This window comes from Lacticaseibacillus hegangensis (genome assembly GCF_003946465.1).
Taxonomy (GTDB): domain Bacteria; phylum Bacillota; class Bacilli; order Lactobacillales; family Lactobacillaceae; genus Lacticaseibacillus; species Lacticaseibacillus hegangensis.
Genome location: NZ_RHOL01000007.1, coordinates 1 through 57,671, shown reverse-complemented (window position 1 = coordinate 57,671; position 57,671 = coordinate 1). Strand labels below are relative to the sequence as shown.

The 57,671-nt window shown below is 56.0% G+C and carries 52 protein-coding genes and 1 tRNA gene (1 of these 53 running past the window's edge); 50 read left to right on the top strand and 3 right to left on the bottom strand.

Annotation, left to right across the window (positions count from 1 at the left end; all coding sequences use genetic code 11):
- On the bottom strand, positions 1-940 hold the 5' portion of the coding sequence (locus EKM86_RS03035) for a magnesium transporter CorA family protein (RefSeq protein ID WP_125755044.1). It extends 8 nt beyond the left edge of the window; the window shows 940 of its 948 coding nt (coding positions 1-940); it begins with the start codon at positions 938-940; its stop codon lies beyond the left edge, outside the window.
- Positions 941-1,010: 70 nt separating this feature from the next.
- Between EKM86_RS03035 and EKM86_RS03030 the strand changes: the two genes are divergently transcribed.
- The 11 genes from EKM86_RS03030 (at position 1,011) to EKM86_RS02980 (ending at position 15,190) form a co-directional block, all read left to right on the top strand.
- Complete coding sequence (locus tag EKM86_RS03030) at positions 1,011-1,841, top strand: methyltransferase domain-containing protein (protein WP_125755043.1); 831 nt, start codon at positions 1,011-1,013, stop codon at positions 1,839-1,841.
- 220 nt (positions 1,842-2,061) lie between these two features.
- A complete protein-coding gene (locus tag EKM86_RS03025) occupies positions 2,062-2,571 on the top strand; it encodes a tRNA (cytidine(34)-2'-O)-methyltransferase (protein WP_125755042.1) in 510 nt (169 codons plus the stop codon).
- A gap of 77 nt (positions 2,572-2,648) precedes the next feature.
- Entirely contained in the window at positions 2,649-4,970 is a 2,322-nt protein-coding gene (locus tag EKM86_RS03020; protein WP_125755041.1) for a DNA translocase FtsK, read from the top strand.
- A 9-nt stretch (positions 4,971-4,979) separates the two neighbouring features.
- Positions 4,980-6,239: an EF-P 5-aminopentanol modification-associated protein YfmF gene (gene yfmF, locus EKM86_RS03015; protein ID WP_125755040.1), complete on the top strand. Its 1,260-nt coding sequence runs from the start codon at positions 4,980-4,982 to the stop codon at positions 6,237-6,239.
- Positions 6,239-7,543, top strand: a complete 1,305-nt coding sequence (gene yfmH, locus EKM86_RS03010) for an EF-P 5-aminopentanol modification-associated protein YfmH (protein WP_125755039.1) — start codon at positions 6,239-6,241, stop codon at positions 7,541-7,543. The genes yfmF and yfmH overlap by 1 nt, the downstream gene beginning before the upstream one ends.
- Positions 7,540-8,265, top strand: a complete 726-nt coding sequence (ymfI, locus tag EKM86_RS03005) for an elongation factor P 5-aminopentanone reductase (protein WP_125755038.1) — start codon at positions 7,540-7,542, stop codon at positions 8,263-8,265. Before yfmH ends, ymfI begins: the two co-directional genes overlap by 4 nt.
- Positions 8,266-8,352: 87 nt before the next feature.
- Positions 8,353-9,285 (top strand): helix-turn-helix domain-containing protein, encoded by a 933-nt coding sequence (locus EKM86_RS03000; protein ID WP_125755037.1) that lies wholly within the window; start codon positions 8,353-8,355, stop codon positions 9,283-9,285.
- On the top strand, positions 9,282-9,857 hold the full coding sequence (pgsA, locus tag EKM86_RS02995; protein WP_125755036.1) for a CDP-diacylglycerol--glycerol-3-phosphate 3-phosphatidyltransferase: 576 nt from the start codon (positions 9,282-9,284) through the stop codon (positions 9,855-9,857). The genes EKM86_RS03000 and pgsA overlap by 4 nt, the downstream gene beginning before the upstream one ends.
- Before the next feature lie 60 nt (positions 9,858-9,917).
- Entirely contained in the window at positions 9,918-11,174 is a 1,257-nt protein-coding gene (locus EKM86_RS02990) for a competence/damage-inducible protein A (RefSeq protein WP_125755035.1), read from the top strand.
- Between the two features lie 178 nt (positions 11,175-11,352).
- The gene (rny, locus tag EKM86_RS02985; protein WP_125755034.1) at positions 11,353-12,921 is read left to right on the top strand and encodes a ribonuclease Y; all 1,569 of its coding nucleotides are present in this window, start codon (positions 11,353-11,355) and stop codon (positions 12,919-12,921) included.
- A 151-nt stretch (positions 12,922-13,072) separates the two neighbouring features.
- Positions 13,073-15,190 carry a KUP/HAK/KT family potassium transporter gene (locus EKM86_RS02980; RefSeq protein WP_125755033.1) on the top strand — a complete coding sequence of 706 codons (2,118 nt, stop codon included), beginning with the start codon at positions 13,073-13,075 and terminating at the stop codon, positions 15,188-15,190.
- Positions 15,191-15,225: 35 nt separating this feature from the next.
- Here the strand turns inward: EKM86_RS02980 and EKM86_RS02975 are convergent, their stop codons facing one another.
- Positions 15,226-15,864, bottom strand: coding sequence for a YigZ family protein (locus tag EKM86_RS02975; protein WP_125755032.1), 639 nt, complete (start codon positions 15,862-15,864; stop codon positions 15,226-15,228).
- A gap of 28 nt (positions 15,865-15,892) precedes the next feature.
- On the opposite strand from EKM86_RS02975, the gene EKM86_RS02970 reads away from it, so the two are divergent.
- On the top strand, positions 15,893-17,149 hold the full coding sequence (locus EKM86_RS02970; protein ID WP_125755077.1) for a helicase-related protein: 1,257 nt from the start codon (positions 15,893-15,895) through the stop codon (positions 17,147-17,149).
- A gap of 5 nt (positions 17,150-17,154) precedes the next feature.
- On the opposite strand, the gene EKM86_RS12320 is transcribed toward EKM86_RS02970, so the two are convergent.
- The gene (locus EKM86_RS12320) at positions 17,155-17,370 is read right to left on the bottom strand and encodes a hypothetical protein (RefSeq protein WP_164506142.1); all 216 of its coding nucleotides are present in this window, start codon (positions 17,368-17,370) and stop codon (positions 17,155-17,157) included.
- Between the two features lie 27 nt (positions 17,371-17,397).
- On the opposite strand from EKM86_RS12320, the gene EKM86_RS02965 reads away from it, so the two are divergent.
- From EKM86_RS02965 to eno, 38 genes are all read left to right on the top strand, one after another.
- Positions 17,398-17,808: a ComF family protein gene (locus EKM86_RS02965; protein ID WP_225419340.1), complete on the top strand. Its 411-nt coding sequence runs from the start codon at positions 17,398-17,400 to the stop codon at positions 17,806-17,808.
- A 115-nt stretch (positions 17,809-17,923) separates the two neighbouring features.
- The gene (gene hpf / locus EKM86_RS02960; protein WP_125755031.1) at positions 17,924-18,484 is read left to right on the top strand and encodes a ribosome hibernation-promoting factor, HPF/YfiA family; all 561 of its coding nucleotides are present in this window, start codon (positions 17,924-17,926) and stop codon (positions 18,482-18,484) included.
- A gap of 138 nt (positions 18,485-18,622) precedes the next feature.
- The gene (gene secA, locus EKM86_RS02955) at positions 18,623-20,986 is read left to right on the top strand and encodes a preprotein translocase subunit SecA (RefSeq protein WP_125755030.1); all 2,364 of its coding nucleotides are present in this window, start codon (positions 18,623-18,625) and stop codon (positions 20,984-20,986) included.
- A gap of 74 nt (positions 20,987-21,060) precedes the next feature.
- Positions 21,061-22,177 (top strand): peptide chain release factor 2 gene (gene prfB / locus EKM86_RS02950; protein ID WP_125755029.1). Its coding sequence is split into 2 segments (ribosomal slippage): positions 21,061-21,132 and positions 21,134-22,177, totalling 1,116 coding nucleotides; the frame shifts between segments, so codons are not numbered across the junction.
- A gap of 81 nt (positions 22,178-22,258) precedes the next feature.
- Positions 22,259-22,945 carry a cell division ATP-binding protein FtsE gene (gene ftsE / locus EKM86_RS02945; RefSeq protein ID WP_125755028.1) on the top strand — a complete coding sequence of 229 codons (687 nt, stop codon included), beginning with the start codon at positions 22,259-22,261 and terminating at the stop codon, positions 22,943-22,945.
- Positions 22,935-23,822 carry a permease-like cell division protein FtsX gene (gene ftsX, locus EKM86_RS02940; protein ID WP_125755027.1) on the top strand — a complete coding sequence of 296 codons (888 nt, stop codon included), beginning with the start codon at positions 22,935-22,937 and terminating at the stop codon, positions 23,820-23,822. Before ftsE ends, ftsX begins: the two co-directional genes overlap by 11 nt.
- Before the next feature lie 117 nt (positions 23,823-23,939).
- Complete coding sequence (locus tag EKM86_RS02935; RefSeq protein ID WP_125755026.1) at positions 23,940-25,055, top strand: PDZ domain-containing protein; 1,116 nt, start codon at positions 23,940-23,942, stop codon at positions 25,053-25,055.
- Positions 25,052-25,756 carry a response regulator transcription factor gene (locus EKM86_RS02930; protein ID WP_125755025.1) on the top strand — a complete coding sequence of 235 codons (705 nt, stop codon included), beginning with the start codon at positions 25,052-25,054 and terminating at the stop codon, positions 25,754-25,756. Before EKM86_RS02935 ends, EKM86_RS02930 begins: the two co-directional genes overlap by 4 nt.
- Positions 25,749-27,419, top strand: a complete 1,671-nt coding sequence (pnpS, locus tag EKM86_RS02925; protein ID WP_125755024.1) for a two-component system histidine kinase PnpS — start codon at positions 25,749-25,751, stop codon at positions 27,417-27,419. The genes EKM86_RS02930 and pnpS overlap by 8 nt, the downstream gene beginning before the upstream one ends.
- Before the next feature lie 94 nt (positions 27,420-27,513).
- Positions 27,514-28,398: a phosphate ABC transporter substrate-binding protein PstS family protein gene (locus EKM86_RS02920; RefSeq protein WP_125755023.1), complete on the top strand. Its 885-nt coding sequence runs from the start codon at positions 27,514-27,516 to the stop codon at positions 28,396-28,398.
- A complete protein-coding gene (gene pstC / locus EKM86_RS02915) occupies positions 28,385-29,308 on the top strand; it encodes a phosphate ABC transporter permease subunit PstC (RefSeq protein WP_125755022.1) in 924 nt (307 codons plus the stop codon). The genes EKM86_RS02920 and pstC overlap by 14 nt, the downstream gene beginning before the upstream one ends.
- The gene (pstA, locus tag EKM86_RS02910) at positions 29,305-30,189 is read left to right on the top strand and encodes a phosphate ABC transporter permease PstA (protein WP_125755021.1); all 885 of its coding nucleotides are present in this window, start codon (positions 29,305-29,307) and stop codon (positions 30,187-30,189) included. Before pstC ends, pstA begins: the two co-directional genes overlap by 4 nt.
- Before the next feature lie 18 nt (positions 30,190-30,207).
- A complete protein-coding gene (gene pstB / locus EKM86_RS02905) occupies positions 30,208-31,014 on the top strand; it encodes a phosphate ABC transporter ATP-binding protein PstB (protein ID WP_125755020.1) in 807 nt (268 codons plus the stop codon).
- Between the two features lie 13 nt (positions 31,015-31,027).
- The gene (gene pstB, locus EKM86_RS02900) at positions 31,028-31,786 is read left to right on the top strand and encodes a phosphate ABC transporter ATP-binding protein PstB (RefSeq protein ID WP_125755019.1); all 759 of its coding nucleotides are present in this window, start codon (positions 31,028-31,030) and stop codon (positions 31,784-31,786) included.
- Between the two features lie 25 nt (positions 31,787-31,811).
- Positions 31,812-32,489 carry a phosphate signaling complex protein PhoU gene (gene phoU, locus EKM86_RS02895; protein ID WP_125755018.1) on the top strand — a complete coding sequence of 226 codons (678 nt, stop codon included), beginning with the start codon at positions 31,812-31,814 and terminating at the stop codon, positions 32,487-32,489.
- A gap of 156 nt (positions 32,490-32,645) precedes the next feature.
- Entirely contained in the window at positions 32,646-34,091 is a 1,446-nt protein-coding gene (liaX, locus tag EKM86_RS02890) for a daptomycin-sensing surface protein LiaX (protein WP_125755017.1), read from the top strand.
- Between the two features lie 12 nt (positions 34,092-34,103).
- The gene (locus EKM86_RS02885; RefSeq protein ID WP_125755016.1) at positions 34,104-34,403 is read left to right on the top strand and encodes a hypothetical protein; all 300 of its coding nucleotides are present in this window, start codon (positions 34,104-34,106) and stop codon (positions 34,401-34,403) included.
- Complete coding sequence (locus tag EKM86_RS02880) at positions 34,403-34,747, top strand: phage holin family protein (RefSeq protein WP_125755015.1); 345 nt, start codon at positions 34,403-34,405, stop codon at positions 34,745-34,747. Before EKM86_RS02885 ends, EKM86_RS02880 begins: the two co-directional genes overlap by 1 nt.
- Positions 34,748-34,855: 108 nt before the next feature.
- Positions 34,856-35,830: an HPr(Ser) kinase/phosphatase gene (gene hprK, locus EKM86_RS02875; protein ID WP_125755014.1), complete on the top strand. Its 975-nt coding sequence runs from the start codon at positions 34,856-34,858 to the stop codon at positions 35,828-35,830.
- 1 nt (position 35,831) lies between these two features.
- Positions 35,832-36,653, top strand: a complete 822-nt coding sequence (gene lgt / locus EKM86_RS02870) for a prolipoprotein diacylglyceryl transferase (RefSeq protein WP_125755013.1) — start codon at positions 35,832-35,834, stop codon at positions 36,651-36,653.
- A gap of 10 nt (positions 36,654-36,663) precedes the next feature.
- The gene (locus EKM86_RS02865; protein WP_125755012.1) at positions 36,664-37,707 is read left to right on the top strand and encodes an NAD(P)H-dependent glycerol-3-phosphate dehydrogenase; all 1,044 of its coding nucleotides are present in this window, start codon (positions 36,664-36,666) and stop codon (positions 37,705-37,707) included.
- Positions 37,708-37,759: 52 nt separating this feature from the next.
- A complete protein-coding gene (trxB, locus tag EKM86_RS02860; RefSeq protein WP_125755011.1) occupies positions 37,760-38,728 on the top strand; it encodes a thioredoxin-disulfide reductase in 969 nt (322 codons plus the stop codon).
- 224 nt (positions 38,729-38,952) lie between these two features.
- The gene (locus EKM86_RS02855) at positions 38,953-40,671 is read left to right on the top strand and encodes a phospho-sugar mutase (protein ID WP_125755010.1); all 1,719 of its coding nucleotides are present in this window, start codon (positions 38,953-38,955) and stop codon (positions 40,669-40,671) included.
- A 112-nt stretch (positions 40,672-40,783) separates the two neighbouring features.
- Positions 40,784-41,419: a YfbR-like 5'-deoxynucleotidase gene (locus EKM86_RS02850; RefSeq protein ID WP_125755009.1), complete on the top strand. Its 636-nt coding sequence runs from the start codon at positions 40,784-40,786 to the stop codon at positions 41,417-41,419.
- A gap of 135 nt (positions 41,420-41,554) precedes the next feature.
- Complete coding sequence (gene uvrB / locus EKM86_RS02845; RefSeq protein ID WP_125755008.1) at positions 41,555-43,567, top strand: excinuclease ABC subunit UvrB; 2,013 nt, start codon at positions 41,555-41,557, stop codon at positions 43,565-43,567.
- Positions 43,568-43,573: 6 nt separating this feature from the next.
- Positions 43,574-46,438: an excinuclease ABC subunit UvrA gene (gene uvrA, locus EKM86_RS02840; protein ID WP_125755007.1), complete on the top strand. Its 2,865-nt coding sequence runs from the start codon at positions 43,574-43,576 to the stop codon at positions 46,436-46,438.
- A gap of 75 nt (positions 46,439-46,513) precedes the next feature.
- Positions 46,514-47,053 carry an HdeD family acid-resistance protein gene (locus tag EKM86_RS02835; protein WP_125755006.1) on the top strand — a complete coding sequence of 180 codons (540 nt, stop codon included), beginning with the start codon at positions 46,514-46,516 and terminating at the stop codon, positions 47,051-47,053.
- Positions 47,054-47,165: 112 nt separating this feature from the next.
- Positions 47,166-48,053: an RNase adapter RapZ gene (rapZ, locus tag EKM86_RS02830; RefSeq protein WP_125755005.1), complete on the top strand. Its 888-nt coding sequence runs from the start codon at positions 47,166-47,168 to the stop codon at positions 48,051-48,053.
- Positions 48,053-49,084 carry a gluconeogenesis factor YvcK family protein gene (locus EKM86_RS02825; protein WP_125755075.1) on the top strand — a complete coding sequence of 344 codons (1,032 nt, stop codon included), beginning with the start codon at positions 48,053-48,055 and terminating at the stop codon, positions 49,082-49,084. Before rapZ ends, EKM86_RS02825 begins: the two co-directional genes overlap by 1 nt.
- A 4-nt stretch (positions 49,085-49,088) precedes the next feature.
- Entirely contained in the window at positions 49,089-50,036 is a 948-nt protein-coding gene (gene whiA / locus EKM86_RS02820) for a DNA-binding protein WhiA (RefSeq protein WP_125755004.1), read from the top strand.
- A gap of 77 nt (positions 50,037-50,113) precedes the next feature.
- On the top strand, positions 50,114-50,563 hold the full coding sequence (locus EKM86_RS02815) for a MarR family winged helix-turn-helix transcriptional regulator (protein WP_125755003.1): 450 nt from the start codon (positions 50,114-50,116) through the stop codon (positions 50,561-50,563).
- A 67-nt stretch (positions 50,564-50,630) separates the two neighbouring features.
- A tRNA-Arg gene (locus tag EKM86_RS02810) sits at positions 50,631-50,702 on the top strand.
- A gap of 196 nt (positions 50,703-50,898) precedes the next feature.
- Positions 50,899-51,489: an ATP-dependent Clp endopeptidase proteolytic subunit ClpP gene (clpP, locus tag EKM86_RS02805; protein WP_056989759.1), complete on the top strand. Its 591-nt coding sequence runs from the start codon at positions 50,899-50,901 to the stop codon at positions 51,487-51,489.
- 334 nt (positions 51,490-51,823) lie between these two features.
- Positions 51,824-52,861: a sugar-binding transcriptional regulator gene (locus EKM86_RS02800; RefSeq protein WP_125755002.1), complete on the top strand. Its 1,038-nt coding sequence runs from the start codon at positions 51,824-51,826 to the stop codon at positions 52,859-52,861.
- 37 nt (positions 52,862-52,898) lie between these two features.
- Complete coding sequence (gene gap / locus EKM86_RS02795; protein WP_125755001.1) at positions 52,899-53,921, top strand: type I glyceraldehyde-3-phosphate dehydrogenase; 1,023 nt, start codon at positions 52,899-52,901, stop codon at positions 53,919-53,921.
- Between the two features lie 229 nt (positions 53,922-54,150).
- Entirely contained in the window at positions 54,151-55,341 is a 1,191-nt protein-coding gene (locus EKM86_RS02790; RefSeq protein ID WP_125755000.1) for a phosphoglycerate kinase, read from the top strand.
- Positions 55,342-55,367: 26 nt separating this feature from the next.
- Positions 55,368-56,123, top strand: a complete 756-nt coding sequence (gene tpiA / locus EKM86_RS02785; RefSeq protein ID WP_125754999.1) for a triose-phosphate isomerase — start codon at positions 55,368-55,370, stop codon at positions 56,121-56,123.
- 72 nt (positions 56,124-56,195) lie between these two features.
- Positions 56,196-57,500, top strand: a complete 1,305-nt coding sequence (gene eno / locus EKM86_RS02780) for a phosphopyruvate hydratase (protein WP_125754998.1) — start codon at positions 56,196-56,198, stop codon at positions 57,498-57,500.
- Positions 57,501-57,671: the final 171 nt, after the last annotated feature.

Below are 57,671 nucleotides of genomic sequence, written 5' to 3'. Positions count from 1 at the left end.
ATCGGTTCTTCCAGAACTGCAAGCCGATGAGCACCGAGATGATCAGGGAGATGATGATTGTGATGATCCATGAGATATGCATGCCGGCCCAAGGCAGATCCATATTCATCCCATAAAAGGAGAAGACCAGCGTGGGGATGGTCAGGATGATCGAGTAGGACGTCAGAAATTTCATGACCCCGTTCATGTTGTTGTTGATGATATTGGAATAAGTGTCCGTGGTCTCGCTGATAATTGAATTGGAGATCTGAGCCATTTCGATGCCCTGCTGGTTTTCAATGAGGATGTCGTCCAGCAGGTCGGCGCCGTCGTCGTCCAATCGCAAGGGATTGGTGCGTTCCAATTGCTGCAGCACGTTGCGGTCGGTCCGCAGACTCATCATGAAATAGACCAAGCCGCGCTGAATGCCCATGAGCCCGTAAAGTTCTTCGTTGCGCAGGCTGGATTGCAGCTTGGCCTCAAGGCTTTCGCGGGCCTTGTTGATATCGCGCAGGTAGGTGAGATACGCGGCCGTGGCCCGGTACATCATCAGCAGTGCGGCCTGAGTTTTGCGCCGCGGGTCAAAGCCGGTCACTTTGTTTTCGGCGAACAAGGCTAAGAGCGGCTGGTGCTGCGTGTCGATCGTGATCAGGGCGGAGGGCGTCAGGATGATCGCGAGCGGAACAGTTTTATAGGTGACGCGCTTTTTCGGGTCCAAGGTGGCCACGGGCATGTCAAAAATCAGCAGGTGCACATCGACGTCCTCGTCGTATTCGTAACGTGCGCCCTCGTCAGGGTCTAAGCCGTAAAGCAGGAAGTCCTCAGGGACCCGCGTTTTCTTTTCCAGCGTGGTCAGCTCGTCCTGGCTGGGGTCGGTGACGTTGATCCAGACCCCTGGTTCGATTTTGGCTTGTGGCTTCAAGCCACCTTTTGTATCATCAAATTTGTAGACTGAAAGCATGATGACCTCCGCAGACCTTTTTCTTAAGTGTACTATAAAACTGTGAGAGTTCGCGGGAAAGGGATGCGTGATGCGAAAAATCGAAGAAAAAGCGCAGGCGATGGCAAAGCTTGGTGTGTTTGCCTGTCCGGTCTGCGGTGAGGCGCTGACGCTCAGTCAGACCAGCCTGGTGTGCGCAAATGGGCACCGCTATGATTTGGCTAAAAAAGGGACCGTGAATTTTCTGGCCAAACCCAGCGCAACGGAGTACGACACACCGATGCTCGAGGCGCGGCGGCGCGTGCTTCAGGCCGGGTTCTTCGCGCCGTTTGTGGCCGCGATTCAAAGCCAGTTGGGCGCCGGAGACACGGTGCTTGACGTCGGCTGTGGGGAAGGCACCCCAACTTCCAGGCTGGCCGAAAGCGGCGCGCAGGCGGTGGGGTTTGATATCTCAGCGCCGGCCATTGCGCTGGCCGGCCGGCTTGCGACCAGCGCGGTGTTCTGCGTGGCGGATCTGGCTCGTCTGCCGTTTCTGCCCGGCAGTTTTTCGGCGGTGGTCGATTTATTCTCGCCAGGGGCGTATCAGGAATTCGACCGTGTGCTGCGGCCTGAGGGGCGGCTGTTCAAGGTCATTCCGGCGGCGGGTTACTTGCGCGAGCTCCGGCAGGGGCTGTATGCCGGCACTGCCAAGGCGGCATACAGCAACCGGGCCGTACTCGACCGGTTTCTGGCGGCGTATCCAGACGCGACCCAAACGCCGTTGACCTATGATTTCCCGGTCTCGCCCAACCAATTTGAAGACGTCATGAAGATGACGCCTTTGACCTGGCAGGCCGACCCGGCTAAGCGGGCGGCGATGGTGGCGGCGCCGCCGGCCAGCATCCATGTCGACGTCCTGTTGCTTGAGGCAAAGCTTAGATGAGAAAACACTAAGGGAAGTATCTTGAAAGCGCTAAATATTTGAAGAGGCCTTGCACCGGTTGGTGATCGGTGTTAAATTACTCTTAAGCATTTTTATTTCTGGCTTTTATCAGGGCTTGCTTTTGGGAAATTGATAAAAGTTAGCGATGAAAAACTTAACTAACGTACCGTCTCGCCGTGCAGTCACCGAGGTGGTGCGTTTTTTTGTGGAGGTAAGTGACATGACGAATCATATTGTGCTTTATCAACCGCTGATCCCAGCCAACACCGGCAACATTGCGCGCACGGCGGCGGCGACCGACAGCGTGCTGGACCTGATCAAGCCGCTGGGCTTTGCCGTGGACGACAAGCACCTCAAGCGTGCCGGCCTTGACTACTGGGCGTCAGTCAAGATTGTTTACCATGACTCGCTTGAGGCGTTCATGGCAACCGTAAAGGACCCCCAGTATTTGTACCTCGTTTCCAAGTTCGCCGAGCAGACTTATTCCGATGTTGATTACAGCGACACCAGCGTGGATCACTACTTCATGTTTGGCAAAGAGACCACCGGTCTGCCTGAGCCGTTCATGCGCGCCAACCCGGAAAAGGCGGTGCGGATTCCCATGACTGATAAGGTGCGGGCGCTGAACCTGTCCAACTGTGCCGCGCTTGTCATCTACGAGGCACTGCGCCAGCAAAGCTTTGCGGGCCTGGAGCGCAGCCATGTATACCCTCATGACAAGTTGAAGTAGCGCTTGGCGTTAACATGCTTTTTTCTATTCGTGAAAGCCTCGTGTATAATGAAGCGTAGATTCGAAGGAGGCAATTCATGGCGCAGCGGCGGACGACCAGCAAGCGAAAACCAACAACCAAACGTAAACCCCGCACTCGCAAAGTTGACCACACCTTAAACTGGGTTGGCTGCGGGTTATTTGTCGTGGCGGCGTTGGCCTTCTTTAGACTCGGCATCATTGGGACCTTCCTTGCCAACTGCTTCCGGTTGGTGATTGGGGATGCCTATCTGCTTGGCGCAGCGATAGTCGCGGTGTACGGGTCCTGGTTGATTGTCTCCGGCAAAGCGCTGCGGCCCACCGCCCGCCTAAGCTGGGGCGGGGGCCTTATTGGCCTTGGCGCCTTAGGGGTGCTGTCGGGCAGTGCGATGGCGGCACAAAGCGTGCACACCCACTTTTTCCTGGCGACCTGGCGGCTGCTTCAGGGCGACTTTGCCCTGCAAGCCACGACGTCGCGCGTCGGCGGGGGCCTGCTGGGTGCGGGGCTGTTGAACCTCTTCGCGCCGCTGCTAGCCGAAATCGGCGCCATGATTTTATTCTGGCTGATCATCGTGATCGGGGTGGCAGCCTTGGCAGGCGTCAAGCCAGCACAGGTATTTGCGGCCGGTCACTGGTTTGCCGCCAAGCTCGGCGAGGCGATTGCCGGGTTGCGCAACCAGTTTGACCAAAGTCACCAGGAGCGCGCGGCGAAGCGCGAGGCCCCAAAGCCTGCGGAGACGCCAGCCGATCAGCCAGCGGTCAGAAGTACTGTGGCCCCTTCTGTGGCGGAGACTGAACATGCGGCCGGTAAAGATCTCCCCAAGCCAGTGGCCCAGCGGCAGGAAGAGATTAAAATCAACGTGCCGCACTCAGAAGCCGCCCAGACTGAGCTTTTGGCCGAGGATAAACAGGCGGCTTCAGATGCAGAGCAGCCCCTCGACACCAGCACTGGCGCCAGCGGTGATTACGTGATGCCGCCGATGAGCCTGCTGACGCCGATTCCGGCGACCGACCAATCGGCGGAGACGGCCAAGATTCGGAAGAACTCAGTCAAACTCAGTGAGACCTTGCGCTCTTTTGGCGTTGACGTGACGGTCAAACAGGCGACGCTCGGGCCGAGCATCACTCAGTACGAGATTCAGCCGGCCACTGGGGTGAAAGTGTCCAAGATCACGAACCTGTCTGATGATCTGGCACTGGCGCTGGCGGCGAAGGATATTCGCATTGAGGCGCCAATCCCTGGCAAGTCGCTGATCGGCATTGAAGTGCCCAACCAGCAGGTGGCCACGGTCGGATTCCGAGAAGTGCTGGAGAAAACGCCGGCGCATCCGGGGAAACCGCTGGTCATTCCCCTGGGCAAGGACGTGGACGGGCGAGTCAAGACGTTCGACCTGACCAAGATGCCGCATCTTCTGATCGCCGGGGCAACCGGTTCAGGGAAATCGGTGATGATCAACGTGATCATCACGAGCATCCTAATGACGACCAAGCCGGACCAGGTCCGCTTGATGCTGATCGATCCGAAAAAGGTGGAACTGTCCGTTTACGACGGCGTGCCGCACCTGCTTACGCCAGTTGTGACCGAGGCCAAAAAGGCCCCGTCGGCCTTGAATAAAGTGGTCAAGGAAATGGAGAACCGCTATGAGCGCTTCGCGGCCGCCGGGGTGCGCAACATTGGCGAGTACAATCAAAAGGCGAAGACCGCCGACGATCCTGATTTGCCGCCGCTGCCGCTGATTGTCGTGATCGTGGACGAATTGTCTGACTTGATGATGGTCGCAGGAACTGAGGTCGAAACCGCACTGGTGCGTCTGGGCCAGATGGCCCGGGCGGCGGGGATCCATGTGATCATCGCGACGCAGCGGCCAAGTGTTGACGTGATCACCGGCCTGATCAAGGCCAACTTCCCGTCGCGCATCGCCTTTGCGGTTTCGTCTGGCGTCGATTCCCGGACGATTTTGGACATGAACGGGGCCGAGAAGCTGCTTGGGCGCGGGGACATGTTGTTTGCCCCAATTGACGCGGCCAAGCCGCTGCGGATTCAGGGCGCCTACATTTCTTCAGAAGACGTTGAAGCGGTGGTCCAGTCGATCACCGATCAGGTGGCACCGGAATATGTTGAGGACATGACGCCAAGCGACGAGCCGGAAGCGGCCGCCGCCGGGGATTCGGAAGACGAGTTGTACGACGAGGCGAAGGCGTTTGTGATTCAGCAGCAGACCGCGTCAACGTCACTGCTGCAGCGGCGCTTTCGCATCGGCTACAACCGCGCTGCGCGGTTGATCGATGACCTTGAAGCCAACCACGTCGTTGGCCCGAGCGAAGGCAGCAAGCCGCGGAAGGTCTTTATCCAACCGGACCAGCCAAAAGGGGAGAGTTAAGGAGTTTTTATGCGAATTCAATTAGCTAGTGGTGTTTTTTTGAACGTCCTGTCGACGAATCAGTTTAAAACCACCCGGGTGGCGATCCATTTCATCGCGCCGGCCAGGGCGCAGGATTTTGCGGCACGGACGCTGCTGACTTCTGTACTGGAAACCAGTTCCGCCAAGTATCCGACCCAGTCCGACCTATCCGCCGCGCTTGAAACAATGTTCGGGGCCAGCTTTGGAATCGGTGTGGCTAAAACCGGTGCAGTCCACCGCGTCACTGCCACCTTGAACCTGGTGGCTGACAAGCTCGCACAGGTACCGCTGTTGGCGCAGGGGTTTGACTTGCTTCACGAGGTGCTGTTAGAGCCAAAACTGGTTGGCAATCAGTTTGATCCCGAGGTCTTCGACCGGGAACAAAAGAACCTAGCGGCCTATTTGGGCAGTATGGACGAGGATCGGCAGCTGCAGGCAAGTTTGGCGACGCAGCGTCTGTACTTCCAGGGCAACGATGCGCAGGCTACGCCGAGTTTTGGGACCCTAAGGCAGCTGACAGCAGTCACTCAGGCGCGGCTGATGGCGGTATATCAGGATATGCTAAGTCACGACCAAATTGAAATTGTGGTGCTCGGTGATGTGACCGAAGAGCAGGTGGTCCCACTTGCTAAGCAGTTAGGCTTTGCCCCACGGCCTGAGCTCGCCTTTGCGCTGATTTATCGCCAGCCTGACGTGCCGGTGCGGCAAGAAACCGCCTCGGCCCACGTTAACCAGGCCAAGCTCAATTTAGCCTACACCACGCCGAGTGACCTCTACGGCCGCCAATTCTACGCCAATGTGGTCGCAAACGAATTGTTCGGCGGTTCGCCGCTTTCACTGCTGTTTACCAATGTGCGAGAAAAGGCGAGTCTGGCTTATTATGCCAGTTCGATGTTTGAGCCATTTCGCCAGTTCAGCATGGTGCAAACCGGTATCGATGCTGTGAACCGCGATCAAGTGCAGCAGCTGATTGCAGATCAGTTGGCCAAAGTGGCAGCCGGTGCGTTTTCGGCTGACCTGTTAGCACACATCAAAGAGGGCTTGCTCAATGCCCGCCAGGCTGCTTATGATTCTCCGCAGTTTTTGGCTCGCCAGGAACTGCTTCACGCGCTGGTGCCCACCCACCAGCCTGGCTATGCGGCTTATGCCGCAGCCATCACGGCTGTCACTAAACAGGAAGTGATGGCTGCGGCCGCGGCAATGAAGTTGCAAGCCGTGTACTTTTTGGACGAACAGGAGGCCAACTAATGGCATTGAATCAAACCGAGTATCCGGCCGTCCAAGAAACCTTGGTCACGCAGACGCTGGCTAATGGGCTGCGCGTGCTGCTTGTTCCGCGGCCAGCGTATCATCAAAGTTACGCGCTTTTTGCGGTCGATTACGGCGGCATTGATGTGCGCTACCAGCCGGCCGGGGCTACTGAAATGGTAGAGGACCCGGAAGGCATCGCTCATTTTCTCGAGCACAAGCTGTTTGAGAAGGAGGATCACGACGCGTTTGATTTGTTCGGGCAAACCGGCGCCTCAGCTAACGCGTTTACCGGCGCGACCAGTACCGCGTACTTGTTCTCGACGTCGACTCAGCTGACTGAGAACCTGACGACGCTGCTGGATTTTGTTCAGGCGCCATATTTCTCCGACCAAACGGTGGCCAAAGAGCGCGGCATTATTGGCCAGGAGATCCAGATGTACCAAGATGATCCCGGCTGGTTGTTGTACTACGGGATCTTGGGAAATTTGTACCCGAATCATCCGGTGGCCAGAGACGTGACCGGGACCATCGCCTCGATTGCGCAGATCACCCCGGAGCGGCTATATCAGGCCTATCGCACCTTTTATCAGCCAATCAACATGACCCTGACACTGGTGGGTAACTTTGACCCTGAGCGCGTCCTCGCGCACATTGCCGATAACCAAGCGGCCAAGACCTTTGCGCCGGCTACGCCAATCGTGCGCGGCGTCGGCTTCGACGGCGACCTCAGCACCATTTTGCCTTACCGGGCGGCAGATTTGCCGGTGATCCGACCAAAAAGTGCCATCGGTATCAAGGGCCAGATTGATGCGCAGGGGGATCTTGAAGGCACCAAGTATAAGCTGGCCATTGAGGTGCTGCTGGAGATGATTTTTGGCGACTCCTCGCCGCTTTATCAAAAGTGGTACGACGACGGGCTGGTGGACGACTCCTTCGCGGCGGATTACATCGCTGGTCGCACCTTCAATTACGCGACGATCACCGGGGATGCCGACGATCCGTCCGCATTCTCCGATGCGGTCGCTTCAGTGATCGCCCGCGGCGCGGATCAGCCCGCCCTCACTGAGGCGCGCTTTCAGCGGATCCTCCAGGCCGCCTTGGGTAAGTATTACATGTCCCTGAACTCCTTGGAGCAAACGGCCAACCAGCTGTCGTCTCAGAGCTTCAACGCCTTAAACGCGTTTGAAGTGGTCGAGACCCTGAAGTCGTTGACCCTCGATGACGTCAAACGGGTCGCGGCTAGTTTCTTCGATGTAGACGCCGTTTCCGTCTTTCACGTTCGTCCGGAGGCTCAAGCATGAGTTTTGCATTAATTATCGGGGCCAGTGGTGACATCGGTGGCGCGTGTGCCAAGCGGCTGGCGGCGCAGGGGTGGTCGCTGTATCTCCACTACGACCAGCACGAGGCGCCAGTGACCGCGTTGGTGGCCGAGTTGACCACGGCTTATCCCAAACAAGATTTTCTGAAAGTGCAGTACGATCTGACCGATGAAATGCATCTTGACCAGCTGACGGATCAACTGTTCAGTGTCGACGCCGTAATTTTTGCAGCGGGGATGACTTACTACCACCTGTTCCAGGAAACGACTGTGCCCGAGCTGACCACCTTGATGCAGGTTCATTTACTGACGCCGATGGTTTTGCTAACTAAGCTCCAGGCTAAATTGTCAGTTTCAGGTCATGGCCGGATCATTTTTATCGGCTCGGTTTACGGTGGGTCAGGCTCCGCCATGGAAGTGGCATACAGCACAGTGAAGGGGGCGCAGTCCGCCTTTGTGCGGGCTTACGCCAAAGAGGTCGCGAGCCTTGGCATCACCGTCAACGTGGTGGCGCCTGGGGCCGTTGCCACCAAGATGAACAAAATGTTTGATGCGCCTGCTCTTGCCGCCGTGCAAGCGGAGATCCCGGCGGGCAGGTTTGCGGCGCCTGCAGATATCAGCTACTATGTGGCCAGTTTATGCAGTCAAGAAGCGGCCTATCTCACCGGCCAGACACTATATGTGACGGGCGGTTGGCTGCGTTAGCAACGCAACTATTTCTTAATTCATGTAGCAGTTTATTCATGCTATACTGAAAACAGTCAATAATAAACTAGCGGGTGAAGAAAACAAATGGACGAAATTGGGCAAAAACTGCGTACCGCCAGAATTGAAAAGGGCTATACCCTTGACGACCTTCAGCAGATCACCAAGATCCAAAAGCGTTATTTGATCGCGATCGAAGAGGGCAATTTTGACGCGCTTCCAGGCGATTTCTACGTCCGGGCATTTATCAAGCAGTACGCTGAGACGGTTGGCCTTGATGCCGACGCGCTGCTGACACAATTTCAGCAAGACATTCCTGACACACAGCCTCAGGAATATGTTGAACAATCGGTTGAAAACCGGACCCGCAGCGAACGGACCGCAGAAAACTCACCAGTCAATAAGCTGCGTCAGCATGCCTGGCCCATTGCCATCGCGGCACTCGCGATTGTGATTATTGTGGGGGCCTACCTGGTGATGTGGCATTACTCAAGCACCCAGCCGAAAGAGACGATTCCGACCAACGACAATGTGTCGGTCTCGAGTAGCAAAAAGGCTTCTAGCAGCAAGAAGGCGTCCAGCAGCAGTCAAAAGGCCAGCTCGACGTCCAGTAAGGCAAAGTCAAGCAGTAAAAAGACGAAAAAATCAAGCAAGAAGAACGGCAGCCTGAAGATCGCGGTGGCTGACGTCTCCACGACAAGACAGACCGCCACGGTCACTAATCTGCCGGCCAGTGGCAACACCATCAAAGTTGCGGCCACTGATGCTGCAGCCTGGGTCGCCGTCTACGTCAACAATGCGGTGACCTGGCAGGGGACGGTTCAGCCAGGCAGTGAGCACACGGTAGACTTGCCAGACGGCACGACCAGTTTTGCTGTCAACTCCGGCAACATGCCGAAAACGACCATCACGTTGAACGACAAAAAGGTTGACTTGGGCACGACCACAACTAGTGTCGTGCGGACGGTGACCTTCACGGCCGCATCAAGCAGCTCGTCAGAAAGTGGGAACGTGCAGTGAACTTACCAAACAAATTAACGATGCTTCGGATAATCCTGATCCCGGTCTTTACGATTTTGCTGGTCATGGGCTGGCCGGCGGGCAGTTTTGCCGTTGGCGCGAGCCAGCTCTCTTGGTCGTACCTAGTTGCCACTATCATTTTTATCGCGGCGACCCTCACCGACTTGGCCGATGGTAAAATCGCTCGGGCACGCCACTTGGTCACGAATTTTGGTAAATTTGCCGATCCGCTGGCGGATAAACTGCTGGTGATGACCGCCTTCATCTTTCTCACGGCAGCTGGCATCGTGCCGGCCTGGGGCACTGCAGTCATTCTCTGGCGGGAGCTTGCTGTAACGGGACTGAGATTGCTGCTGTCCAACGAAGGCGAGGTGCTGGCCGCGGCTTGGCCGGGTAAGATCAAGACCGTCACCCAGGACTTGGCCATCATCTGCCTGTTTCTCAATAACTTCGGGCTGAGCTTCCCCTTGGGTGAAATTCTGTTTTACCTCGCTGTGCTCTTCACCTTGTACTCAGGAATCGAATACTTTTACAAAAATCGTGGGGTCTTCGCCGACTCTTTTGGTAAATAACTTGCAGCCCGCAGCTTACTGCGGGCTTTGTTGTCTGTACGGACAGAAAGGACCAATGTTATGAACGCAGAATTGATCGCAGTCGGAACGGAGATGCTGCTGGGCCAAATCACCAACACGAATGGGGCGTTTTTGGCCAAGCAACTCAGCGAGCTGGGCATCGACAGCCTTAATCAGCAAGTCGTTGGCGACAATCCCGAGCGGCTGGAGGCGGCAATCGCGCTTGCCGAAAGCCGTGCGGACATGATTTTTGTCTTGGGCGGGCTGGGGCCGACACCCGATGACTTGTCCAAGCAGACACTGGCCAAGCACCTCGGTGTGGCGCTGGTCGAAGACGCACCGGCGATGGCCAAGCTCAAGGCTTACGCCAAGCAGCAGCACCACGAAATGACTGCCAACAATCGCCTGCAAGCCATGTATCCGGCCGGGGCAACGGTGCTGACAAATGCCGTCGGCCTAGCTGTTGGCGCCGTGCTGGAACAGCAGGGGCGGACCTACGTGCTGCTGCCTGGGCCGCCGCGTGAGTTTGAGCCGATGGTGTTAAACGCCCTGGTGCCGCTGCTGCTGAAAAGTCAGGGCGAAGGCGAGGTGATGGTGTCGCGGGTGCTGCGCTTCTTTGGCATTGGTGAGTCGCAGGTGGTGACTGAGCTGGCGGACCTCATCGCCGCGCAGACCAACCCAACGTTGGCCACCTATATCAAGCCTTACGAGGTGACGCTGCGTCTGACGGCCAAGGCCAAATCAGAGCAGGCCGCCACGGCGCTGCTGGATCCGCTTGAACGCGCGGTGCAGGCGCGGCTAGGCGAGTTCTTCTACGGTTATGGCGACAATAACAGTTTGGCCGCCGAGGTGGTCCGCGCTCTGGCCCGTGAGAAGGTGGCGGTGACGGCGGCGGAGAGCTTAACCGCAGGGGCCTTTCAAGCGGCGCTGGCCGACATTCCCGGGGTTTCGGCGTGGTTCAAAGGCGGCTTTGTCACCTATGCCAACCGCACCAAGGCCAAGTTTCTGCAGCTAGATCAGAGTGCAATCGACCGGGCCGGTGCCGTCAGCGAGTACACCGCCAAGGCGATGGCGGAAGGGGCGCTCAAGCAGGCCTCAGCTGACGTGGCGATCAGCTTCACGGGGGTCGCCGGGCCTGGGCCGAGCGACGGCATCGAGGCGGGGACGGTATGGATCGGGTTGGCCGCTAAAGGTCAGCCGGCCGTCGCGGCCCTGCATCATTTCCCGGGTAGTCGGGCCGCCGTGCGCGGGCGCGCGGTCAAAGCCGGTTTATTCACGCTCTTACGTTTTCTGCAAGCGACTGAAAAACAAGGTTAAATCACCGGTTAAACCTTTTTTGAAGCGGGTCTGCCACGTTGGCAAACCCGCTTTTGCGTAGGGTTGACGCGCTTTCATCAAGTTGACACCACAGGCCCTAACCGCTACAATCAACATTGTGTCAAATTGTAAATATTAATAGCATCGTGAAACCATTTGATGATGCGGAGGTGAAAAGATGAGCTCAGGAATTTTGCTCTCAGTGATCCTCGCCGTCATCGCTTTGGTGCTCGGATTGTTGATTGGCAACTGGCTTCAGAAACGAAGCCATGAGCGGACTTTGGATCAAGCACATGACAGTGCTGCTGGAATCATTGAGAGCGCGAAAAAAGAGGCCGAAACGCTCAAGAAAGAGAAAATTGTTTCGGCGCGGGAAAAGGCCCACCAGTACCAAACTCAGGTGGAAGCCGAACTCAAGGATCGGCGCAGTGAGGTCCAGCAATCGGAACATCGCGTCTTGCAGCGTGAAGAGGCGCTGGATCGCCGTGATGATACGCTTGACCAAAAGGAAAAGAGTCTGACGGCGCGCGAGAGCGAATTAAACGCCCGGCAGCAGCAATTGGATGCCAAAAAAGAAGACATTACCGCCACTATTTTGAAACAACAGCAGGAGCTGGAACGTATCGCCGGCCTGACCAAGGCGCAGGCGAAAGACCAGGTCCTCACTGAAACCAAGGCTGAACTGGCGCACGAACGCGCCACACTGATCAAAGAAAGTGAAGATGAGGCGAAGGAGACGGCTGACCGCACGGCCAAGTCGCTCATCGCCGATGCCATCCAGCGCAGTGCCTCTGATGTGGTCGCCGAAACGACGGTCACGACAGTTACCCTGCCGAACGACGATATGAAGGGTCGAATCATCGGCCGTGAGGGTCGCAATATCCGGACTTTGGAAACACTGACAGGGATCGACTTGATCATCGATGACACACCGGAAGCGGTGGTGTTGTCAGGGTTTGACCCGATTCGGCGTGAAATCGCCCGGATGGCGCTTGAAAAACTGATTCAGGACGGTCGTATTCATCCTGCCCGCATTGAAGAAATGGTCGACAAGGCGCGCAAGGAAATGGATCAACGCATTCGTGAAATCGGGGAACAGGCAATTTTTGATGTCGGGATTCATAATATGCACCCCGACTTGATCAAGATCTTGGGCCGCTTGCACTTCCGGACCAGCTATGGGCAGAACGTCCTGGATCACTCGATTCAGGTGGCCAAGCTGGCTGGAATCATGGCGGCAGAACTCGGCGAAGATGTCAACTTAGCGAGACGCGCAGGATTATTACATGATATTGGTAAGGCTCAGGACCGTGAAGTGGGCGGGTCTCACGTTGAGATCGGCGTTGAGCTGGCCACAAAGTACAAAGAACCAGAAGTCGTGATCAACACGATTGCCTCGCATCATGGCGACGTTGCGCCGACTTCGGTCATCGCGGTGTTGGTTGCAGCGGCTGACGCGATTTCGGCGGCGCGGCCCGGGGCCCGCTCCGAATCGCTGGAGAATTATCTCCACCGGCTGGAAAAGCTCGAAGCCATTGCTAACTCGTTCGACGGTGTGGCGCAGTCGTATGCGATTCAGGCCGGCCGTGAGGTTCGCGTGATCGTTCAGCCGGATAAGCTAACTGATGAGCAGTCGGTGGTTTTGGCTCGCGAGATTCGCAACCGCATTGAGAAAGAACTTGAATATCCTGGTCACATTAAGGTGACCGTGATTCGGGAAAAGCGCACCGTTGAGTACGCTAAGTGACCGGATTCCAAAAGCGGCTCGTCATCCCCCGATGGCGGCCGCTTTTTTGACGCCATTGGGTCTCAGTTGACGCTGCCCCCTGAAATGGATTATCATTTCGTACAGTCACTTAAGACGCGGCGGGCAGTTCGCCGCTGCTAAGGAGAGAATAATGACACGGAAGAAAAAAGCGTCACTGGTCGGCATGCTGATCACACTGGGGATCGTTTACGGCGACATCGGGACCTCTCCACTCTACGTCATGAATGCGATCATTGCGGACGCAGGCTCAGTGGGCGCGCTGACGCCGGATTACATTATCGGGTCAGTGTCGTTGATTTTTTGGACCTTGATGATTCTCACCACCATTAAGTATGTGGTGCTGGCGATGCAGGCTGATAACAACGGTGAAGGCGGGATCTTTGCACTTTATGCACTGGTGCGCCGGCGCGGCGCCTGGTTGGCAATTCCTGCCTTGATTGGCGGCGCGGCCCTGCTGGCCGACGGCACCTTGACGCCGGCGGTCACGGTCACCACCGCCCTTGAAGGCCTGAAAAATCAGCGCTTTGGCAGTTTCGTCTTCAGCAACTCCCAGCTGGTTGTTTTGGTCATCACCAGCGTCGTTTTGCTGACCTTATTTATGATCCAACGGTTTGGCACCGCCAAATTAGGCAATGCCTTTGGTCCCATCATGCTGATTTGGTTCCTGTTTCTTGGCATTGCAGGGCTGACTCACATGACGGGGCACCTGGAGATCATCAAGGCTCTGAATCCGGTTTACGCGGTGCGGATCTTGTTTTCACCGGCGAATAAAGTCGGCATTTTCCTGCTCGGGAGCATTTTCCTGGCCACGACCGGGGCTGAGGCGCTCTACTCAGACATGGGGCACGTGGGTAAATACAATATCTACGCGACCTGGCCATTTGTCTATCTCTGCTTGATGCTGAACTATTTTGGGCAAGGCGCTTGGCTGATTGGCCACTACCAAGATCCTGCATTCGCCGGGATGGCGACCCTGAACCCTTTTTACACGATGCTGAACAGCGGGCTGCGGCCGTTTGCCATCGTACTGGCCACGATGGCAGCGATTATCGCTTCCCAGGCCTTGATCACCGGCTCTTACACGTTGGTCCACGAAGCCGTTGGCCTGAAGTTTTTGCCGCGGATGGCGATCAAGCACCCCTCAACTGAGCGCAGTCAGATTTACATCGCGTTTGTGAACTGGTTTCTGTGCCTAGTCACCTTGAGCGTCGTGTGGTTCTTCCGCACCTCTAAAGCGATGGAGGCGGCATACGGGCTTGCCATCACCATTACCATGCTGATGACCACCGTGCTGCTGTTCGAGTTCCTGTCCATGAAGATTCGCCGTTTGTACGCGGCACTGGTGGCCGGGTTCTTTGGGATGATTGAATTTGTCTTTCTGGTGGCCAGCATGGTCAAGTTCCTTCATGGCGGGTACATCACACTGTTCATCATGCTGCTAATTTTGGCCATGATGGTCGTTTGGTACTTCGGCAATAAGATTCGAGAGCATTACCAGGACGAAAGTGAGTACGTCGTCCTGACGGATTACGTCGACCAGCTGACCGAGTTGTCAGCGGATGAGTCAATTCCAACCTACACGACAAACCTGGTTTACATGACAAAGGTCAAGCAGGGATACCGGTTGAAGCGTTCGACGCTGTACTCAATCTTGGATAAGCGGCCCAAACGCGCCAAAGTCTACTGGTTTGTCACCGTCAACGAAACGGATAAGCCGGTCGAAATGCGTTACACCGTCGATATGCTGCATACCCGCAACGTGATCTCAGTGCAGATTTACCTGGGCTTCCGGATGTCGCAACACGTGAATGTCTACATCCGCAAGATCATTAACGATTTGCTGAACGCCAAGGTCATCGACCCGCAGACGCCGAAGTACACGACCGTCAAGAACCGCAACGTGGGCGACTTCAAGTTTGTCATCATCCGCGAACAGGCCCAGAACCTGCTGACGACGGAGAACATTCCCGGCTGGCAGCGCAGACTGATCGGCGGACGCCTGTGGCTGCAAAACATCACCACAAGCCCGGCCAACTGGTACGGTCTTGAATTTGCCAATGTCGTGGAAGAAACCGTGCCGCTGTTCATCAGCGTGCCGCGCACTGTGGCTTTTTCCAAGCACCAAATCATGAATGCCAAGGCCATGCGGCTAAAAGCCGTTGACCGCGTGAAAAACAGTCCAATCCAGACGCAAACGGAGATCATTAATCCTCAACCCAAGGCGCCTGACGACGACGCTGAGAAGTGAGAAAACCCCGGACAATTTCAACATTGTCTGGGGTTTTATTGTGGCTGTGGGATCAGTAGGGGGCTGAGGGCACCGAGCTGAGGGACCACCTGGCCTGCTGTCAAATCAACAAGGTCGCGGCTGACTAGTTCTGCCTGGGCTGCAGGCACCGCGACGCTCACGGTGACTTGTTCCTGATAGTCCGTGGCGGTGATGGTGAGGCTTTGTTCGCCCAGCCAGTGAGTCACGCGGTCGAGCTGGGCGTAAGGCATGCTGAGTGTCAGCGCACGCATCATTTGCCGCCGGCTGATGCCGGCCTGCTTGACTGCTGCGGTGACGCTGCCGGCGTACGCTCGAATCAGCCCACCGGCCCCCAGTTTGATGCCGCCGAAGTACCGGGTGGTCACGGCGACCACATCGTGAAGCCCCATTTCCTGAAGCGTGCGCAGCATTGGCACTCCTGCGGTACCGGCGGGCTCGCCAGCGTCGTTGGCCCGCTGGATGTGGTCATCGTCCCCCAGCAGGTAGACGGGGACGTGATGGTTGGCCTTAGGATGCGCCTTAGCGACGGCGGCGATGAAGGCCTGTGCGTCTTTTTCGCTTTTGATCGGCGCCACCGCGCAGATGAAGCGAGATTTTTTGATCACCTGCTCCGCCTCTGCGGCGCGAGTCAACGTGTGATAATCGGCTGTCATGGCGTAATCTCCTTTTGAGGTGAAAGCAATGATTCCAAGTGGGATGCAACTGATTGATGAAGAAGTCGCAGACGCTGGTATCGCTGCGTCCAGTTTAGCACAGGCTGAGGTCGTCTTCGGCATTGTCGATGGGGTTTGCCAGCGCTGCGGTCAGCGCACGCGCCACCAACTGCCGGATGGGCGCACGTACTGCCGAGCATGCATCGGCCTTGGCCGGGTCACCAGCACGACGCGGCTGTTTCGGTTCCCAAGCGGACCTGGTGAGGGCGGCAAGTTGACTTGGGCAGGTTCGCTCACACCTGCCCAAAACGCTGCCGCGCAGGCCGCAGTGGCGTCGGTTTCGGCAGGCCGCGACCATCTGTTGTGGGCGGTGACAGGGGCGGGCAAAACAGAGATGCTCTTTCCGCTCATTGCCCATGAGCTTGCCGAACATCACCGGGTGGCCGTCGCGACACCGCGGATCGATGTCGTGCTTGAGCTGGCCCCAAGGCTTCAAGCCGCCTTTGCCGAGACCCCCGTGGCGGTGCAATACGGCGGTGCGCCTTGGCCCGTGGCACCTGCCCCCCTGGTAGTGGGGACCACCCACCAGTTGCTGCGGTATTATCAGCATTTTGACCTGGTGATCGTCGATGAGGTGGACGCGTTTCCGTACAGTCAAACGCCAATGCTGGCCGCCGCCGTGGCTAAGGCCAACCGCGGTCCGACCGTGTTTCTCAGTGCGACCCCGCCGCGCGCGTTAAAGCAGGCCGCACGCGCTGGCACCATCGGTGTCAGCTTTTTGGTGCGGCGCTTTCATGGCTTTCCGCTGCCAGTGCCGCACCTGCTCGTCGCCGCGCTTAAAGGGGTGCCAAAACGGGCTCCCAAGACTGTTTTGCACTTGCTTTCGCAACTCACAGGCCGTCAGTGCATGCTGTTTGTGCCGCGCATTGATTGGCTTTTGCCGCTTGCGCAAGCCTTGAGCCAAGCCGGGTACACGGTGCAGACGGTCCACGCCGAAGATCCGGAGCGGGTATTAAAAGTTCAGCAGTTTCGCGATGGCGTGGTGGCGGTCCTGCTCACCACGACGATTTTGGAGCGAGGGGTGACGATTCCGCACTGCGCGGTGCTGGTGCTGGCCGCAGACGACCGGCAGTTCAGTACCAGTGGGCTGATCCAGATGGCTGGGCGCGCAGGCCGCAGCCAGGCCAGCCCCGACGATCCGGTGTGGTTTGTGGGCGGGCACATCACCTTGAACATGCTAGCAGCGCGTCATGAAATCACGATGATGAACAGGCGCACACCATGAACTGCCTATTGTGCCATCAGCCCCTGCGAGATGATCCGGGGCTCTCTGGCCTGCTTGATGCGCGGCCGCTGCGACTGGCGCAATTGTGCCGGCGCTGCTTTGCCCGCTTTGATCAGATCGATCAGCAGACTGTCTGTCCCGGTTGCGGTCGCGCCGATTCCCCCAGCCTTTGCCAGGACTGCCGGCGCTGGAAGGCGCAGGGAGAGCAGCTGCTTAATCACCGGGCGTGGTTTCGCTACACCGCACCGATGAAGGATTTTATTCAGCAGTACAAGGGCCTGGGTGATTACCATCTGCATGGCGCATTCGCTGATGTGCTCCAAGTAGTTGGCGAAAACCAGGCCCTGGTGCCGATTCCAAGCGAGCGAGGGCACTATGCAAGGCGCGGATTCGATCCCGTGCTGGGGTTGTTTGGTCATCTGCCGCTGGCGCTGTGGCTGACCAAGGCCGACACCCCAGTCCCTCAGGCGCAGAAGACGCGGGCAGAGCGACTGCTCACCAGGCAAAGTTTTACCGCTCATTTACCCGCCAAGGTGCCGCCCCGCATCGTGCTGCTTGACGATCTATACACCACCGGGCGGACCCTGTACCACGCCAAGGCGGCGCTGCGAGCGGCCGGTTTTGAAGGCGAGGTGATCAGTCGGTCGCTGATCAGATAAATATTTGTTTCACCGCTTTCAGTTCGATATAATAAAGACGAAGGGTGAAAGGGCTTTATCAGAGCCAATTTGCCTGTGTGCAACGAGTTTGCACGGATGAAAGGGGAGAAGTTTTATGCTCACATACAACGTTCGTGGCGAAAACATCGAAGTCACTGATGCCATTCGCAGTTATGTTGAGAAGCGGATCAGCAAGCTGAACAAGTTCTTCGAAAGTTCAGTCGAGGCCATCGCGCATGTCAACTTGAAGGTTTATCAGGATAAAACCGCCAAGGTCGAAGTGACCATCCCATTGTCTTACCTGACTCTGCGGGCCGAGGAAACCAGCCCTGATCTTTATGCCAGTGTCGATTTGGTCACTGATAAGCTGGAGCGTCAGGTCCGGAAATATAAGACCAAGATCAACCGCAAGTCGCGTGAAAAGGGCTTTGCGCCAATTGATGTGGCGCCTGAGGGCACACCTGCACCAACCAGTACCGATGACAACGAAGATGAATTGACGGTGGTCCGGACCAAGCGGGTGTCGTTGAAACCGATGGATTCCCAAGAGGCCATTTTGCAGATGGACATGTTGGGGCATAACTTCTTCATTTTCGAGGATGCTGATACGAACGGGACCAGCATCGTGTACAAGCGCCGTGATGGCCGCTATGGCCTGATCGAAACTGACGAGTAAAACGCCTTCTTCAGCAGCCGCAGATCGCCTGATCTGCGGTTTTTTTGCGCTAGGCGTGTAAAGACCTGAGAACAATGATAAAATGATTTAGATACTGTCAGCAGTATGCAAAGTTGGATGACAGGAGAGGATTACTGAATGCCAAACGTATTAAAGTCTTGGGTCGAAAGCGACAAGCGCGAAGTGAACCGTCTCGGTAAAATTGCCGATCAGGTGATGGCCTACGAGGACGAGTATGCTGCGCTGAGCGATGAGGACCTGAAAGCAAAAACGCCTGAATTGAAAGATCGGCTCATGAAGGGGGAAACCCTCGATGACATCTTGCCTGAAGCCTTTGCGACTGCCCGCGAAGGTGCTAAGCGCGTGCTCGGCCTGTTCCCGTTTCGGGTGCAGATCATCGGCGGCATCACGCTTCACGAAGGCAACATTGCCGAAATGAAAACTGGTGAAGGGAAAACCCTAACCGCGACCATGCCCGTCTACCTGAACGCGTTAGCTGGCAAAGGGGTCCACGTCGTCACCGTCAATGAATACCTGTCCGGTCGTGACGCGACCGAAATGGGCGAGCTATACAATTGGCTGGGCCTGACCGTGGGGCTGAACACCCATGATCTCTCCTCTGAGGAGAAACAGGCGGCTTACAACGCGGACATCACCTATTCGACGAACAGTGAACTCGGGTTCGACTATTTGCGTGACAACATGGTTGTCTACAAGCAGCAGATGGTTCAGCGGCCACTCAACTACGCGATCGTCGATGAAGTGGACTCAATTCTGATCGATGAAGCCCGGACGCCGCTGATCATCTCTGGTGGGGCGGAAAAGTCGACCGGGCTGTACATTCGCGCCGACCGCTTCGTGAAGACCCTCAAGGAAGAGGACGACTACAAGATCGACTGGCCGACCAAGACCGTGGCGTTGACCGAAAACGGGATCCGCAAGGCGGAGAAGATCTTTGGCCTCAAGAACCTTTACGACACCGAAAATACCGCCCTGACGCACCATTTGGATCAGGCGCTGCGGGCCAACTACATCATGCTCAAGGATATCGACTACATGGTGCAGGAAGGCGAAGTGCTGATCGTTGACCAGTTCACTGGCCGCGCGATGGAAGGGCGGCGCTTCTCTGACGGGCTGCATCAGGCGATCGAAGCCAAGGAAGGCGTCGAAATCCAGGACGAAAATGCCACCATGGCCACGATTACCTATCAGAACTTCTTCCGGATGTACAATAAACTGGCCGGCATGACGGGGACGGCGAAGACGGAAGAGGAAGAATTCCGGGAAATCTACAACATGGAAGTCATTTCGATTCCGACCAACAAACCGGTCATTCGCGTTGATTCCCCGGACATTTTGTACCCGACCCTGGATGCCAAGTTTAAGGCTGTAACGCGGGACATCAAAGCACGCCACGCCAAAGGGCAACCGATTCTGGTCGGCACGGTCGCAATTGAGTCTTCCGAACGGCTGTCCAAACTGCTGGACGAGGAAGGCATTCCCCACAGCGTGCTGAACGCGAAGAACCATGCCAAGGAAGCCGAAATCATCATGAACGCGGGCCAGCGCGGCGCGGTCACGATCGCGACGAACATGGCCGGGCGCGGGACCGATATCAAACTGGGCCCCGGAGTCACGGCGGTCGGCGGGCTTGCGGTCATCGGGACCGAGCGGCACGAAAGCCGCCGGATCGATAACCAGCTGCGTGGCCGTTCCGGGCGGCAAGGCGATCCTGGTGCCACCCAGTTTTACTTGTCGCTTGAGGACGACTTGATGAAGCGCTTCGGCTCAGAACGGATCAAGCAGATGCTCGACCGCTTCAAGTTGGACGACGACGAGCAGGTGATCCGCAGCCGGATGATCTCGCGCTCCGTTGAATCGGCGCAAAAGCGCGTTGAAGGGAACAACTACGATACCCGTAAGAACACCCTTCAGTACGATGACGTGATGCGCGAACAGCGTGAGGTCATTTATAAGCAGCGCCAGCAGGTGATCAACGAAGACGAGACGCTGAAGCCAGTGCTGATGGCGATGATCGATCGTTGCATCACACGCATGGTCCAGGCTCACACCCAAGGGGAAAAGCAGGAGTGGGAACTCGACAAGATTTACGACTACGTGACGACTAACATGGTCACGGATGAGGACTTCAAGAAGAGTGCGCTCGCCAAACGGTCAAGCGACGAGATCATCAGGACGCTTGAACAGCTGGCTGAAGATAATTACACCAGCAAGTTGAACCAGTTGGGCGATAAGGCCCAGATGCTGGAGTTTGAAAAAGTCGTGATCTTGCGCGTGGTCGACAGTCTGTGGACCGAGCACATCGATGCCTTGGATCAGCTTCGGCAAAGTGTTGGGCTGCGCGGCTACGGGCAGATGAACCCGTTGGTCGAGTACCAAGAAGAAGCGTACCGGATGTTTGAGGAAATGATCGCGAACATGGACGACGGGGTCACCCGGCTATTCATGAAGGCGCAGATCCGACAAAATATTCGTCGCTGATTATGACGCCAGGGCAGCGCTCCCGTTGCCTTGGCGTTTTTGGCGAAATCGGTTACTGGGAAAGGAACGACACGATGGAAATCGCAGAGATTCGCACCACCCTCGCAGACATGCGAGCCAAAATAAATCACTTTAGGGGGTCGCTTTGACCTCGATGTCCTGAACGAACGCATCGCTGAAAATGAAGGTCGCATGGCCGAGCCGGGCTTTTGGGACGATCAAGAAAACGCACAAAAGCTGATCGACCAGAATAATCAACTTAAGGTCAAGCACGATAACTTCATTGCTTTGCAGAGCAAGCTTGATGACCTTGAAGTGGCGTTTGAACTGCTTCAAGAAGAGCCGGACAAGGAGCTGCAACAGGAGCTTGAACGCGATATGGCGGCCCTGCAGGACAAGCTCAGCACCTACGAAATGGCGCTTTTGCTCAACGGCAAGTACGACCATAACAACGCGATCATCGAAATTCACCCCGGTGCCGGCGGCACGGAAGCGCAGGACTGGGGGTCCATGTTGACGCGCATGTACGAGCGGTGGGCGGATCAGAACGGCTACGCAGTTGAAGTGGCCGATTATCAAGCCGGCGACGAAGCGGGCATTAAAAGTGTCACGCTGCTGATCAACGGGGAGAATGCGTACGGCATGCTGCGGTCGGAAAAAGGGGTGCACCGGCTGGTGCGCATTTCGCCGTTTGACGCGGCCGGCCGCCGTCACACCAGTTTTGCCTCGGTCGACGTCATGCCTGAGTTGGATGACACCATCGACGTGGACTTGCGGCCGGAAGACATCAAAATGGAGGTCTTCCGCTCCAGTGGGGCCGGTGGTCAGCACATTAACAAGACCTCCAGTGCGGTCCGACTGATTCACATTCCAACGGGCATTGTGACGTCCAGCCAGGCTCAGCGCAGTCAGTTCCAGAACAAGGCCACCGCGATGGCCATGCTGAAGGCCAAGCTTTATCAGCGTGAGCAGGAGAAAAAGGCAGAGCAGGCTGCGGCCATCAAGGGCCAGCAGATGGAGGTGGCGTTCGGGTCACAGATTCGCTCGTATGTCTTTCACCCTTACACCATGGTGAAGGATCACCGCACGAATTACTCGACCAGCAACGGCCAGGCCGTGATGGACGGCGCGCTCAATCCGTTCATTTACGCTTATCTGCAGTGGGAGCTCGCCAACGCCAACCCGGCGTAACGAAATGTAATCTGGCTGCAATCAGTCTGACGTATTGCTTTGCTATACTCAGCGATAGTGTTCAAATAAAGGAGCGAAGTCATGATTCAGATGAAAAACGTGATGAAGCAGTACGACAACGGCGTCATCGCGATCAAGGATTTGAGTTTGACCGTCGACCCGGGGGAATTTCTTTACGTGATTGGGCCCAGTGGTGCCGGTAAGTCGACTGTCATCAAGATGCTTTACCATGAATTGAAGCCGACTAGCGGCACCATTCAGGTTGGCAAGTACGACCTGGCTAAAATGGCGCCCAAGGAAGTGCCGTATTTTCGGCGTGGCATCGGCATTGTGTTCCAGGACTTTAAACTGCTGCCGCGGTTGACGGTGTACGAAAATGTCGCCTACGCGATGCAAGTGGTTGAGACTAAAGAGGCAGACATTAAGCCAAGGGTCCTGCATGTGCTGAAAATGGTCGGCCTGGAGCAAAAAATCCGGCGCTTCCCTAACGAGCTCTCCGGTGGGGAACAGCAGCGGGTGTCCATCGCCCGCGCGATTGTCAACGCGCCTGACGTGGTGATCGCCGATGAGCCAACCGGGAACCTGGATCCGGACACCTCGGAAGGCATCATGGATATTTTGGAAAAAATCAACTCGGAAGGCACCACTGTCATCATGGCGACTCACAACCGCGAGATCGTCAATGAACGGCCGCACCGCCTGCTGGAAATCGCCGGCGGCAGGCTGGTTCGCGACGAGCAAGGGGGCAGCTACAGCGATGAAAACTAATATTTTATTGCGTCACGTCAAGGACTCCCTCAAGAGTCTGAAACGCAATGGCTGGATGTCGGTGGCGGCAATTTCTGCCGTGACGGTCACGCTGCTGTTGGTCGGCATCTTCCTTGCCCTGCTGCTGAACGTTAACCGCGTCTCCACGCAAGTCGAAAATGATGTGCGGGTTCGCGTATACATCCAAAAGGGCACCACCAAGAAGCAACAGGATCACTTGGAGCAGGAACTGAAGGGCTTAGCTAAGGTCAAGAAAGTCACCTACCGCTCTGCCGGCCAAGAACTCAATTCCATCGTTGGCAGTTACGGCTCACAGTGGGCGATGTTCCGCGGCGATCAGAATCCACTGAACAATATCTTCATGGTCGATACTGACTCTGCCAAAGATACGATCAATGTTGCCCGGCGCGCTGAGAAAATGAAGCATGTCTCGGAGGCCACATACGGCGGGAACACGGCCAAAAAGCTGTTCCGGACAGTTTCGACAATTCAGCGGTGGGGCGCGTTCTTCATGATACTGCTGCTGTTCGTGGCGGTGTTCCTGATTTCCAACACGATTCGCATCACGATTTTGTCGCGGCGTGACGAGATCAAGATCATGCGCTTAGTGGGTGCGACAAACGCGTACATTCGCTGGCCGTTCCTGCTCGAAGGGGCCTGGACTGGATTGTTTGGCTCCTTGCTGCCGATGCTGCTGGTCGACTTTGGCTACGGCCTGGTGGCGCAAAATGCCCACTTCACCGAGGCGGTCAACGGCTTTTCCCTGTACCCGAACATGCCATTTCTGCTTTGGCTGGACCTGGGGATGGCCCTGATTGGGATCATCATCGGGGCGCTCGGGTCGGTCGTTTCCATGCGTCGTTACCTGAAAGCCTGACTGATTGAACCGCATACAACCGTTTCGCCTAGAGGCGAGGCGGTTTTTTGCTGGCGTGGGCGTTTGGCGCAGTGAAAATACATGCTATACTTACGATGAATAGTGAGGAAGGTGCGTATGGGACAATTGCTGGTTACATTATTTTTACGCCCGGTCACCCTGGTGGGACTGCTGGTCGCCTTGTTTTGGCGCAGCCACCGGTTTCGTCAGGAGCGAGCGGTGTTTGGCACCAGCATTGACCGCCTCTGGACGAATTGGTGGGCCGGCTTGCTTGGCGGCGTTGCTGGCGGACTGGTCCTTAGCGTGGCCTTGGTTTTCCTCGGGGTAATACTTCCGCACCCGGTGATGCTGACGTTGATTGTGCTCAACGTGGTCGCACTGCTGCTTGCCGGACTCGGTTTTGCCCCATGGTTCGTCGCGCTGGCCGGCCTGGTGAGCTTGCTGCCGCCGTGGCTTGGTCCAATTGCCAAACCAGCCGGCTGGGCGGCCGGGTATGCCGCGCTGCTCGCTGGCCTCTGGCTGGTTAACGCGTTGCTTCTGCGCTTCATGAATCCGGCTGTGGATGTCCCGAAGCTGTGCCCTGGCAAGCGCGGCGCCCGCATTGCCACGTATAGTCGCCGGCAGTGGTACTGGCTCCCACTCGTGCTGCCGGTGGCCGGCGACTGCCTGCCCGCGTTTGGCTGGTGGCCGCAGCTGGGAATTGGCTCGGTGCACTTCGCGCTTGTGGGTTTGCCCTTGGTGATCGGCGCAGCGCTGACCACCAAAAAGCAGCTGCCCACGCACGCGACCGACGCCTGGTCCTGGCAATACCTAGGCGCCGGGCTGGTCGCGCTGGTTGTTGCCGCGCTTGTTTACTGGCGCCCAGCGGCCGGTCAGATGGCGGTGTTCACCGTAGCCGCGTTGGGCGTCATCTTGGGCCTGGCCAACTGGGCGGCGACTCGGCGTGGGACCGGTCTGATTTCACAAACCAGTGCCGGAGTGCGGCTCGTTGCCGTTCAGCCGGATACGCCTGCCAGCAAAATGGGCCTGGCCGCCGGCGACATTGTCCTGACCTGCAATCATTTGCCGGTTCACACCGAGGATGAATTGTATGCGGCCTTGCAAACGTCGCCCACCTACTGCCGGCTAAAGGTGATGCGTCTTGACGGGGCCATCAGGCTGACCGAAACGGCCATTTTTAACGGGGCACCACACGAACTGGGAATGATCACATTTGCGGAGGAACAAGCATGAAGAGAATTCTTGTCGTCGATGATGAACCAGCAATTGTTACCCTGCTTCAGTACAACTTGGAAAAAGAGCACTACGATGTGACCACCGCAGAGGATGGGGATACCGCCCTGAGTCTCGCGCTTCAGCAGCATTTTGATTTCATCATTTTGGACTTGATGCTGCCAGGTTTAGACGGCCTTGAGGTGACCAAAAAGTTGCGGGCTGCTAACCTGGAGACGCCGATCATGATCTTGACGGCCAAGGACAGTGAAACGGATAAAATCGTGGGTCTGGAACTTGGCGCTGATGACTATGTCACAAAGCCTTTTTCCCCACGCGAGATCATTGCCCGCATCAAGGCGATTGAGCGGCGTATCGACACCCCGCGGCAAAGCGGCCCTAAACCGCCGGCCCAGGCGCTGGTGGTCGGTCAGCTGATGATTGATCCCGAGAATTATCGCGCTAGCAAGGCCGGGGTGCGCCTGCAGCTGACTCCCAAAGAATTCGAGCTGTTGGTGTATTTTGCCAAGCGTGTGGGTAAAGTGCTGTCGCGCGATGCGCTGCTGAACGGCGTGTGGGGGTTTGAGTACCCGGCCGCGACGCGGATGGTGGACATTCAGGTCAGCCACTTGCGGGATAAGATCGAACGCGATCCAAAGCATCCAGATTACATCAAGACGGTGCGCGGATTTGGTTATCAGATGGAGGCGCCTCATGAGTAAGCATGTTCGGCGCATTGCCTGGGTTAGCATACTCGCTATCGCAGGCTTTTTTGCCTTGTGGATGGCGATCGACCGTGTGTTGTACGTCCAGCAAGGCGCCTATCTCGCTTCGCTTTACCAAACGTTCAGCGATTATCAAGGAACCGTCGCAACTAAGCGACTGGCAGCGGATAACCACGTCACCTTTACCGTGCTCGACGGCAAGACCACAGGGACGCGTGCAAAGCTGTTGACGAAGCTGGTGGACCAGCAGCGAACAATCATGGGCCACACCACGACGATGAGTGTCGCCGGTCAGCCGGAACAAGTTTACGTGGGTCGCCGCAACAATCAGTTTGTCGGCGTTTGGCAGCGGCGCGCAACTTTGTTTGAGGCCGCCCCGATCGTCGCCTGGAGCATGATCATTGTGGCCATTCTCGGGCTGGCGGCATTGCTGATGCTGATGCAGCGCCGCCACCGGTACTGGGTCGGTCATCTAGATAAAATGACCGGCAACCTGGCCCGCATTGAGGCCGGCGGGGTGCCGGAGTCGATTATTTTGACCCCGGATTCACCGTTTCTGGCCATGGGCAAGCAAATCGAATCGCTGCACGCCGCCACGGAAGATCTGCGGTCGAAAGCGGAGATCCGGCAGGCCACGTTTGGCCGCCTCATTGATCACTTGCCGCTGGGCGTGATGCTGCTGGACGCAAACCGCCAGGTCCTGCTCGCTAACTCGGCCATGGCGGCGCTGGTTGGTCACCCGATACTGGAGGCCAAGCATGATTATTTTGACGACATCAAAACCTATCGTCTGGCCAGGATGATTGAACACACCTATCGCAATCAGAAGACGCACCACAAGGAACTGACCATGCTGAACACGCAAAAGTCGGTCGACGCCAGCGTGATCGCACTGAACCGGGGAACCAGTGACCTGCAGGTGCTGGTCATCTTGTATGATGTGACCTACTTGCGGCAGGTCGAGCAGATGCAGCTGGATTTTGTTGGCAATGTGTCGCATGAGCTGAAAACGCCAGTGACGGCGATCAGCGGGTTTGCCGAGACCTTGCTCGCGGGGGCTAAAGACGATCCGCAGACGCTGGATCAGTTTCTGCACATTATCTACGATGAAAGCTCACGGCTGACGCAGCTAATTACGGACATCTTAACGCTCTCGCGCCCGGATTCCGGCCAAGTCCAGGCCAAGCCGGTGAATGTGCAGGCGCTGGTCACAGACGCCCTGCAGAGCCTGAAGCAGCCGATCGCAGAAAAGCAGCTGACCATCAACGCCGATGTGCCGGACGATTTGGCCATCACCACGGTGCCGGCGAAATTTTCTCAAGTGGTCAGGAACCTGCTAAACAACGCTGTGTTTTATAATCGCAAGGACGGCGTCGTTACGGTGACAGCTAAAGCCGACGAGAAAAATCTGAAGCTCAGCGTGCAGGATACGGGGATCGGCATCGCAGAAAATGACCAGGAACGGATATTTGAACGCTTCTACCGGGTCGACAAGGCCCGCAGTCGGCATAATGGCGGCACCGGCCTCGGCTTGGCCATCGTCCACGATATGGTACTTCAGCTCGGCGGGGACGTGACGCTGAATAGTCAGCTGGGCGTGGGCTCGACGTTCACGGTCACCCTCCCGTTGACTGATTTACCCAGCTTTTACAAAGGATGAGGCAACAATTTACATGTGATTGATACACTCGTCTTGTTATGTATTGACGCTGAAAACACTGCACTTGGCCGAAGACGGTCGTGGAGGGGTGAACATGAAGAAACGTCATCTTTTATTTCTCGCCTTAGCCGGGCTGCTCGCACTCGCTGGCTGTGGGACGAGCCAAAGCAGCGGTGAGGCCATTACCGCGGTCGGGTCCAGCGCGCTGCAGCCACTGGTTGAAGCAGCGGCTGAGCAATACCAAACCGATCACGTCGGCGTGTTCATCAACGTCCAAGGCGGCGGGACCGGGACCGGCCTGTCGCAGATTCAACAAGGGGCCGTTGAAATCGGAAACTCGGATCTGTTTGCCGAGGAGAAGGCCGGGATCAACGCCAAAAAGCTGGTGGACCACAGAGTCGCGGTCGTGGGCATCACGCCGATTGCCAACAAAGCAGTCGGGGTCAAAAATCTGACCGTGGTCCAACTGCGCCGGTTGTTCACGGGTGAGATCACGAACTGGAAACAGGTCGGCGGCAAGGACTTGCCGGTGGTCGTCGTCAACCGGGCACAAGGCTCAGGAACGCGTGCGACGTTTGAACGGTGGGTGCTGGGCGACCGGCAGCCGATGCCGGCGCAGGAGCAGGACTCGACAGGGATGGTGCGCTCGATTGTCGCCAGCACGCCAGGGGCGGTGTCGTACGTCGCGTTTTCATACGTGGATAGTTCGGTGCGTGCGCTGGCACTGAGCGGGGTCAAGCCGACGGACCAGAACGTCACCACGAACGACTGGCCAATCTGGTCGTACGAGCATATGTACACCAAGGGCCAGCCGCACGGGTTGACCAAGCAGTTTTTGGCCTACATTCAAAGCGCCAAGACGCAGCAACGACTCGTTAGCAAAATGGGGTATATCCCGATCACCGCGATGAAGGTCACGCGGGATGCTAAGGGGAACGTGATCGATAAGCAGGGGGAAAAGTCCAATGGATCCAATTAAAGCCGCAATGCTCAAGCGCTCCCGCTCTGCTAAGCTCGAGCAGCGGGGGAAGCTGATCAGTCTGTTTTGCATCAGTTTGATTGTGATCGTGGTCGCCGCCATCTTCTTCTTTGTGGCGTCCAGAGGCCTGGCAACGTTCTTCGACAACAAGGTCAACTTGTGGTCATTTCTGAGCAAAAGTGTGTGGTCGCCAGCGGTCAATGACGCTCACGGCAACCCCCAGGTCGGGGCACTGCCCATGATTGTTGGCTCGTTTGGGGTGACTTTTCTGTCGGCGGTGGTCGCGACGCCGTTTGCGGTGGGTGCGGCGATTTTTATGACCGAGATTTCGCCTAAAATGGGTAAGAAGATTTTGCAGCCGGTAATCGAACTGCTGGTGGGTATTCCCAGTGTCGTTTACGGGTTCATCGGGCTGTCAGTCGTCGTGCCGGCGATTCGCCACGTCTTTGGCGGCACCGGCTTTGGGATCTTGGCCGGGACCTTTGTCCTGTTCGTCATGATTCTGCCAACGGTGACGTCCATGACCGTGGACGCCTTGAACGCCGTGCCGCGGTACTACCGGGAGGCGAGCCTGGCGCTGGGCGGCACGCGCTGGCAGACTATCAGTCGTGTGGTGCTCCGCGCGGCCATGCCAGGCATCTTGACCGGGGTCGTGTTTGGGATGGCGCGGGCCTTCGGGGAGGCGCTGGCAGTGCAAATGGTAATCGGCAACGCCGCCCTGCTGCCACACAACCTGATCAGCCCGGCGTCGACGTTGACGTCCGTTTTGACTTCAGGCATTGGGAATACTGTCATGGGATCGCTGGAAAATAATGCGCTTTGGTCCCTGGCACTTCTTCTGCTGCTGATGTCTTTGGCCTTCAACCTCGTGATCCGCTGGATCGGTAAGAAAGGGGAGATGAAGCGATGAACGCCAAACAAAAAGACCGTCTGGCGACGGGGGTTTTGTACACGATTGCCGTGCTCATCGTTTTGATCCTGGCGAGCCTGTTGGGGTATATCTTGGTTCAGGGCCTGCCGCATGTTTCCTGGCATTTTCTTACCAGTCCGGCCAAGGCTTTCGAGGCTGGCGGCGGGATCGGTATCCAGCTGTTCAATTCGTTTTATCTGCTGCTGCTGGCCATGCTGATTTCGGTGCCCATTTCACTTGGGGCCGGGATTTACCTGGCGGAGTACGCCAAGGCCAACCGGCTGACAGACATCATCCGGACTGCGATCGAAATTCTGAGTTCGCTGCCATCGGTGGTCGTTGGCCTGTTCGGCTTTCTGGTCTTTGTGCTGCAATTTCATTTTGGCTTCTCGATTCTGTCCGGGGCGCTGGCGCTGACCATGTTTAACCTGCCACTTTTGACGCGGAATATTGAGGATTCGCTGCGGCAGGTCGATTTTGCCCAGCGGGAGGCTGGTCTAGCGCTGGGGCTTTCGCGCTGGGAAACCGTGATTCACGTGGTCATCCCGGAAGCACTGCCCGGTATTATCACCGGGATGATTCTGGGCGCCGGCCGTGTTTTCGGCGAGGCCGCAGCGTTGATCTACACCGCCGGGCAAAGCGCCCCGGCGCTGGATTTTACCGACTGGAATCCATTGAACATCGCCAGTCCGCTGAATATTTTCCGGCCGGCCGAAACCTTAGCCGTGCATATCTGGAAAATCAACTCCGAAGGGATTCAGCCTGACGCGGCGGCGGTGTCCGCCGGCGCCAGTGCGGTGCTGATTCTCGCCGTACTGCTGTTCAACGTCCTAGCCCGATTCTTGGGCCAGCGCCTGTACAAAAAAATGACCGCCGAATAATGGCGAGGAGGGTGCCGCATGCAAAATTACTCGTTAACTGATACCTTCATCAAGCCGTTCGACGCGGGTCAGGAAATTGCGTTGGCCACGCATGATTTGAAGGTGTTTTACGGCGACCACGAGGCCATTCACGGCGTGTCGCTGCCGTTTGAGCGCTACAAGATCACTGCGCTGATTGGCGCGTCCGGCTCGGGCAAGTCGACGTTTTTGCGGTCGCTCAACCGGATGAACGACACCATCGAAGGTGCGCGGGTCACCGGCCAGATCATGTACCGGGACGTTGACATCAACTCCAAGCAAGTGGACGTCTACGAGATGCGCAAGCACATCGGGATGGTGTTTCAGCGGCCCAACCCATTTGCCAAGTCGATTTATGACAACATCACCTTTGCGCCGAAACGCTTCGGCGAGCACAACAAAGAAAAACTCGATGAGCTGGTTGAGCAGAGTCTCAAAGACGCCGCTTTGTGGGACCAAGTCAAAGATGACCTGAATCAGAGTGGACTGGCGCTTTCCGGCGGCCAGCAGCAGCGCTTATGCATTGCGCGCGCCATCGCCATGAAGCCAGATATCCTGCTGCTGGACGAACCGGCCAGCGCGTTGGATCCGATTTCCACATCGACGGTGGAGGACACCTTGCTTCAGCTGAAGGACCATTACACGATCATCATCGTCACCCACAACATGCAGCAGGCGGCCCGCATCAGCGACTACACAGCCTTTTTCTACTCCGGTACCGCGATTGAGTACGACGAAACCAGAAAAATCTTTACGCGGCCGAAAATTCAGGCGACCGACGATTATGTGTCTGGCCACTTCGGCTAGGAAGGGGGAGCTCATGAAAACCAAAGTGATCACCAGCAAAGACGTTCACCTCTTCTATGGCAATTTTGAAGCCCTGACCGGCATTGATCTGGACTTTAACGAACACGAAATCACCGCCATGATCGGTCCCAGCGGCTGTGGCAAGTCGACTTACCTGCGCATCCTCAACCGGATGAACGACTTGATCCCCGGCGTCAAAATCACCGGCGATATCCGGTTGGAAGACCAGGATATCTACGCGCCGGACACCGACGTGGTGGCCCTGCGCAAGCGGGTGGGGATGGTGTTCCAACAGCCCAACCCGTTTCCATTTTCGATTTATGACAACGTGGTGTACGGGCTGCGACTGGCGGGCGTGAAGGACCGCACCACCTTGGACGCGGCGGTCGAAACCAGCTTGAAACAGGCAGCGATTTGGGATGAGGTCAAAGATAAGCTCCATGACAGTGCGCTTTCCCTGTCAGGCGGTCAGCAGCAGCGGGTCTGCATCGCGCGCGTACTGGCCGTGCAACCGGAAGTGATCCTGCTCGATGAGCCCACCTCGGCGCTTGACCCGATTTCGAGCACGCAAATTGAAAATATGCTGCTGGAACTGCGGGATCAGTATACAATCATCATTGTGACGCACAACATGCATCAGGCCTCGCGAATCTCAGACAAAACCGCCTTTTTTCTTCAAGGCCGGTTGGTGGAATTTGACGACACGAAGAAAATGTTCCTGACCCCAAAGCAAAAAGAGACGGAAGATTACCTGAGCGGCCGGTTCGGCTAAGTTCAGGACCAAGGAGGAAAACGGCATGCGGCGACTATTTTCAGATGAGCTCAATGATTTGCACGCGCGCTTTTCGGAGATGGGCATGATGGTCAATGAGGCCATTTTTGATTCGGTGAAGGCGTTCGTCAATCACGATAAGACGCTGGCGCACTCTGTGATCGACAACGACTTCCACATCAACAAGCGAGAAGTCGACCTGGAAAAACGCAGCTTTGAAATGATCGCCTTGCAGCAGCCGGTGACGTCCGACCTGCGCATGATCGTCACGATCATGAAGGCGAGCTCGGACTTGGAGCGGATGGGCGACCATGCGGTGTCCATTGCCAAGTCTACGATCCGAGTGAAGGGTGAGACTCGAGTGCCCGAAATCGAACGCGTCATCGCCCAGATGGCCGCTGCGGTCAAGGAAATGGTCGAGCAGGTCCTTGATGCATACGTCAAAGAGGACGGCGATGCTGCCCGGCAGATTGCCGAAGAAGACCATGGCATCAATGACTTCTCCAGTCAGATCTACTACCTCTGCATCGATGAGATGACCCGGGATGCCGACACCATTGTGGGTTCGATGGATTACATGCTGGTGTCCTCTTACTTGGAACGCATCGGCGATTATGTGACCAATATCTGCGAGTGGATCTTGTACCTGAAGACCGGCAAGTTGCTGGAACTCAACTCCAACGCGAAAGAAGACGGCTTCTAAATAAAGACTAAAGGCGGGCGACCGCCTTTTTTTTGGTTCCCCGCACCTTCTGCTCGAGACGGGGGGCAAAATCAACCTTAGGACCTATGCATTTTTCATGGGGACCGACCATACTATAACTACAAGCAGTAGTCAGAAACCCTGGAGGTAAATCTCATGAATGAACGTGAACGGATCCTAGATTTAGTTAAACAAGGTGTGATCACGAGCGAAGAAGCCTTGGTCCTGTTAGAGAACATGGCCAAGAAGCAAAGCGCGCCGCAGGGCGAACAGGCGCAGCCAGCAGGGCAAGCGAGTGAAGCCCGCAAAGCACCTGCTGAAGACTCCGCGCTCACTAAGCTGAATACTAAAATTGCCGAAATCAATGGCAATTTGGACGCAACAAGCAACCAGATCAAAAAAACGCAAGCAAAAGTGGCAGCGAATAAGGAACAGATTATCGTGCTCGACACAATGGAGGATCTGGACACGCTGACTCCCGAAAAGTATGAAGAGCGTGGCAGCTTGAAGCGCGAAAACGAGCAGCTGGGCGAAAAGCTGGTCCAGCTTGCCGACCAACAGGAACAGCTTCGCCAGCAGCTGGGCGAGTTGCACCGCCAAAAGCGCGTGTTGACCAAGCAGAGTTTGGCTGGCATTTTGCCCGATGACTGGCAGGATCAGACCAAAGACGCTTTGAACGACCTTGGCAAGACCGTCAGCGTGACCACCAATCAAATTGGGTCGATGGTCAAAAAGACGGTCAGTTCCGTTTTGGACAACGTGGACTGGAAAGATGTCAACATCAAGGTGCCAGGTCTAGCCACTGAGAAGTTCAGCCACACCTTCTCCTATCCGAACAGTCAGGCGTCGATCATCGACGTCAAGCTTGCAAACGGTGATGTCACCTTAGTTGAAGGCGAGGGCGCCGATATCACGATCCAAGCGGACATTAAGCTGTATGGCAAGATGGCTGGCGAATCACCGCTTCAGGCCTTCCTTGACCGAAGCCGGGTCGAAGTAACGGATGATCACCTGATTTTCCAAGTGCCCAACAAACGGATTCAGGCTGATTTGACCATCACGGTGCCGAAGCGCGACTACGATCACGTGTCTCTGCGTTTGCTCAACGGCAATCTGAAGGTCAACAATCTGGCTGGCAAAGACTTCTTCGCCAAGAGCACCAATGGTGACCTGACTTTCTCCGGGTTGACTGCAGTGATGCTGGAAACGGAAGGGGTCAACGGGAGCGTGAAGATCAACGGTCAAGTGCACGACCTGGTGATCGATGCGGTTAACGGCGACATCAAGTTCAAAGGCGATGCCAAGACAATGGAACTTAAAACTGTCAACGGGACGATTCGGACGACTTTGGTGAGTGACTTCAAGGCGCTGACGGCCAGTTCTGTTAATGGGGACGTGAAGCTTGCGGTGCCTGCCAGCGTCGCCGTTGCTGGTGAAGCGCGGACCCGATTTGGCAGCATCAAGAGTCGCATGACCGGCGTCGCAGCCGACGGCAAAACCAAGGCGCTTTCGCTCGATCGGCCGGGAACCGGAGTCGGCACGCTGAAGGCAACGGTGTCGACGGGGACGATTCAGCTCAAAGATACCGATTTGACGAAGTAAAGGGGTGACAAAATGCCACTGTTATTCTTACCTATCATTTTGATCATCGTCGGTGTCGCGTTGGTGCTCATCATCGGCTTTAGCCTATTTGTCGGGATCGCACTCCTCCACATTTTAATCTGGCCGGTTTTGATTGGTCTTCTGATTTTGTGGCTGGTGCGCCGCCAGCCTGGCCGGGCGCCGCGGCCAGACCGGCATGATCACCGCGACTGGCAAACTTACCTCAAGCCGGGGGTCAAACCCGCCGAGCACGTGAAAGAAGAGTCACACCATCAGCGGGAATCCCATCATGATGACTGGAGTGATTTTTAATGGGGTTTATCCGCAAAGTGCTGCTGACCATGGCGGTGTTCATTGTTTACGCCGAACTGCTGCCCAATCAGCTGTATGTGGCCGACTGGCAGGCGGCGCTGGCAGGAGCAGTGATTCTGGGACTGTTGAACGGGCTGCTTAAGCCGGTACTGAAGCTGCTGACGTTGCCGCTGACGATTCTGACTCTAGGCTTATCGCTGCTGGTGCTGAACGCTTTGATGGTGGTCTTGATGACGCAGTTCGTGCCAGGCATTTCGTTTTTCAGCTTCGGTAGTGAAATGATCTTCGCCTTGATTGTCAGTGTTGTGAATGCGACTTTAGGCGAACCCAGAAGGGATCGCTAAGCGAGAGCCAGGCATGAGTGCCTGGCTTTTTCTGATGGCCGCACCACTGTTAAGTTTTGAGCAGTGATGATACACTGATAGCAATGAATGAAAGGCAGGGTGGATCTAATGGCAGACCAAGTCTCAGTCAAGCAGTTGGTCAAAGACATCAACTTACTCGTGTACAGCGGTGAGCCTTATCTGGCGGAACGCCAGGTGGTCGTGAGTGATATTTCCCGACCGGGGCTCGAACTGACGGGCTATTTCAACTACTATCCGCACGAGCGGATCCAGCTGTTTGGCCGGACGGAGAGCGCCTTTGCCCGCAACATGACGGCTGCTGAGCGGCTGGTGATTCTGAAACGAATGGCGTCCGAAGACACACCAGCGTTTTTGGTTTCACGCGGCATTGCGCCTTTGCCAGAGATGCTCGAGGCCGCGGATGCGGCGCACGTGCCGGTGCTTGGGTCAAAGTTGCCCACCACCCGACTGTCCAGTCTGCTGACTGACTACCTGGAAAGCCGCCTGGCCGAACGGCAAAGTATGCACGGCGTGTTAGTCGACTTGTACGGACTGGGCGTCATGATCACTGGTGATTCCGGTGTCGGCAAGTCTGAAACCGCGCTGGAGTTGATTCAGCGGGGACACCGGCTGATTGCCGATGACCGCGTCGACGTGTACCAAAAAGATGAGCAAACGATTGTGGGTGAGGCGCCAGCCATTTTGGCTCACCTGCTTGAAATCCGGGGGCTGGGCATCATCGATGTGATGAACCTGTTTGGCGCCGGAGCAGTGCGGTCCCACGCGAACATTGACCTGATCGTGCACCTGGAGAACTGGACCAAGGACAAGCAGTTCGATCGGCTGGGCTCCGGTGAGCAGAGCCAGCAGATTTTTGACGTGAGCGTGCCAAAAATCACCATTCCGGTCAAAGTCGGGCGCAATCTGGCGTCGATCATTGAAGTTGCGGCGATGAACTTCCGCGCCAAGTCGATGGGGTACGACGCGACCAAGACTTTTGAGAACAACTTAAATCACCTGATCAAATCAAACGAACAGGCCGATCGGGCAGACGCCAAGGATTCGACCGATAGCGAGGGATAGTATGGTTGCAGCATTAAATCCAATTGCACTGAAGCTCGGCGGGCTGGAGATCCACTGGTACGGCGTGATCATCGCCTGCGGAGTCCTGCTGGCCGTCTGGCTGGCGACACGTGAAGCAAACGCCCGCGGGATCGGGGAAGATCACATCATTAACCTCGTCCTGTGGGCGTTACCATTTGCGCTGGTGGGCGCACGGCTTTACTACGTGGCCTTTGAGTGGCCCTACTACAGCGCGCACCCAAGCCAGATTATTGCCATCTGGAACGGCGGGATCGCGATTTACGGGGCACTGATTGCCAGCGTGATCGTGTTTCTGATTTACTGCCGGGTCAAGTGGCTGCCCGCGTGGCTGGTGCTCGACATTGCGGCGCCAACGGTCATGATCGCGCAAAGCATCGGCCGCTGGGGCAACTTCATGAATCAGGAAGCGTTCGGGGCTAAGACCACGCTTGCGTACTTGCGAGGTCTGCACCTGCCGGAATTTATCATTCAGCAGATGAACATCGCCGGCGCCTACCGGCAGCCCACTTTTCTGTACGAGTCGATGTGGAATCTGATCGGGTTTGTGCTGATTATGACGGTTCGCCACCACAAGGGGTGGTTCAAGCGGGGCGAAATTCTGCTGAGTTACGTCATGTGGTACAGCTTCGGCCGCTTTTTTGTCGAGGGTATGCGCACGGACAGTCTATATTTGATGCCGGGCCTGCGGGTGTCGCAGCTGCTGTCAGTGGTGCTGTTTGCCGGCGCGCTGGCGTTGGTGCTTTGGCGGCGCCACAAGGATGTCCCTTGGTACATGGACGGCTTTTCGCTGAATAACTTATAGGAGTGATCTTGTGACTGATAAAATTGCGGTACTTGGCGCTGGCTCTTGGGGCACGGTGCTGGCCAATCTGCTGGTGGAAAATGGGTTGAATGTTGCCTTATGGACCCATGATCAAAAGCAGGTCCCGGAAATCAACGAGACCCATCATAACCAGCATTATCTGCCTGATTTCGTGCTGCACGATGACCTGCGGGCGACTAGTGACCTAGCAGAAGCGGTGGCCGGGGCGACCGTGATCCTGTTTGTGGTGCCGACTAACGCGATCCGCAGCGTCGCCGAGCAGGTCAAACCGCTGCTTCAAGGCCAGCCCATCGTTGCCCATGCGGCCAAGGGGCTGGAGCTGGGCACCAAGCTGCGGGTCTCCGAGGTGCTGGCAGCGGTGCTGCCAGTCGGGGCATACCGTGGGCCCGTGGTGATTTCAGGCCCTAGTCATGCAGAAGATGTGGCCACCAAGGACATCACCACGCTGACTGTCGCCTCATCGGATCTGGCCGCCGCCCAGGCCGTCCAGAAGCTGTTCATGAATGACTATTTCCGGCTGTACACCAATACAGACGTCCTTGGCGTTGAGCTGGGTGCGGCGCTGAAAAATGTCATCGCGATCGGCGCCGGGGCTTTGCACGGGCTGGGCTATGGCGACAATACCAAAGCGGCACTGATGACCCGCGGGCTGGCGGAGATTACTCGATTAGGCACGCACATGGGGGCCAATCCGATGACCTTCATCGGGCTGTCTGGGGTCGGCGATTTGATCGTGACATGCACCAGCGTGCACAGCCGTAACTGGCGCGCCGGCAATGCGCTCGGGCAAGGGAAAAAGCTGTCAGACGTGCTCGCCAACATGGGCATGGTCGTCGAAGGTGTGTCCACTGCGAAGGTCGTGCACGAACTGGCCAAGGATCAGGGTTGCGATATGCCAATTTCTGAGGGCATCTATCAAGTCTTGTACCAAGGTGCTCCCATTAAGACCGTGATTACGGATCTGATGGCGCGTGAGGGCAAACCGGAATTTGACTTTGGGCTGACTTTACAAACTACACCAAAGCAGGTATAGTAACTAAAGACTTACAAAACGTAAGCAAAAATGCGGCGAAGGAGTGTTTGCCATGGCAAAACAATATGATGTGATTGTGATCGGTGCTGGCCCCGGCGGGATGACCGCGGCGCTGTATGCGTCGCGCGCGAACCTGTCGGTGCTCATGCTTGACCGGGGGATTTACGGCGGCCAAATGAATAACACCGCGGCTGTGGAGAACTATCCTGGTTTTAAGTCGATTCTGGGTCCAGAACTCGGCCAACAGATGTACGACGGGGCCACGCAGTTTGGTGCCGAGTATGCGTACGGGAATGTCACCGATTTGACCGATGACGGCAAAATCAAAACCGTGGTCACAGACGAAGGCGAGTACCAGGCCAAAGCGGTGATCATCGCAACCGGCGCTGAGCACCGTAAGCTCGGCGTGCCTGGTGAGGAAGCATACGGCGGCCGCGGCGTTTCATACTGCGCGGTTTGCGACGGGGCATTTTTCAAGGGCCAGGAGGTCGCCGTGATCGGTGGCGGCGATTCCGCGGTTGAAGAAGGGCTATACCTCGCAGGGCTGGCGTCTAAAGTGACGGTGATTCACCGCCGCGACCAACTGCGCGCGCAGAAAATCATTCAGCAGCGGGCGTTTGCCAACCCCAAGATGCATTTTGTCTGGAACGCGCAAACTGAGGAAATCTTGGGCGATGACAATAAAGTCACCGGCGTGCGCTATCACGACAAGGAAACCGGCGAGGATAAAGTGCTCCCAGTTTCCGGCGTGTTCATCTACGTCGGCATCAAGCCGCTGACCGACAGTTTTAAGCACGTTGATGTGCTTGATGACGCGGGCTGGATCCCGACTAACGAACTTATGGAGACCCAAGTCCCTGGCATTTTTGCCATCGGCGACGTTCGGGCGAAGAACCTGCGCCAGATCGCAACGGCGGTCGGTGAAGGCGGCCAGGCCGGTCAAAGTGCTTTTAATTACATTCAAAGTTTGCAAGACGCACAATTACAGGCGGGCGCTGTGCCTTCCGCTGAGCAAAACTAGCTTAAAGCTACACCGGTCGCCACTTTTGGCAGTCGGTGTTTTTTTCTTGGACGGTGATGAGAGTTGCCGCGTCCTGATTGCATCAAAAACTGGCTGTGCAATAATAAATGGGGAAGCTGAGGCCGCGAAGTGCTTGAGGAGGCGTTTGCGCGCGCTTTATTCGTGGTTCGGGGTTACAATAGGCGTGTCAATCGCAGCCTGAATAAAAGACAGGAGCTGATCACATGGGATATAAGGAAAACTACCAGGCGTGGCTAAACGAGCCCACCCTGGATGCAGCGCTCAAAACTGAGCTGCAAACAATGGATGAGACTACGCAGGAAGAGGCCTTCACGGCGCCGATGAGTTTTGGCACGGCGGGGATGCGCGGCATTATCGGGGCCGGCATCAACCGGATGAACATTTACACGGTGCGGCAGGCGACTGAGGGCCTGGCGCGGTTTATGGACACCTTGCCCACCGCGCAAAAGGCGCAAGGGGTGGCCATTTCGTTCGACTCCCGTTACATGAGCCAGCAATTTGCCCTTGAGGCCGCGGCGGTCCTAGGCGAGCATGAGATCCCAAGTTTTGTATTCGACAGCTTGCGCCCGACACCGGAGCTGTCTTTTGCGGTGCGTGAACTGAAGACTTACGCCGGCATCATGATCACGGCCAGCCACAACCCAAAGCAGTACAACGGCTACAAGATCTACGGCCCGGATGGCGGTCAAATGCCGCCGGAAGAGTCCGACAAGATCACGGCGTACGTCCGGAGTGTCACGGACCTGTTCGGGGTCAAGGTGATGGATGTTCATCAACTGCGGGCGAAGGACCTGATGCATATCATCGGCGAAGGCGTGGACGAGGCCTATTACCGCGCCGTTGGCACCGTGACGATCAACGCGGACTTGGTCAAGACAGTCGGCAAGGATATGAGCCTGATTTACTCACCGTTGAACGGCACCGGCCGAATCCCCGCTCAGATGGTGCTGCGCAACGCCGGGTTTGAAAACTTCGAACTCGTGCTGCCGCAGTCCACCGCTGACCCGGAGTTCCCAACCACGCCCTTCCCCAACCCGGAATTTCCGCAGACGTTTGACTTGGCCATTGAAATGGGTAAAAAGAGCCACGCGGATGTCCTGATTGCCACGGATCCGGATGCCGATCGCCTCGGCACCGCAGTGTGGACCGGCAGCAGCTATCAGCTGCTGACCGGCAATCAAATCGCCAGTTTACTGCTTCACTACATTCTGGAGGCACGCAAGCAGGCGGGCACTTTGCCGGCCAACGGCGCGGTGGTCAAGTCAATCGTGTCGACAGAGCTGGCAACAGCCATTGCGAAGGATTATGGCGTTGAGATGATCAACGTTGAAACTGGCTTTAAGTTTATCGGCGATCAAATCAAGCAGTACGAGGAAACCGGTAGTCATGAGTTTCTGTTCGGGTTTGAGGAGAGCTATGGCTACTTGATCAAGCCGTTTGTCCGCGATAAGGATGCGATTCAGTCGACTGTGCTGCTCGCGGAAGTCGCCGCGTATTACAAGGCCCAGGGCAAGACGTTGTGGGATGGCATTCAAGCCCTGTACGACCGCTACGGTCACTTTGCCGAAAAGACCGTGGGCTTGGACTTCCCAGGCCTTGAGGGCCCGAAGGAAATGGCCGCTTTGATGACCAAGTTCCGTGAGGAAAGCCCGGCCGAGTTTGCCGGCGTCAAGGTGGTTTCGACCGAAGATTACAAGCTTCAGCAAACCACAGATGCGTCCGGCAATGTGAGTCCGATTGCCATGCCAGTGTCTGATGTGCTGAAGTATATTCTGGCCGATGGCACGTGGATCGCGATTCGGCCATCCGGGACGGAGCCCAAGGTCAAGTTCTACGTCGGCACAGTCGCCGATTCCAAAGACGCTGCCGACAAGAAGCTGGCCGCCTTTGAGGACGCCTTGACTGCTTTCAAGAATTCGTAATCATCATGAGGACCTCTTCGGGAGGTCCTTTTTGATTCGCGACGCTGAGCGGGGTTGAATCCTGGCGGCCGGCGTGGTAAGCTGTTCAAAATTTACGTCAGGGGGCTGCATCATGGGCATGCATCAGTACATCCAGGGGTTAGGTAATTTAGAGACGCTGCGCCGCGCGCCGGGCTTCTTCAAGTACGCTGAGCACAGCGTGGCCGCGCACTCGTTCAAGGTGGCCGAGATTGCCCAGATGCTGGGCGACATCGAAGAGCACGCCGGGAATCAGGTCAACTGGCAGATGTTGTACGAAAAAGCCTTGAACCACGATTACACGGAGCGCTTCATCGGCGACATCAAGACGCCGGTCAAGTATGCCACACCAGCCTTGCGCGAGATGCTGGCCGATGTTGAAGAATCGATGACTGAAAACTTTATTCAAAACGAGATTCCGGCCGAATACCAGGACATCTACCGCCGCCGACTGGGTGAGGGCAAAGATGAGACGCTGGAAGGGCAAATCCTTAGCATTTCTGACAAGGTCGACCTGCTTTACGAATCCTTCGGCGAAATTGAAAAGGGCAACCCTGAGCGCGTGTTCGTCAATATTTACACGGAAAGCTTGAGCGTCATCATGAGCTTTGAGGCGCGGCCAAGCGTCCAGTATTTTCTCAAAGAGATCTTGCCTGATATGTTGAACGAGGAGTTTGCCGATCGCGACATGCTGAAGAAGTTGACCCGCTCGGTGATGGCAAAAAAGTAAAGAACGCGAGCACGAATATTTGTTCGCTATGGTATAATAAGTGTCAGTCAAAAGTTGGGATCTCGGTTCCGACTTTTTTGTTGCCAGGCCCATGATAATCGCCCGCTGCGGCGGTCGGCCACTGGAGGTAATCAGATGATCACACGAATCGCGGATAAGAAATTTGACTTGGTCTCACCGTATGCACCGGCCGGAGACCAACCCGAAGCCATCGCCAAGCTGACCAAGGGTTTTAAAGACGGCAAAAAAGAGCAGATCCTGCTGGGGGCCACTGGGACCGGGAAGACTTTCACAATGAGCAATGTGATTGCCAACTTGAACAAGCCGACCCTGATTTTGTCGCACAACAAGACGCTGGCCGGCCAGCTCTATGGCGAATTTAAGCAGTTCTTCCCACACAATGCGGTGGAGTACTTCGTTTCGTACTATGACTATTATCAGCCGGAAGCCTATGTGCCAAGTTCAGACACGTACATCGAAAAAGACTCGGCGATCAACGACGAAATCGATAAGTTGCGCCACAGCGCAACGGCGGCTTTGCTTGAGCGCAATGATGTGATCGTCGTGGCTTCGGTGTCCTCCATCTTCGGGTTGGGGTCGCCAACCGAGTACCGCGACCACGTCTTGTCGATTCGCAAAGGCATGGAAATTGACCGCAATACGCTGCTGCGGCAACTGGTCGACATTCAGTTCGAGCGCAATGATATCGATTTTCAGCGTGGCCGGTTCCGCGTTCGCGGCGACGTGGTTGAAATTTTCCCGGCTAGCCGGGACGACCACGCGATCCGCGTTGAGTTCTTCGGCGATGAAGTGGATCGCATCACCGAGGTCGATGCCCTGACTGGAGAAGTCGTGGGCGAACGCGAGCAGGTGTCCATCTTCCCGGCGACTCACTTCATGACCTCTGACGACGCCATGGAACGAGGAATCGAAAGTATTTCCAAGGAGCTGACCCAGCGGCTGAAGGAGTTGCAGGATCAGGGCAAGCTGCTTGAGGCTCAACGCCTGGAGCAGCGGACCAATTATGATATTGAGATGCTGCGGGAGATGGGTTACACCAACGGCATTGAGAACTACTCCCGCCATATGGAAGGACGCAAGGCCGGCGAGCCGCCATACACGTTGCTGGACTTTTTCCCAAAAGACTTCATGATCATGGTCGATGAAAGCCACGTCACCATGCCGCAGGTGCGCGCCATGTACAACGGCGACCGCGCCCGCAAGCAGACGCTGATTGATTACGGGTTTAGGCTGCCTAGCGCGCTGGACAACCGCCCGCTGAAGCTGAACGAGTTTGAGCAGCACGTCAACCAGATCCTGTACGTCAGCGCGACCCCTGGCCCTTACGAACTGGACCGCGTGCCGAAAGAAGACATCGCCGAGCAGATCATTCGGCCAACCGGGCTGCTCGATCCTGAAATCGAAGTACGGCCGATCATGGGCCAAATCGATGACTTGACGTCGGAAATCAATAAGCGCGTCGAGCACAACGAGCGCGTCTTTGTGACCACTTTGACCAAGAAAATGGCCGAGGATCTGACTGATTACCTGAAAGAAGAGGGCATCAAGGTCGCTTACCTGCACTCGGACATTAAAACCCTAGAACGGACCCAGATTATCCGCGACCTGCGGCTTGGCAAGTACGACGTGCTGGTCGGCATCAACCTGCTGCGCGAAGGGATCGATGTGCCTGAAGTGTCTTTGATCGCGATCTTGGATGCGGATAAGGAAGGCTTCTTGCGCGCGGAGCGATCGCTGATCCAGACCATTGGCCGCGCAAGTCGCAACGAGCACGGGAAGGTCATCATGTACGCGGATTCCGTGACGGATTCGATGAAGGGCGCGATCGATGAAACCAAGCGCCGGCGCACGATTCAGATGGCGTTTAATAAGAAGCACCACATCACCCCAACGACCATCGTCAAACCGATTCGGGACGCGATTTCTGCGGTGGACACCAGCGGCAACGCGGATCCGGACAAGGACCGCAGCTTTGCGGAAGTCGATTTGCACGACATGAGCAAGGCCGACCGCAAGCAGCTGATCGGCAACCTGCGGACCCAGATGGAAGCCGCAGCCAAGAAGCTCGACTTCGAGCAGGCGGCCACGCTGCGTGATACGATTTTGGAATTGGAAGCAGAAAAGTGAGGATTTATGGCGAACGATAAAATTGTGATCCACGGGGCAAGAGCCCATAACCTGAAGAACATTGACGTGACGATTCCCAAAAATAAACTGGTCGTCATGACGGGCCTGAGCGGCTCTGGTAAGTCCAGTTTGGCTTTTGACACGCTGTACGCTGAAGGCCAGCGGCGGTATGTGGAGAGCCTCTCGGCGTATGCCCGGCAGTTTTTGGGTCAAATGGACAAGCCGGATGTGGACTCAATTGATGGCCTCAGCCCGGCGATTTCGATTGATCAGAAGACCACTTCAAAAAACCCGCGGTCCACTGTTGGCACGGTGACGGAAATCAACGACTACTTGCGGCTGCTCTGGGCGCGCATCGGCACGCCAATCTGTCCTAATGACGGGACCGTGATCTCCAGCCAGAGCGTTGAGCAAATGGTTGACCGCGTGCAGAAGCTCCCAGACCAGAGTCGCATTCAGATTCTGTCACCAGTAGTCCGGCGCAAAAAGGGCTCACACAAGAAGGTCCTGGAAAAAATTGTGCGTGAAGGCTACGTGCGGATGCGCGTCGATGGTGAGATCATGGACGCTAACGCCGACGTAGAACTGGACAAAAACAAGAATCACGACATTGATATTGTGATCGACCGGATCGTGGTCAAGCACGGGGATGCTGATAATCGCTCGCGCCTGTTTGATTCGTTCGAGGCGGCGCTGCGGCTGTCTGAAGGGTATGCCAACGTGGACGTGATCGGCGGGGAGCCCTTGGTCTTCTCCGAGCATTTTGCTTGTCCCCTGTGCGGGTTCACCATTGGGGTGTTGGAGCCGCGGCTGTTTTCGTTCAACGCACCGTTTGGGGCGTGCCCCGAGTGTGACGGTTTAGGCGAAAAGCTGACCGTTGACGTTGACCTGGTCGTGCCGGATCAGACCAAGTCGATTCAGCAAGGCGCTATTGCGGCCTGGTATTCGGCTTCTTCCACGTATTATCCAGCCATGTTGGAGCAGGCGTGCCAGGCATTTAAGATCCCCATCGATAAGCCGTTCAACAAGCTGACCGACCGCCAGCGCGACATTGTGCTCAACGGCAGCCATGGCAAGCCGTTTCATTTTCATGCTGACTCCGACTTTGGCGGGGTGCGGGATGTGACAGCCCCATTTGAGGGCGTGCTGCCGAACATTGAGCGGCGCTACCACGCCAACAACTCGCCGTTTGGCTCCGACCAGATGCGCCAGTACATGACCGCGTTGGTCTGCCCTGTGTGCCACGGCAAGCGGCTGAACCGGCAAGCTTTGGCGGTCAAAGTCGCGGGCAAAGACATTGCCGACGCCTCGAACCTGTCAATTAAGCACGCGCTGCCATTTTTCCAAAGCATTCAACTGACGCCGACGCAGCAAGTGATCGCTCAGCCCATCGTGAAGGAGGTCAACGACCGGTTGACGTTCTTAGAGAACGTTGGCCTGGACTACCTGACGCTGTCGCGCTCCGCCGGCACACTGTCCGGCGGCGAGGCACAGCGCATCCGGCTGGCCACACAAATCGGCTCGAACTTGTCTGGCGTGCTTTACATTCTGGATGAGCCTTCAATTGGGCTGCATCAGCGCGACAACGCACGACTGATCAATTCGCTCAAGAAGATGCGCGATCTGGGCAACACCCTCATCGTGGTCGAACACGACGAGGACACCATGCTGGCGTCGGATTACCTGATCGACGTCGGGCCCGGAGCCGGGGATAACGGCGGCCACATCATGGCGGCCGGCACCCCGAAACAGGTGATGCGCTCCAGCAAGTCGCTGACCGGTCAGTACCTGGCCGGGAAAAAGTTTATCCCTGTTCCCGAACACCGGCGGCCGGGCAACGGCAAGGTGATCCGAGTCGTTGGGGCCGCCGAGCACAACCTGAAACACATCAATGTCGACTTTCCCCTGGGCGAGTTCATTGGCGTCACTGGGGTATCCGGGTCCGGCAAGTCAACGCTGGTCAACTCGATTTTGAAGCGCGCCTTGGCTCAAAAGCTGTATCGCAATTCTGAAAAGCCAGGCAAGTACGATAAAGTGCTGGGCTGGCAGAATATTGAGAAGCTGGTCGATATCGATCAGAGCCCCATCGGCCGCACGCCGCGTTCCAACCCGGCGACTTACACTGGCGTTTTCAATGATATTCGCGCCTTGTTTGCACAAACCAATGAGGCGAAGCTGCGTGGGTACACCCAGGGCCGGTTCTCCTTCAACGTCAAGGGCGGCCGCTGCGAGCACTGCAAAGGCGACGGCATTATCAAGATCGAAATGAACTTCCTGCCGGACGTGTACGTGCCTTGCGAGGTCTGCCACGGGACGCGCTACAACTCTGAAACACTTGAAGTGACGTACAAGGGCAAGAGCATTGCCGACGTATTGAACATGACCGTGGACGAAGCGGTGAAGTTTTTTGCGGCAATTCCCAAGATCGCGCGCAAGCTGCAGACTATCGTCGATGTTGGTTTGGGGTATGTTCAGATGGGCCAAAGTGCCACGACGCTGTCTGGTGGCGAGGCGCAGCGCATGAAGCTGGCCTCTGAGCTGCAGAAGATCTCGACTGGGCGGAATTTCTACATTCTGGATGAGCCGACGACCGGGCTGCACACAGACGACATTCGCAAGCTCTTGGATGTCCTTCAGCGGCTGGTCGATGAAGGCAACACGGTCCTGGTGATCGAGCACAACCTCGACGTCATCAAGACCGCTGACTGGCTGATCGATCTTGGGCCGGAAGGTGGCGACGGCGGCGGTCAGGTGATTGCCACTGGCACACCTGAGCAAGTGGCCAAGGTCAAAGCTTCATATACCGGGCAGTATCTCGGCCCGATTTTAGCGCGGGACAAAGCGCGTGCAGCCAAACAGACGGCACGCTAGCCTGTTGCCTGGTGCTGAGTTTTCCTTGTGCATTAAAAGCCGAGTCGGTATGATGAATGCAAGAGGTGGCAAATTATGTTTAGACAGACACACTTTGGTTTTGACTGGGGCGAGCTCTTCACTGGGATTGCTTTGATCTTGGCGGCAATCGTGGTCGTGAATCACCCAGGCGCAACGATGGCGACATTGACCTTCCTGTTCGCGCTGGTTGCCATCATTCGCGGCATCGCCACGCTGGCCAGCTTCTCTAAATTACGGGCACTGACTGGGGGCCTCGCATGGATCAGCTTGATTGCCGGAATTTTCGACGTACTGCTGGGGCTGGTCTTCCTGTTTGACCTTGAGTCGGGGGCCATCACGCTGGCATACCTGTTTGCCATATGGTTTTTGGTCGACAGCATCGCCAACTTGGTCAACGCCGGGCACATGCGCGACGCTGGGACCGGTTGGTTTATCCTGACCTTGGTGCTCGACCTGTTCGCGGTGCTGGTCAGCTTGCTGCTGATCATGCAGCCGGTGGTCGCGGCAGTCGGACTGATTGTCCTACTCGCCACTGCCTTTTTGATTCTTGGAATCAACGCGCTCCTCACCGCTTTTGCGCGGCGTCAGATTTGAGCATGCGGCCGTCCTGCGGGGCGGCTTTTTTCGTGCCGTGAAAAGTTGGAAACGCCAGGGCTGTTGATGACACGCCCGGCATGTTACAATGGGCAAAGAAAGAAGGGATAGGATGGCAGACACGATGAATCTCGTGGTGATCACCGGCATGTCCGGCGCCGGCAAAACCGTCGCCATGCAATCATTTGAGGACTTGGGTTACTTCACCGTCGACAATATGCCCCCGGCGCTGTTGCCAAAGTTCTGGGAATTGATGAAGGAAAATGGCAAGATCACCAAGATCGCGCTGGTGGTGGACTTGCGCAGCCACGCCTTTTACGACCAGATCAATGATATGCTGGCCAACTTGGACAACACGTCGTTTGTCACCACCAAGATTCTGTTTCTGGACGCGACGGATGCCGAGCTGGTGTCCCGGTACAAGGAGACCCGCCGCAGTCATCCCTTAGCGCAGGAAGGCCGCCTGATGGACGGCATCAAAAAGGAGCGCAGCCTGCTGACTGAACTGCGCAACCGCGCCCAGGTGGTAATCGACACGACCAACCTTTCTCCCCGGCAGCTGCGCGAAAAGCTCTTCGTCATCTTCAAATCGGCCGATCATCCGACCTTCCACTTGGAAGTGATGTCCTTCGGTTTCAAGTACGGTTTGCCTATCGATGCCGATATCGTGATGGATGTGCGTTTCTTGCCCAATCCCTACTACGTGCAGAAGTTTCGCAACCGCGACGGCCGCGATCAGGAAGTCTACGATTACGTGATGGATAACCCGGCGGCGGAAACGTTTTACCAGCAGTTTTACACGATGCTGGCCAGCATTATGCCGCAGTACAAACAAGAGGGCAAAAGCAGTGTGACTATCGCGATCGGCTGTACTGGCGGTCAGCACCGCAGTGTGGCATTCACGGAGCGGGTCGGCAAGGCGTTTGCGGCGGCCGGGTACCCGGTCGATATTACGCATCGTGATGTCAACAAACGGAAAGCGACGGTGAACCGCTCATGATGCCAAATGAAACCAAAACGATCCGCGTCATTCGCGGGCGGCGGCCCAAGGTCGTTGTCATCGGCGGCGGGACCGGTCTGCCGGTCATCGTCAAGAGTTTGCGTGAACAAAATGCCGATGTCACGGCGGTCGTCACGGTGGCCGATGATGGCGGCTCAAGCGGCGTGATTCGCAACTATATTAACGTGGTGCCGCCGGGCGATATTCGCAACGTTCTGGTGGCGTTATCCGACATGCCGGAGCTGGAGAAACAGGTCTTCCAGTACCGCTTTGACAGCGGCGACAGTTTCTTTGCCGGCCATGCGATTGGCAACTTGATCATCGCGGCGCTGTCGGAAATGGGCGGGGGCATTTTTCAGGCCGTTCAAACCCTGTCGTCCATGATGAAGGTCGATGGCCATGTCTATCCCGCCAGCAACCGGCCGCTGACGCTTCACGCTGAGTTCACCGATGGCACGACCCTCGCTGGTGAGGCTGAAATCACGGCCGCCGGCAAGCACATTAAGCGCGTATGGGTCACTGATACCGACGACGCTCAAGAACCTGAGGCCATGCCACAGGTGATCGACGCGATTTTGGCGGCGGATGTCGTGGTGATGGGGCCAGGGAGCCTGTTTACCAGTGTGCTGCCTAACTTGATGATCAAGAACTTGGGCCAAGCGGTGCTCAAGACCCGCGCGGAAGTCATTTATGTCGTCAACATCATGACACAAAAGGGCGAGACCGAGCGTTTCACAGATGCCGACCACGTGCGGGTGCTGAACCGGCATCTGGGGGCCAATTTTGTCGACACAGTGCTGGTCAACATTGCCCCGGTGCCGAAGAATTCGCTGGACGCCCAGAAGTACAACGAGATCTTGGTGCCAGTGCGCCCGGACTACCAAGGCCTGCGAGACTTAGGCTGCCGCGTCATCTCAGCTGATTTTCTGAAGTTGCGGGACCGTGGGGTCTTCCACGACGGGGACAAGGTGGCGTCCGAAATTTTGAACCTGGCCTTTCAGGTCGGCACGATGAAAAAAAGAAAGCGGTGAGTGAATGGCCAGTTTTGCTAGCACGGTTAAAAAGGAATTGACCCAACTGGAGGTTCACCCGGAACACGCGAAGGCGGAGCTGTCGGCACTGATTCGGATGAACGGGACGTTGGCAATTCAGGCGCACCAGTTCGTGCTCAACGTCCAAACGGAGAATCCTGCGATCGCGCGCCGGATCTACAGCCTGATCCGCCAGGTCTACCATCACGAAGCCAACCTGATTGTTCGGCGCAAAATGAAGCTGAAGAAGAACAACCAGTATGTGGTCCGCCTGACCACCGGGGTGAACGCCGTTTTGGAAGATCTGGATATTCTGGACGGAAGCGACATGTCGATCCGCACTGCGGTGTCCCGAAAGGTGCTGGACGAGCCGCAGCGAGAGCGCTCTTATCTGCGTGGGGCATTTCTTGCAGGCGGCTCAGTCAACAGTCCGGAGACGTCCCGGTACCACTTGGAAATCTATTCACTGTACAAGGACCACAATGATGATGTGCTGAAGATGATGAATGATTTTGGGTTGAATGCCCGCACTGTTGAACGGCGCAGCGGTTGGATCGTGTACCTCAAAGAGGCCGAAAAGATTGCGGACTTTCTGCAGGTGATCGGTGCGACCACGGCCATGCTTAAATTCGAGGATGTTCGGATTGTCCGCGACATGCGCAACTCCGTCAATCGTCTGGTGAACTGCGAGACTGCCAACTTGAATAAAACCATCGATGCAGCGCAAAGGCAGATTGAGAATATTAATGCCCTGAAAGACCGGGGACTGCTGGAAGGGCTGCCGCCCAAACTGCGGGAAATCGCAGAGCTGCGGCTCGCGCACCCTGATGTGTCGTTGAAGGAGCTGGGTGAAATGGTGCCGAGCGGCGTGATTTCGAAGTCGGGCATCAATCACCGGTTGCGGAAATTGAACCAGATCGCAGAAGGCAGTCAGCAGGCGGCTGAAAGTTGACACTTCCATTACTTAATTAAATCGTCTACAATAAGCTCGATAGAAGAGATGGATATGACGTCACTGGAGGCGAGCATATGACTAAACCGATCCGTTTAAATGAACAGCTGTGTTTTTCCATATACAAAGCGCAAAAACAATTTAACCACTTTTATTCGCAGGCGCTGGCCAAGTACAAGCTGTCTTATCCGCAGTACATCACGCTGCTGTCGCTTTACGAGCACGGCACGATGTCGGTCAAGGAAGTCGGGCAGACGCTGAACCTGGATTCTGGGACCTTGACGCCGCTGATGAAGCGGATGGAAAAGGACGGCTGGATCTCACGCAAACGCTCTGCGCAAGATGAGCGCCGGGTGGATGTCAGTTTGACCCAAAAGGCCAATGACATGCGCGATGAGATTTACGATCATGTGGGTTCATGCATGACCTATCTGGATTTTCCGGAAAAAGTGTATGAAGCGATCAAGAGCCAGGTTGACACGGTCGATCAGCATCTGACGGCCATCCCTGACGAGAAGCTGCAGTGAACGCGGGCCTGAATTTGGCTTGAGGGTTGCATTTTGGCCGGCGCTCCCGTAAAATAATTGAGTACTTGCGCGGTTAGTGTAATGGATCGCACGTGAGATTCCGGTTCTCGAAATCCGGGTTCGACTCCCGGGCTGCGCAGCATTCAAGGAAGACGCCACTAGTTGGCGCCTTTTTTAATGCCTGCAGCAGGTGGTTGAGGGCTCGCGAGGCGCGTGAGTATGCTAAACTATCCCTGACCCGAAAAGTTGGTCAAAGTCTTTGACCTTTTTTGACGTTAGTGCTAAGCTTGGCACTGTACTTAGAAGAGTGCTAATACTCGTTAGGAGGTTCCGCTATGTTAGTTCCGACAGTGATTGAACAAACCAGCCGCGGCGAGCGTTCTTATGATATCTACTCCCGCTTGCTTAAAGACCGGATCATCATGCTGTCCGGGGAAATCAATGACCAGGTTGCAAACTCCGTCATTGCGCAGCTTCTGTTCCTCGACGCACAAGACCCTGATAAAGATATTTACCTGTACATCAACAGTCCTGGTGGTGTGATCACCTCCGGCCTGGCGATGCTGGACACGATGAACTTGATTCACGCCGATGTGCAAACGATCGCGATCGGCATGGCTGCATCGATGGCGTCGGTGCTGCTCGCCGGTGGGGCGAAGGGCAAGCGGTTTGCGCTGCCTAACTCTGAAATTCTGATCCACCAGCCGTCTGGCGGTGCCCAAGGCCAGCAGACCGAGATTGAGATCGCCGCTGAGGAGATTTTGAAGTCGCGCAAGAAGCTGAATAAGATCCTGTCTGACGCCACTGGTCAGACGGAAGCCAAAATCAAGAAGGATACGGAGCGCGATAACTATATGACCGCTCAGGAAGCCAAGGATTACGGCTTAATCGATGATATTTTGACCTCGAAGGCCGACCAGAAGTAATCCTGAAATCGAGCACTCGCGCATTTGCGCGGGTGCTTTTTTGATGAAAAATAGGTGAGAACTCATCCGAATGACCAGTTTTGAAAACCCCGTCCCCAAATTAGAGAACGGTTTCTTTCCGAAAATATGCGCAGGCTCGGCATAGATTCTTCCAAAATTGGAAGAGTTTTCGGCTTTTAGGCAAATCCCTTGCACCGTTTTCAGCAGGTGGCTATAATAGAAAGCGTTGGTAAGGGAGATCCGGTGTGTCTGGGGTCCCAAAATTTTTTGCTACTACTGGGTCACCATGTGGCACGGTAGGACGCCAAACGACCCACGAAAAGGACAATGAGCTATGCATTCTGAGTTCGCTTGGATCGAAGCAATCGCGCCTGATTTCATGGGCGTGATTACGCAACGCTATCAGATCTTGCAATTCATCAGCTGGATGTCGCCGGTCGGTAGACGGGCGCTTGCTGAGCAGATGAAGCTGAGCGAACGAGTTCTGCGCACGGAAACCGAGTTTCTGCGTAAGCAAGGCCTGATTGAAAGCTCAAAGTCTGGCATGGTCCTTACCAGCCAGGGTATCGAAGTTTTCCAAGGCTTGGAGCAGTTCATGAATCGGCTGCTGGGGTTCAAGGAAGACGAGAAGCACCTTGCCGAAAAGCTTGGCATTGAGCACTGCCTGATTGTCAGCGGTGACGCGGATCAAAGCAGCCGGGTCTTGGACGAGATGGGGAAGGAGTTAAACTCCACTCTCCAGCTGATCCTGCCCAGCGGCCAGTTGACCATTGCGGTCATGGGCGGCACGACAATGGCGCGCGTGGCCCAGCAGATGACGTATAAGCTGTCTGCAGGCCGCGAGTTAACCTTTGTGCCAGCACGCGGCGGCGTCGGCGAGGCGGTGGCAATTCAAGCCAATTCGGTTGCCGCCAGCATGGCAGAAGCAACGGATAGTAAGTACCGCGTGCTGTACATTCCTGAAAATGTCAGCGCGAAAACTTACCAGCCACTGCTCCAAGAGCCGGCGGTCCGTGAGGTGCTCCAATTAATTGACAATGCCCAGGTTGTGATTCATAGTATAGGAGATGCATTGATCATGGCCAAGCGTCGATCGATGTCTCCTGAGGCCATTGCCGAGCTCACCGAACAGCATGCAGTTTCAGAAACTTTTGGCACGTTTTTCGATGCGAGCGGCAAGGTCATCTACAAGATCCCAAGAATTGGGTTACAGATTCCGGATCTTGATCATATCCCATATGTGTTTGCAGTTGCCGGCGGCCGCTCCAAGGCCAAGGCAATCGCAGCATATATGAAAAATGCGCCGAGTCGGACGTGGCTCATCACGGACGTCGGCGCCTCAAATGCGATTTTAACTGGGGAAACCCGTTAGAATAAAACTCTTATTTCCTAAAGGAGGAAATTTTAGCATGACTGTTAAAATTGGTATCAATGGTTTTGGCCGTATCGGTCGTTTGGCCTTCCGTCGCATCTTTGAATTAGGTGCCAAGAGCAACGATATTGAAGTTGTTGCCATCAACGATCTGACCAGCCCAGCGATGTTGGCTCACCTGCTGAAGTATGACTCAACTCACGGCACTTTCCCTGGTGAAGTCAGCGCTACCGACAACGGTATCGTTGTTAACGGCAAGGAATACCGTGTTTATGCTGAACCTCAGGCTCAGAACATTCCTTGGGTTAAGAACGACGGCGTTCAGTACGTTCTCGAATGCACAGGCTTCTACACCTCAGCTGAAAAGGCTCAGGCTCACTTGGATGCCGGCGCAGAACGTGTTCTGATTTCCGCACCTGCTGGCAAGATCAAGACCATCGTTTACAACGTAAACGATGACACCTTGGACGCTGACGACAAGATCGTTTCCGCCGGTTCTTGCACGACCAACTGCCTGGCACCAATGGCTTACTTCCTGAACAAGGAATTCGGCATCGAAGTTGGTACCATGACAACGGTTCACGCTTACACCTCCACTCAGATGCTGCTTGACGGCCCTGTTCGCGGTGGCAACCTGCGCGCTGCGCGTTCTGCTGCTGTTAACACCATCCCTCACTCAACTGGTGCGGCTAAGGCTATCGGCATCGTTATCCCAGAACTGAACGGCAAGCTTCAGGGCCACGCACAGCGTGTCTCCGTTGTTGACGGTTCCCTGACCGAATTGGTTTCCATCCTGAAGACCAAGAACGTGACGGCTGATCAGGTTAACGCTGCGATCAAGAAGCACACCGATGGCAACCCAAGCTTCGGCTACAACGCTGACGAGATCGTTTCGTCCGACGTTATCGGCACAACCTACGGCTCAATCTTCGACCCTACCCAGACCGAAGTTACGACCGCCGGTGACTACCAGCTGGTTAAGACGGTTGCTTGGTACGACAACGAATATGGCTTCACTTGCCAGATGATTCGTACCCTGCTGAAGTTCGCCACTCTCTAATTTAAAACCTTAGAGCATTAGCTAATTTCAACCGTTATGAAGGGGGCGGAGGGAGTATCTCCCTCCGCCTTCTTTTTATGACAACATGTGCAAAAGCACTCGCACATCCCTGGCCTTGACGGGCTGGGCTTGCCGTACCAAACACGCTGTTTGGCAGGGCAAACCTAGTCCGCTTGGGACCAGGTGGGTGTGCGCTCAGCATTCCAACATTTTAGGAGGGTTTTATTCAATGGCTAAATTGATCGTTTCTGATCTAGACGTGAAGGACAAAAAAGTCCTGATCCGCGTTGATTTCAACGTGCCGATCAAAGACGGTGTCATCGGTGATGACAACCGTATCGTGGCTGCTTTGCCGACGATCCAGTACGTGATCGATAACGGCGGCAAGGCAATTCTGCTGTCCCACTTGGGCCGGGTTAAGACCGAAGAGGATAAGGCTAAGTTGAGCCTGCGTCCAGTTGCAGAGCGTCTTTCTGAACTGCTGAAGAAGCCGGTCACCTTCGTTCCTGCCACCCGTGGCAAGGAGCTTGAAGATGCGATTGCCAAGATGAACGACGGCGACGTTCTCGTGATGGAGAACACGCGCTTCGAAGACCTTGACGGTAAGAAAGAATCCGGCAACGATCCAGAACTTGGCAAGTACTGGGCATCGCTGGGTGACCTGTTCGTCAATGACGCCTTCGGGACCGCTCACCGTTCCCACGCCTCCAACGTCGGCATTGCGTCCAACATGCCTCAGGCTGCTGCCGGCTTCTTGATGGAAAAGGAAATCAAGTTCTTGGGCGACGCTGTTCAAAACCCAAAGCGCCCATTTGTTGCCATCTTGGGTGGCGCGAAGGTCTCTGACAAGATCGGTGTGATCCGCAACCTGGTACCGAAGGCTGACAAGATCATTGTTGGCGGCGGGATGACTTATACCTTCTACGCTGCTAAGGGCCTGTCAATCGGTAAGTCACTGGTTGAAAAGGATAAAATCGACCTGGCCAAGCAGATCATGGACGAAGCTGGCGACAAGCTTTTGCTGCCAGTTGACAACGTGGTGGCTACGGAGTTCTCGAACGACGCCCCTCACAAAGTTGTTGAAGGTGCGATTCCTGATGGCTACATGGCCTTGGATATCGGGCCAAAGTCCGTTCAGGACATCAAGGATGCCCTGAAGGGTGCCAAGACGGTCGTTTGGAACGGCCCAATGGGTGTATTCGAAATGCCTAATTACGCCAAGGGTACCCTGGAAGTTGGGACTGCGCTTGGTGATTTGAAAGACGCAACCACGATTATCGGTGGCGGCGATTCGACTGCTGCGGCTAAGCAGCTTGGTATCGCACCAAAGATCACCCACATTTCCACTGGCGGTGGCGCAAGCCTTGAATACCTGGAAGGTAAGACTCTGCCAGGCATCGCGGCAATTTCCGACAAGTAAGTTTCAATTCTGAAAGGAAGTTAATTATGCGCACACCTATCATGGCCGGGAACTGGAAAATGAACAAGAACCCGGAAGAAACACAAGCATTTCTGAACGGCGTTAAAGGTAAATTACCAGAATCCAGCAAGGTTCAGACCGTGATTGCCGCACCGGCAATTGATCTGAGCACCCTGGTTGCTGGCGCCAAGGGCACTCCGCTTCAGACCGCGGCAGAAAACTGCTACTTCGAAGACGCAGGTGCCTTCACCGGCGAAACCAGCCCGAAAGCCCTGAAAGAGATGGGCCTGGACTATGTCGTGATTGGCCACAGCGAACGCCGCGGCTACTTCCACGAAACTGACCAGGACATCAACAAGAAGGCCAAGGCCATCTTGAAAAACGGCCTGCTGCCGATCATCTGCTGCGGTGAAAGTCTTGAACAGCGTGAAGCTGGTCAGACCAACGACTGGGTGGCTTCTCAAGTTGAAGCAGCTTTGGCCGGCATCTCCGCTTCAGACGTTAAAAACAGCGTGATCGCCTACGAGCCAATCTGGGCCATCGGCACTGGCAAGACCGCCTCTGCTGATCAGGCGCAAGAAGTCGTTGCGCACATCCGCTCAATTGTTGCCAAGCTGTATGATGCGGCAACGGCAGACGCTGTTCGCATTCTTTACGGTGGTTCGGTCAAGCCAGCCAACGTCAAGGAATTGATGGCTAAGCCTGACATCGATGGCGGCCTGGTTGGCGGCGCATCGATGGATCCGGATAGTTTCGTGGCCTTGGCCAACTACCAAGACTAATCCCACAGCTTTTCTGTGGTAAACTAATTACGATAAAACCTGCCTGTATCAGGCACAAAAAGGAGAAAACATATGTCTATTATTACAGATGTTTTGGCTCGCGAAGTCCTCGACTCTCGTGGCAACCCGACTGTTGAAGTTGAACTTTATACGGAAGATGGCGGCTTCGGCCGTGCGCTTGTTCCGTCAGGTGCTTCCACCGGTGAACACGAAGCCGTTGAACTGCGCGACGGCGACAAGTCCCGTTTTGGCGGCAAAGGCGTTTTGAAGGCTGTTGCCAACGTGAACGACGTGATTTCCAAGGCCGTTATCGGCTTGGATGCCACTGAGCAGCGCCTGATCGACCAGACCATGATCGACCTCGACGGCACCCCGAATAAGGGCAAGCTTGGCGCCAACGCCATTCTCGGTGTTTCCCTGGCTGCCGCCCGTGCTGCTGCCTCTGAAGTTGGTCTGCCGCTGTACCAGTACCTTGGCGGCCCGAACGCACACGTGATGCCAACACCGATGATGAATGTCCTCAATGGTGGCGCGCACTCCACGAATACCGTTGACTTCCAGGAATTCATGATCATGCCTGTTGGTGCCAAGTCCATGCGCGAAGCGATCCGCATGGGTTCTGAAACCTTCCACGCCCTGCAAGCAGAGCTGAAGGCGAAGGGCGACATCACTTCCGTCGGCGACGAAGGTGGCTTTGCGCCTAACCTGAAGGACAACGAGGAAGCCTTTGAGCTGCTCGTTGAAGCTATCCAGAAGGCCGGCTACAAGCCGGGCGAAGACGTTGCCATCGCCTTTGACGTTGCTTCGTCTGAGTTCTACGACCCAGAGACTAAGAAGTACACCCTGAAGTGGTCTGATCCTGATACCTCCTACACGACCGACGAATTCATCGATCTGCTGGCGAAGTACATCGACAAGTACCCGATCGTTTCAGTCGAAGATCCAATCGACGAAAACGACTGGGAAGGCTGGCAGAAGTTCACTGCCAAGCTTGGCGACAAGGTTCAAATCGTCGGCGACGATCTGTTCGTTACCAACACCGATTACCTGAAGAAGGGGATCGACATGGGCGTTGCCAACTCCATCCTGATCAAGCTCAACCAGATCGGGACGCTGACCGAAACATTCGAAGCGATCGAAATGGCTAAGGAAGCCGGCTACACCGCCGTTGTTTCCCACCGTTCCGGTGAAACCGAAGATACGACCATTGCTGACCTGGTTGTTGCAACCAACGCCGGCGAGATCAAGACTGGCTCGATGAGCCGGACCGATCGCATCGCGAAGTACAACCAGCTGATGCGGATCGAAGACGAACTCGGCAAGTCTGCTGCGTACAAGGGCCGCAAGTCCTTCTACAACGTTAAGGCGATCGACTAGTCTTTCATTTCGGCGGGTCTAGCCCGGCGGACATTGAGCATCCTGCAGTTTGCAGGGTGCTTTTTTGGTGCGCCCGGCATGGGCGCCAACTTGGTGGTGAAAGTCCACTGCGGGCCGTAGTAGTCGGAACCGCTAGCCAAGGGCAAGGGTGTCCATCGCGAGGTGGAATCT

Coding starts and splice junctions, on each gene's coding strand:
- EKM86_RS02850 (WP_125755009.1), top strand. CDS start 40,784: ATGGGCATGCATCAGTACATCCAGGGGTTAGGTAATTTAGAGACGCTG.
- trxB (WP_125755011.1), top strand. CDS start 37,760: ATGGCAAAACAATATGATGTGATTGTGATCGGTGCTGGCCCCGGCGGG.
- EKM86_RS02800 (WP_125755002.1), top strand. CDS start 51,824: ATGCATTCTGAGTTCGCTTGGATCGAAGCAATCGCGCCTGATTTCATG.
- uvrB (WP_125755008.1), top strand. CDS start 41,555: ATGATCACACGAATCGCGGATAAGAAATTTGACTTGGTCTCACCGTAT.
- EKM86_RS02930 (WP_125755025.1), top strand. CDS start 25,052: ATGAAGAGAATTCTTGTCGTCGATGATGAACCAGCAATTGTTACCCTG.
- EKM86_RS02965 (WP_225419340.1), top strand. CDS start 17,398: ATGAAGGATTTTATTCAGCAGTACAAGGGCCTGGGTGATTACCATCTG.
- EKM86_RS02880 (WP_125755015.1), top strand. CDS start 34,403: ATGGGGTTTATCCGCAAAGTGCTGCTGACCATGGCGGTGTTCATTGTT.
- hpf (WP_125755031.1), top strand. CDS start 17,924: ATGCTCACATACAACGTTCGTGGCGAAAACATCGAAGTCACTGATGCC.
- tpiA (WP_125754999.1), top strand. CDS start 55,368: ATGCGCACACCTATCATGGCCGGGAACTGGAAAATGAACAAGAACCCG.
- EKM86_RS02790 (WP_125755000.1), top strand. CDS start 54,151: ATGGCTAAATTGATCGTTTCTGATCTAGACGTGAAGGACAAAAAAGTC.
- ftsX (WP_125755027.1), top strand. CDS start 22,935: ATGAAAACTAATATTTTATTGCGTCACGTCAAGGACTCCCTCAAGAGT.
- pstC (WP_125755022.1), top strand. CDS start 28,385: ATGGATCCAATTAAAGCCGCAATGCTCAAGCGCTCCCGCTCTGCTAAG.
- clpP (WP_056989759.1), top strand. CDS start 50,899: ATGTTAGTTCCGACAGTGATTGAACAAACCAGCCGCGGCGAGCGTTCT.
- uvrA (WP_125755007.1), top strand. CDS start 43,574: ATGGCGAACGATAAAATTGTGATCCACGGGGCAAGAGCCCATAACCTG.
- whiA (WP_125755004.1), top strand. CDS start 49,089: ATGGCCAGTTTTGCTAGCACGGTTAAAAAGGAATTGACCCAACTGGAG.
- pnpS (WP_125755024.1), top strand. CDS start 25,749: ATGAGTAAGCATGTTCGGCGCATTGCCTGGGTTAGCATACTCGCTATC.
- rapZ (WP_125755005.1), top strand. CDS start 47,166: ATGGCAGACACGATGAATCTCGTGGTGATCACCGGCATGTCCGGCGCC.
- lgt (WP_125755013.1), top strand. CDS start 35,832: ATGGTTGCAGCATTAAATCCAATTGCACTGAAGCTCGGCGGGCTGGAG.
- eno (WP_125754998.1), top strand. CDS start 56,196: ATGTCTATTATTACAGATGTTTTGGCTCGCGAAGTCCTCGACTCTCGT.
- EKM86_RS03030 (WP_125755043.1), top strand. CDS start 1,011: ATGCGAAAAATCGAAGAAAAAGCGCAGGCGATGGCAAAGCTTGGTGTG.
- EKM86_RS02815 (WP_125755003.1), top strand. CDS start 50,114: ATGACTAAACCGATCCGTTTAAATGAACAGCTGTGTTTTTCCATATAC.
- pstB (WP_125755019.1), top strand. CDS start 31,028: ATGAAAACCAAAGTGATCACCAGCAAAGACGTTCACCTCTTCTATGGC.
- yfmH (WP_125755039.1), top strand. CDS start 6,239: ATGGCATTGAATCAAACCGAGTATCCGGCCGTCCAAGAAACCTTGGTC.
- EKM86_RS03025 (WP_125755042.1), top strand. CDS start 2,062: ATGACGAATCATATTGTGCTTTATCAACCGCTGATCCCAGCCAACACC.
- EKM86_RS02990 (WP_125755035.1), top strand. CDS start 9,918: ATGAACGCAGAATTGATCGCAGTCGGAACGGAGATGCTGCTGGGCCAA.
- ftsE (WP_125755028.1), top strand. CDS start 22,259: ATGATTCAGATGAAAAACGTGATGAAGCAGTACGACAACGGCGTCATC.
- pstB (WP_125755020.1), top strand. CDS start 30,208: ATGCAAAATTACTCGTTAACTGATACCTTCATCAAGCCGTTCGACGCG.
- EKM86_RS02980 (WP_125755033.1), top strand. CDS start 13,073: ATGACACGGAAGAAAAAAGCGTCACTGGTCGGCATGCTGATCACACTG.
- EKM86_RS02825 (WP_125755075.1), top strand. CDS start 48,053: ATGCCAAATGAAACCAAAACGATCCGCGTCATTCGCGGGCGGCGGCCC.
- EKM86_RS03020 (WP_125755041.1), top strand. CDS start 2,649: ATGGCGCAGCGGCGGACGACCAGCAAGCGAAAACCAACAACCAAACGT.
- EKM86_RS02935 (WP_125755026.1), top strand. CDS start 23,940: ATGGGACAATTGCTGGTTACATTATTTTTACGCCCGGTCACCCTGGTG.
- EKM86_RS02970 (WP_125755077.1), top strand. CDS start 15,893: ATGATTCCAAGTGGGATGCAACTGATTGATGAAGAAGTCGCAGACGCT.
- pstA (WP_125755021.1), top strand. CDS start 29,305: ATGAACGCCAAACAAAAAGACCGTCTGGCGACGGGGGTTTTGTACACG.
- gap (WP_125755001.1), top strand. CDS start 52,899: ATGACTGTTAAAATTGGTATCAATGGTTTTGGCCGTATCGGTCGTTTG.
- phoU (WP_125755018.1), top strand. CDS start 31,812: ATGCGGCGACTATTTTCAGATGAGCTCAATGATTTGCACGCGCGCTTT.
- hprK (WP_125755014.1), top strand. CDS start 34,856: ATGGCAGACCAAGTCTCAGTCAAGCAGTTGGTCAAAGACATCAACTTA.
- ymfI (WP_125755038.1), top strand. CDS start 7,540: ATGAGTTTTGCATTAATTATCGGGGCCAGTGGTGACATCGGTGGCGCG.
- EKM86_RS02975 (WP_125755032.1), bottom strand. CDS start 15,864: ATGACAGCCGATTATCACACGTTGACTCGCGCCGCAGAGGCGGAGCAG.
- EKM86_RS02920 (WP_125755023.1), top strand. CDS start 27,514: ATGAAGAAACGTCATCTTTTATTTCTCGCCTTAGCCGGGCTGCTCGCA.
- secA (WP_125755030.1), top strand. CDS start 18,623: ATGCCAAACGTATTAAAGTCTTGGGTCGAAAGCGACAAGCGCGAAGTG.
- liaX (WP_125755017.1), top strand. CDS start 32,646: ATGAATGAACGTGAACGGATCCTAGATTTAGTTAAACAAGGTGTGATC.
- EKM86_RS02835 (WP_125755006.1), top strand. CDS start 46,514: ATGTTTAGACAGACACACTTTGGTTTTGACTGGGGCGAGCTCTTCACT.
- EKM86_RS02885 (WP_125755016.1), top strand. CDS start 34,104: ATGCCACTGTTATTCTTACCTATCATTTTGATCATCGTCGGTGTCGCG.
- rny (WP_125755034.1), top strand. CDS start 11,353: ATGAGCTCAGGAATTTTGCTCTCAGTGATCCTCGCCGTCATCGCTTTG.
- yfmF (WP_125755040.1), top strand. CDS start 4,980: ATGCGAATTCAATTAGCTAGTGGTGTTTTTTTGAACGTCCTGTCGACG.
- EKM86_RS03000 (WP_125755037.1), top strand. CDS start 8,353: ATGGACGAAATTGGGCAAAAACTGCGTACCGCCAGAATTGAAAAGGGC.
- EKM86_RS02855 (WP_125755010.1), top strand. CDS start 38,953: ATGGGATATAAGGAAAACTACCAGGCGTGGCTAAACGAGCCCACCCTG.